Source organism: Pseudomonas fragariae (ex Marin et al. 2024) (genome assembly GCF_059621105.1).
In genome coordinates, this window is the sequence record NZ_CM184369.1 from 227,857 (window position 1) to 284,502 (window position 56,646).

A 56,646-nucleotide genomic window follows, 5' to 3' on the forward strand; every position below is an offset into this window, starting at 1 on the left:
CCTCACGCTCCAGCGTGGGAATGCCTGTCTTGACGCTCTGCGTCACAGATCTGCGCCGAGCCACATATTCAGGACAGGACGCAGAGCTTCCAGAACGGCATGCCCACGCGGAGCTGTTCTCAATCATCAGCCAACAAAAAAGGCCCCGTGAGTGTCAGCTCACGGGGCCTTTGGGTGTTACGCCTGAATCAATGCCGCTTGCGGTTGGTGATCTGGGTACCTACACCGCTGTCGGTGAAGATCTCCAGCAAGACCGCGTTGGGCACTCGACCGTCGATGATGTGCGAGCTGTTGACGCCGCCCTGAACCGCTTCCAGCGCGCAACGAATCTTCGGCAGCATGCCGCCGTAGATGGTGCCGTCGGCGATCAGGCCGTCGACCTGCTCGGTGGTCAGGCCGGTCAGGACTTCGCCCTGCTTGTTCATAAGGCCGGCGATGTTGGTCAGCAGAATCAGCTTCTCGGCCTTGAGGGCTTCGGCAACCTTGCCTGCTACCAGGTCGGCGTTGATGTTGTACGACTCGCCGTCCGGGCCCACGCCGATAGGCGCGATGACCGGAATGAAATCGCCTTTGACCAGCATGTTGAGCAGCCCGGTGTTGACCCCGACCACTTCACCGACCTGACCGATGTCGATGATTTCGGGCTTGGTCATTTCCGGCGTCTGGCGCGTGACGGTGAGCTTCTTCGCACGAATCAGCTCCGCGTCCTTGCCGGTCAGACCGATCGCGCTGCCGCCATGACGGTTGATCAGGTTGACGATGTCCTTGTTGACCTGGCCGCCCAGTACCATCTCCACGACATCCATGGTTTGCGCATCAGTCACACGCATGCCGTCGATGAAGTGGCTCTCGATGGACAGGCGCTTGAGCAGATCGCCGATCTGCGGCCCGCCGCCGTGAACCACTACCGGGTTGATGCCCACCGCTTTCATCAACACGATGTCGCGCGCAAAGCCGGTTTTCAGCTCTTCGCTCTCCATGGCGTTGCCGCCGTACTTGATAACCAGCGTCTTGCCGACAAAGCGGCGAATGTAAGGCAGCGCTTCGGAAAGGACCTTGGCTACATTAGAGGCGGCATCGCGTTCGAGGGTCATTCAGGGCTCCAGTCAAAAGGAAAAACAATCAAAATGGCAGGTCGAGGTCCGGCGCAACTTTCTTCAGTTCTGCGTGGAACACGTCCTTGATACGCTGCAATTCGGCCTCGGTCTCGGCTTCGAAGCGCAGCACCAGTACCGGCGTGGTATTGGAAGCGCGAACCAGACCCCAGCCCTTCGGATAGTCCACACGGACACCGTCGATGGTGGTCAGTTTGGCGTCGCCCCACTGCGCATCCGTTTCAAGGGCCTTGATGATGCTGAACTTGGTGACATCCGTCACCTTGATGTTGATTTCAGGCGTCGAAATATCGTTCGGGAAGGTCTCGAACAGGTCTTCGGCGTTGGCCGACTCCTGGCTGAGGATCTCCAGCAGGCGTGCTGCGCTGTAGATACCGTCGTCGAAACCGAACCAGCGTTCCTTGAAGAAGATGTGGCCGCTCATTTCGCCTGCCAGCAGCGCACCGCTTTTCTTCATTTCTTTCTTGATCAGCGAGTGACCGGTTTTCCACATCACCGGACGGCCGCCATGCTCGCTGATCAGCGGAGTCAGGCGGCGTGTGCATTTGACGTCGAAAATGATGTCGGCACCCGGATTGCGCTTGAGCACGTCCAGCGCGAACAGCATCAACAGGCGGTCCGGGTACACCACGTTGCCTGCGTTGGTCACGACACCGACACGGTCGCCGTCACCGTCGAAGGCCAGGCCCAGATCGGCACCGGTTTCCTTGACCTTGGCAATCAGGTCCTGCAGGTTTTCCAGCTTGCCCGGATCCGGGTGATGGTTGGGGAAGTTGCCATCCACTTCCGCGAACAGGGAAATCACTTCACAGCCCAGCGCTTCGATCAGCTGCGGAGCGATCACGCCTGCCGCGCCGTTACCGCAGTCGACCACGACCTTCAGTTTGCGCGCCATGACGATGTCATTCTTGATCTGCTGGAAGTAGCGCTCAAGGATGTCGACCTGGGTGATGCTGCCTTTCTGCGACGTCAGGTTGTTGGTCTTGATGCGCTCGTGCAGCGCCTGGATCTGCTCGTTGGCGAGGGTATCGCCGGCGATGACGATCTTGAAGCCGTTGTAGTCCTTCGGGTTATGGCTGCCGGTCAGCATGACGCCGGTCTTGCCGGCCAGCACGTTGGCTGCGTAATACAGCGCAGGCGTTGGCACCAGGCCTACATCGCTGACGTGGCAGCCGCTGTCGTGCAGACCTTGAATCAGTTGCTGTACCAGTTCAGGACCGGAAAGGCGACCGTCGCGGCCAACGCTGACGTTGGGTTCGTTCTGCGCCAGGCTTTCGGAGCCGATGGCGCGGCCGATCCAGTAAGCCGTTTCAGCGTTGAGGGTGTCCCCGACCACGCCACGGATGTCGTAGGCACGGAAAATAGTCTCGGGAAGGTTGGGTGCCACGGATGCTGGGCTGTTCATAGCGAGGTTATGCTCCGATCTCAGGAAGTCCTGGTTTTCGTCGAGAAGGTCGATATCAAGGATATCGGTATCTTGAAACAGCGGATCGGTCCAGTCGGTGCGTGATGCAGCCACGGTGGACGAAGCACTGCCTTTGGCAATATCTGCATCGCGCTGCTCGCCCGCCGCCAGGACAGGCGCTGCCTGAGGCTGACTACGAAGCGAGACACGAGCAAGGGCCTGAGCCAGACCACTAAGGGCCGGGAGGCTCAAACCGAAGGGTTTGACGGCTTTTCCGCGTGAGAGTTCTTGGAGCAGCTGATCCAGTTGCCGTGCGTCGGCGCAAATACGCTTCTGCAGGGCCCGTTCGTTACGGTGCAAGCCAAGCAGCACGCCCGCTGCAGCGATAATCAGTGCCAGCAGCAGAAGCATCACGGACGGTGAGGTTTTCAGCCCGGGGCCGGGCGTGAACTCGAGTTTCCAGCCAGGATAACCGGTATCGAAAGCCTGGGCTTTGCCTTCCTCGGCCTGACCGCGTTGCAGGAACACCTGAGCAGGTCCGCTGCCGAATTGCTGGCTGAGCACCACTTGCCCGGCGTCGGCAGGCAGCGCCGGCAAGGCATTGAGCAAGCGCTGCAGGTCGAAGGCCAGCAGCAGCGTACCCACCACCGGCTGACTGGCAGCGGCACGCACCGGCGCGGCGCTGTAGATCAACCAGCGCTCGCCGACCTTGCGCGCCTCCGGGGCGACGGCCTCACCTTGTGCGGCCTTGTTGAGCATATCCAGGGTGGCGAAACTGACGGGCAGTGCGCCTTGCGTATCCACATCGGCCAGCCCCTTGGGGTAAAGCCGAGCGCCTGCGAGGCCGTCCCAACGGGTGAATCGATCCTGAGCGGCCAGCAGGGCAGCGGCATCATTGCTTTGCAATGTCTGCACAAGCGCCGCACCGGATGCTGCTGACTGGGTGTCCGCGTTGATCTGGCGCAGTGCCAGACCCACCGCTGCCGCCTGACTGCCGCCCCAGGCCTGAACCAGCTGGTCCTGTTGCTGCGGGCCGGTGGCCAGAGCCATCCAGACCAGCGCCGCAGCGATGAGCAGGCCGATGGCGGCAGGCACCAGGCCGGGCGCGAGGCCTGTGAGGCTCGCAGCCGGAGGCGAGTTGTCGGTGGGTATGGCGTGCTGTGAAGCGCTGTGCTGACTACCTTTCACCGACCTCTCCCTGAGCCTTGTTCCGAACCCGGATTATGTGCCGAATGGCGATCAATGACTGCCGGAATGACCGAAGCCGCCAGCGCCACGCTGACTTTCGTCGAACGCTTCAACCAGCTCGAAGTGCGCCTGTACGACCGGCACCAGGACCAATTGGGCGATGCGCTCGCCGACGGCGATGTTGAAAGCCGTGTGGCCGCGGTTCCAGCAGGAGACCATCAGTTCGCCCTGGTAATCGGAGTCGATCAGGCCTACCAGATTGCCCAGCACGATGCCGTGTTTGTGGCCCAGGCCGGAGCGCGGCAGGATCAGCGCGGCAAGACCCGGATCGCCAATGTAAATCGACAGGCCGGTAGGGATCAGCAGGGTCTGGCCGGGCTCGAGGACCGTGTCTTCCTTGAGCATGGCGCGCAGGTCCAGGCCAGCCGAGCCGGTAGTGGCGTAGGCCGGCAGCGGAAATTCGTTGCCAATGCGAGGGTCGAGGATCTTGGCTTGTAGAGCGTGCATTCGTAGTTAAACCTGATTCATGCGGTCGGCGATAAAAGTGACCAGCTGGCGAGCGATCTTGGCCTTGCTGGTCTGGGCGAAAAGCGTTGCGTGCAACCCTCGGTCAATCACGCTGCAGGCGTTTTCCTCACTATTGAAGCCGATGCTCGGGTTCGCGACATCGTTGGCGACAATCAGGTCGAGGTTCTTGTCCTTGAGCTTGCGGGCAGCGTAGTCGAGCAGGTGTTCGGTCTCGGCGGCAAAGCCGACACTGAAGGGGCGATCCGGGCGGGTTGCGATGGTCGCCAGAATATCCGGATTGCGCACCATCTGCAGCAGCAAGCCGTCACCGTTCGAAGGATCTTTCTTCAATTTGTGCGGGGCAACGACTTCCGGGCGGTAGTCGGCCACGGCTGCCGAGGCGATGAACAGGTCGCAGGGGATGGCCGCCTCGCACGCTGCCAGCATGTCGCGGGCGCTGACCACGTCGATGCGCGAGACGCGATCAGGCGTAGGCAGGTTGACCGGCCCGGTGATCAGCGTGACGCGAGCGCCGGCTTCCACCGCCGCTTCGGCCAGGGCAAAGCCCATTTTTCCGGAGCTGTGGTTGGTGATGTAGCGCACCGGGTCGATGTTTTCCTGGGTCGGGCCTGCGGTGATCAGCACATGCTTGCCGGTCAGCGTCAGGCGCTGGAAGCAGTCGGCCGCGCACTGGGCCAGGTCGTCGGCCTCCAGCATGCGCCCGAAGCCGACATCGCCACACGCCTGACTGCCGGACGCCGGCCCGAACACACGAAAATCGCGCTCTTCGAGCAGGCGGGTATTGGCTTGCACTGAGGCGTCACGCCACATCGCCTGGTTCATCGCCGGGGCGATGGCGACAGTCGCGTCGGTGGCCAGCACGATGGTGGTCAGCAGGTCGTTGGCGATGCCTTGCGCCAGGCGCGCGATGAGGTCGGCGGTGGCCGGCGCGATGAGGATCAGGTCGGCCCATTTGGCCAGTTCGATATGGCCCATCGCGGCCTCGGCAGCCGGATCGAGAAGGTCCAGGTGCACAGGGTGCCCGGAGAGCGCCTGCATGGTCAGCGGGGTGATGAACTCTGCTCCGCCCTTGGTCATGACCACACGCACTTCAGCGCCCTGATCGCGCAGGCGGCGGACCAGTTCAGCGCTCTTGTAGGCCGCGATGCCGCCGCCGACGCCAAGAACGATGCGTTTTCGATACAGCCGCTGCATAGACCTGCCTTTTTGGTCGAGTGAACACACGACGGCCATGACGCCTCCCCAGGCCAGATCGTCGTGCAAAAAAGATGGGCTAAGATAGCACAGCGACCGCACCGGAACAGCGGTGCCCAATCACATGGAGGTGCTATGAGTATTCGCAGTTGGCCCGCGGCTGAACGCCCCCGGGAACGCTTGTTGGAGTTGGGGGCGGCGAGCCTTTCCGACGCCGAGTTGCTGGCTATCTTTTTACGCACCGGCGTGGCCGGAAAAAGCGCTGTAGACCTTGCGCGTCATCTGCTGAATCAATTTGACGGGCTCAGACCGTTACTGGATGCGGATCTGTCGGCATTCACCTCGCAACTGGGGCTCGGGCCTGCCAAGTTCGCTCAGTTGCAGGCTGTGATGGAAATGGCGCGTCGGCACATGGCTGAGTCCCTGCGCCGTGAATCAGCGCTGGAAAACCCGACCCAGGTTCGCAGCTATCTCAAGGCCCTGCTGCGGCATGAGCCGCACGAAGTCTTCGGCTGCCTGTTTCTCGATAACAAGCACCGGGTCATGACCTTCGAGATATTGTTTCGCGGGACGATCAATGCGTCTTATGTACACCCGCGCCAGGTGGTGAAACGCGCGATGGCGCATAACGCTGCCAGCCTGATCCTCTGCCACAACCATCCTTCCGGTATCACCACGCCCAGCCGTTCCGACATCGACCTGACCAAGCGCCTCAAGGAAGCACTGCTGCTGGTGGATGTTCATGTGCTTGACCACGTGATCGTGGGGGACGGCGAGCCACTGTCGATGGTGGAGCGCGGGTTGATGTAGCGCCCACGCAGAGCGATAGGGTGGCACTCGGATTATCGTTCTCACGCTCCGCGTCCGGTTTTCAGGCGGGGCGTGCCAATGCAGCAGGCATTGGCACGCCATCACACAGAGAGGCCGAGGTCAGTCTGGCGACTTACTTGACCTGCACCTTGTAGAAATCCTGCCTGCCGAACGGGCTGACCTGATAGCCAGTGACGTCCTTGCGCACCAGCGTAGCGGCTGTCGGGTGGGCGAGGGGGATCCACAGTGCCTGCTGTTGAATCTGCTGCTGGGCCTGGTGATACAGCTTGCTGCGCTCGGCCTGGCCGCTGACGGATTTACCGTCTGCGATCAGCTTGTCCAGTGTCTTGTCGCAATAGCGGGCGAAGTTGGTGCCCGATTGCACGGCCGCACACGAGAACTGCGGGGTCAGGAAGTTATCCGGGTCGCCATTGTCGCCCGCCCAGCCCATGAACAGCAGATCATGCTCGCCAGCCTTGGCGCGGCGAATCAGCTCGCCCCACTCAATGATCTTGATCTCGGCATCGATGCCGACCTGTTTCAAATCAGCCTGCAGCAATTGAGCACCCAGGCTCGGATTCGGATTCAGCAGACTCCCGGAAGGTCGCGTCCAGATGGTGGTCTTCAAACCCTCTTTCACACCGGCCTTGGCCAGCAGCGCCTTGGCCTTGGCAACATCGTGCTGATAGCCGGGCAGGTCCTTGGCGTAACTCCAGGTGTTGGGCGGGTAAGGGCCGTTGGCCTTTTCAGCGGTGCCTTCGAACACGGCTTTCAGGTAATTGTCCCTGTCGAACGCCAGATTGATGGCCTGGCGAACTTCCGGCTTGTCGAACGGCGGGTGCTGGCTGTTGATCGCGACAAACGCGGTCATGAACGCTTCAGTTTTCTCGACCTTGAGCGAGTCGTCCTTGCTGGCTGCCTGAATATCCAGGGGCTTGGGCGAGAGCGCTATCTGGCATTCGTCCTGACGGATTTTCTGCAGGCGCACATTGGCGTCCGGGGTGATGGCGTACACCAATGTGTCGATATCAGATTTGCCGGCGAAGTAATCGTCGAACGCCTCATAGCGCACCACGGCATCTTTCTGGAAGCGCTTGAACACGAACGGCCCGGTGCCGATCGGCTGGCTGTTGAGTTTCTCCGGCGTGCCCGCTTTCAACAGCTGCGCAGTATATTCGGCTGAATAGATGGAGGCGAAACCCATGCTCAGCGTGGCCAGGAAGGTCGAGTCCGCATGGTTGAGCGTGAAGCGCACGGTGTGTGCATCAGGCGCTTCGATGCTCTTGATCAACGCGGGCAGCTGCATGGACTGCGCATGCGGGAAGCCGCTCTGGGCGATCTTGTGCCACGGGTTCTGCGGGTCGAGCATGCGCTGGAAGCTGAACAGCACGTCATCCGCGCTCAGCTCGCGAGTCGGCTTGAAATAGTCGGTGGTGTGGAATTTCACTCCGGGGTGCAGCTTGAAGTCGTACGTCAGGCCGTCTTTGGACACGGTCCAGCTATCTGCCAGGCTCGGCACCAGCTTGCCGCTCTTGGCATCGAAGTCTACAAGGCGGTTCATCAGCACGTCGGCCGATGCGTTGGTGGTGGTCAGCGAGTTGTACTGTACAACGTCGAAGCCCTCGGGGCTGGCTTCGGTGCAGACCACAAGGTTCGATGCCTGGGCAGCGACGGGAAGCAGGAGTGGAACGAGTAAAAAAGGGAGTGCAGCTAGGCGCATGGCGTTATTTCCTGTTCAGAAAGGGCCCCATCTGCCGGCGCAGTCTGGTGAGGGACTAACCCTAGACCATGTACTGGCGCAGAACAATCGTCATGGAGCGACGAGCGGTCGATTTGCCTGTGCCCCCGCAGTGCTTGAGCATACCGCTGCGCGAGGCGTGATCATTCGGGTCAAAGTGCTTTGCCTGTTGTTGTGCCCAAGGCTTTCTGGTATAAAGCAGCGCTCTTTTCTAGGGGCCCGGTTCCTTCACTGTAGGTGTAGCCGGTAAGACCCTTAAAGAAACGCGGCGCCTGGCGCCAAATGACTGAGAGATTAAGCGGCCAACCCATGCCGGGTTGGGCATGTGGTTTTAGAGGGCTGAGGCATGTCGAGAGTATGTCAAGTTACCGGTAAGGGTCCGGTGACTGGGAATAACATTTCCCACGCAAACAACAAAACCCGTCGTCGTTTCCTGCCAAACCTGCAGCATCACCGCTTCTGGGTTGAAGGCGAGAAGCGTTTTGTTCGTCTGCGCGTATCTGCTAAAGGCATGCGTATCATCGACAAGCGTGGCATTGAAGTTGTGCTCGCTGAACTGCGTCGCGACGGCAAAATTTAAGGGAGAAAATCATGCGTGAATTGATCCGTTTGGTGTCGAGCGCTGGTACAGGCCATTTCTACACCACCGACAAGAACAAACGTACTACCCCGGATAAAATCGAAATCAAAAAATTCGATCCGGTTGTACGCAAGCACGTGATCTACAAAGAAGGCAAAATCAAGTAATTGATTCTGTCGGCTGCAAAAAAACCCGCTCTGGCGGGTTTTTTTGTGCCTGCGCTCCTGGCGTCGCTGCCAGGGCGGTATTTATTTATCTGCAGCCTCCTCAAACACCACATAAATCTTGCGGCATGTTTCCAGCACCTCCCAAGTACCCTTGAAGCCTGCCGGGATCACGAAGCGGTCACCTGCGCGCAGGGTTTTCGCGTGGCCCTGCTCGTCGCGCAGGACTGAAACACCCTGCACAATCTCGCAATACTCATGCTCCGAATAATTTACCTGCCACTGCCCGGGCTCGCCATTCCAGACGCCCGCGCTCATCTGTCCGCAGGGGCTGTTGTAGTGGTTGTAGAGGGTTTGTGCCGGATCGCCCTTGAAGACCTTTTCCGGTGCAGGGCGATAGTGCTCGGCGGCGGTGCTGGCTTCACTGAAGTCGACGATGCTTTCGATGCTCATGATGGGCCCCTTTGTCCTGAATGCGTTGAAGGTTTGACGTGCGTGCAGTGCGTTAGTGCCTCGGCGCGCGTACGGAGCTGTTTAATAAAATCAACATAAAAGCACCGTAGCGGCTATTTATGTCAAATATATTGGTTTTGTCGGGCCGCTGGTTTAGGGTAACGGCCGTCCTGAAAAATTTCAGATTGTGTCTTCAATCAACCATGACACACCCACATTCAACAAGAGGAGGACATGCAAATGACCACCCTGACTCGTGCTGACTGGGAGCAACGCGCCCGGAATTTGAAGATCGAAGGCCGTGCCTTCATTCAAGGTGAATACACCGCAGCCTCCTCCGGCGAGACGTTTGACTGCATCAGCCCGGTCGATGGCCGGTTGCTTGCCAAGGTCGCCAGTTGCGATGCCGCTGACGCGCAACGCGCCGTCGGCAGCGCGCGCAGCGCCTTCAACTCCGGTGCCTGGTCGCGACTGGCTCCGGCCAAGCGCAAGGAAACGATGATCCGCTTCGCCGAGCTGCTCAAACACAATGCCGAAGAGCTGGCGCTGCTTGAGACGCTGGACATGGGCAAGCCGATTGGCGACTCGTTCGGTGTCGACATCCCTGGTGCCGCCAGAGCCCTGAGCTGGAGCGGCGAGGCCATCGACAAGCTGTATGACGAAGTCGCGGCAACGCCTCATGACCAACTGGGCCTGGTAACACGCGAGCCGGTGGGTGTCGTCGCCGCTATCGTACCGTGGAATTTTCCGCTGATGATGGCCTGCTGGAAGCTGGGTCCTGCCCTGTCCACCGGCAACTCGGTCATCCTCAAGCCCTCGGAAAAATCTCCGCTGACGGCCATTCGTATCGCACAACTGGCCATTGAGGCTGGTATTCCTGCGGGCGTGCTCAGCGTACTGCCTGGTTATGGCCACACCGTCGGCAAGGCACTTGCCCTGCATATGGATGTGGACACTGTGGTGTTCACCGGCTCGACCAAGATCGCCAAGCAACTGATGATCTATGCGGGCGAATCGAACATGAAGCGTGTCTGGCTGGAAGCCGGCGGCAAGAGCCCGAATATCGTCTTTGCCGACGCGCCTGATCTGCAGGCCGCCGCCAGCGCAGCCGCCAGCGCGATTGCCTTCAACCAGGGCGAAGTGTGTACCGCCGGTTCGCGCCTGCTGGTCGAGCGCTCCATCAAGGATCGCTTCCTGCCGATGGTCATCGAGGCGCTGAGCGCCTGGAAGCCCGGCAACCCGCTGGACCCTGCGACCACCGTGGGCGCGCTGGTTGATACCCAGCAGATGAATACCGTGTTGTCTTATATCGAAGCGGGCCATACCGATGGCGCCAAGCTGGTTGCGGGCGGCAAGCGCATTCTGCAAGAGACCGGCGGCACCTATGTCGAGCCGACCATTTTCGATGGTGTGAACAATGCGATGAGAATCGCTCAGGAAGAAATCTTCGGCCCGGTGCTTTCGGTGCTGACGTTCGATACTGCCGAAGAGGCGATCCAGATCGCCAACGACACGCAGTATGGCCTGGCGGCTGCCGTATGGACCGCGAACATCTCCAAGGCGCACCTGACCGCCAAGGCTTTGCGCGCAGGCAGCGTATGGGTCAACCAGTACGACGGCGGCGACATGACCGCACCGTTCGGCGGCTTCAAGCAGTCGGGCAACGGTCGTGACAAGTCGCTGCATGCGTTCGACAAATACACCGAGCTGAAGTCGACCTGGATCAAGCTGTAGTCATTTGCCTATCGCGCCCATGCTCTGCCCTCGGAGCATTGGCATGATGGGGTCTCAAGATCATCGCCCCCACGCCCGCGTCCTGGCTTGGATGTGCGTAGCGGCACTGATGTGTGACGCGGAGCGTCACGGGATGCATGCCAACGCGGAGCATTGGCATGATGGTCATCTCAAGATTGATCATCGCGCCACACAGGATTTGTACAAGGCGATGAGCGCGTAGCGTGGCGCCGGGCAGGAGCGTGGAAATGCGTTGGGGTACTTATTTTGCTGTGCTGGCGTCCGTGCTGGGTGTCGGTCTGGCAATGGGCGTCAGCATGCCGCTGGTTTCATTGCGGCTGGCAGGCTGGGGCTATGGCTCGTTTGCCATTGGCATCATGGCGGCGATGCCGGCGGTGGGTGTGCTGCTCGGCGCGGCGCTGGCCAGTCGTCTGGCGGCGCGCTTCGGCACTGCCAATCTGATGCGCCTGTGCTTATGGGCCGGGGCGGTTTCGGTCGGCGCGCTGGCGCTGCTGCCGTATTACTGGATCTGGCTGGTCTTGCGCCTGACGCTAGGGGTGATTCTGACCATCGTCTTCGTGCTGGGTGAAAGCTGGATCAATCAGCTGGTCATCGAGCGCCTGCGCGGGCGTCTGGTGGCGCTGTATGGCAGCACCTACGCATTGAGTCAACTGGCAGGTCCGCTGCTACTGGGCGTGATCGGCACCCAGGCCGATTATGGTTTCTGGATCGGCGTAGCGCTGCTGGTCGGCTCACCGTTTCTGCTGCTGGGGCGCACCGGCGCGCCGTCGACCGAAGCCTGCAACGTGACGTTTGCCGATCTGTCCGGTTTCTGTCGCGGCATGCCTGCGATCGCCTGGGCGGTCGCGCTGTTCGCTGCGTTCGAAGCGCTGATCCTCACCCTGTTGCCGCTTTACTGCATACGCCACGGCTTCACCCCGGAAATCGCCCTGATCATGGTCAGCGTGGTGGTGGTCGGTGACGCGCTGTTGCAACTGCCGATCGGCATGCTCGCCGACCGCATTTCACGTCGCGCGATGTTCACCGGCTGTGCCGCCTTGCTACTGGCGTCGAGCCTGCTGGTGCCGCTGCTGATCGATACCGTTCTGATCTGGCCACTGTGGACCGTCTTCGGTGCCAGTGCCGGCGGGCTGTTTACCCTGTCGCTGATTCTGATCGGCGAACGCTATCGCGATGACTCGCTGGTCCGCGCCAACGCGCATGTGGCGCAACTGTGGGGCATCGGCTGCCTGCTCGGCCCGTTGATAGCCGGCGCGGGCAGCCAGTGGGTCAGTGGCGAGGCCTTGCCGTTGATGATGGCTGCCGGTGCTTTGGGCCTGCTGATACTGATCCGGCGACGTGGCGCGTTCGGCGATGCCCAGGCTGTGCCCGCTTAAAGCATTCTTTCCAGGCCGATGGCGCGGCTCATCCACGCGTTGAAACGCCGCCACCAGTCGCCCGGTTCGGTATGCAGAGTGTGGATCTGGCCGTTGTCTTCGGTCACCCACACCACTTTGCCGTCCTCCAGCCGCGCTTCATAGGTGAGCGACGGGGCCATGCCCTGCAAGGTCAGTTCGCGCAATTCTTCAGCCAGTTGCGGGCTGTCGACCAGCACGCCGACTTCGGTATTCCACAGCACAGAGCGCGGGTCGAAGTTGAATGAGCCGACAAAGACCTTCTGCCGATCGAAGATCATCGCCTTGCTGTGCAAGCTTGATTCGGAACTGACCAGGGAATGGCTTTTCTTGAACAGATGCGGGCCGCTGCCGCGCATCGTCTCGGTATCGCCAGGCTGTCGGCGCAGCTCGAACAGCTTCACGCCATGCTCCAGCAGTGCCTTGCGGTACGGTGCGTAGCCGCCATGCACGGCGGGCACGTCGGTGGCTTCCAGGGAGTTGGTCAGCAGGCTGACATTGACGCCGGCATCGGCGCGGCCGGTGAGGTACAGCAAGCCTTCCGGGCCCGGTACAAAGTAGGCCGAGATCAGCATCAGTTCCTTGTGAGTGTTCAGCAGTTCAGGCGCCAGTTGCGTGGTCAGCAGCAGATGCGGGTCAGGCTCGCCCTGCGCCAGTACCTTGGTCGGTGCGTCCCACAGCGCCTGGTTGTATGCCCAGACCAGCTCGTTGAGCCAGGTTTTCATGCGCGGCTGGGTCTTGTAGGCCATCAGTCGCTCATACAGCGCCTTGTGCTGCTGGTGCGCCTGCTCCAGAGAATCGTCCAGCTTGCGCCGGGCCTCGGCCAGATCCTCGCCGTCGGGCAGGAAATAGATGAATTCACCGATAGGCTTGCTGAGCGTGCTGTTCCAGTACTGGTCGAAGCTGTGGCCAAGCTGCTCGGCCACCGGTCCTACGCTGAGCATATCGATATCGGTGAAGTTCAGGTTCGGCTCGGCATCGAAGTATTCATCGCCCAGGTTGCGCCCGCCGACGATGGCCACACTGCTGTCGGCCAGCCACAGCTTGTTGTGCATGCGCCGGTGCTGGCGCGACAGGTTCATCAGGCGCCCGAGGCTGCGGGTGATGCCGGTCTCGCGCCCCAGGTTTTGCGGATTGAACAGGCGAATCTGGATGTTCGGGTGAGCGGCGAGGGTGGCGATGGCCTGATCCAGACCGTCGCTGGTGGTGTCGTCCAGCAGGATGCGCACACGAACGCCACGGTCAGCCGCCTTGAGCAGTTCGTCGATCAGGGCGCGCGTACTCAGGCCGTCGTGGACGATGTAATACTGCAGATCAAGGCTGCTTTTGGCGTTGCGGATCAGTTCGGCGCGAGCCTTGAACGCGTCACTGCTGTCAGGCAGCAGGCGAAAGCCAGAACGCCCTTCATGCGGCACGGCCATGGCCTGGATCGAACGGCCGAACGCGGAACCTGAAGACGGCATGGCCTGGCTTGGCTCACTGGCGACCTGTTGATGCGCGCAACCGCTGACGCACAACGCAACCAGCAAGCAAAAGGGCAAGGCCCATGAGTTATTCAAATTGATCTTCCGCGTCTGGACATGGCTCGACTTGGCGATATGACCCGCAAAACCGGGAAAGATTTGCCCGCATCAGTCAGTTTGCGCATTCAGTAGCGCAATTGTCTCGCCGACGATACGCACCGCGCTTTCGATTTCGCGGCTGGGTTTGGTCGCGAAGTTCATGCGCATGCAGTTGCGATACTTGCCCGATGCCGAAAAGATACTGCCCACCGCAATCTGCACACCCTTGCCCAGCAAGGCGCGGTTCAGGCGCAGGGTGTCGAAGCCTTCGGCCAGCTCCACCCACAGCATGAAACCGCCTTGCGGCCGGCTGGCGCGTGTGCCCTCGGGGAAATAGCGCATCACCCAGTCGATCATCTGGTCGCGACTGCGCTGGTATTGGCTACGCATGCGTCGCACGTGGGGCTCGTAATGGCCGCCTTCGATGAAATCGGCGATGGCCAATTGTGGCTGCGGGGCGGTGGAGCCGGTGCCGATGTATTTCATGTGCAGCACCTGCTCCAGATAACGGCCCGGCGCTACCCAGCCGATTCGCAGCCCCGGTGCCAGGGTCTTGGAAAACGAACTGCACAACAGCACGCGACCGTCTTCGTCGAAGGATTTGATGGTGCGCGGGCGAGGGTAGTTGTAGGCCAGGTCGCCATACACATCATCTTCGATGATCGCCACGTCGAAGCGCTGTGCCAGGGTCAGCAGCGCCCGCTTGCGCGCTTCGGGCATGACATAACCCAGCGGGTTGTTGCAGTTGGGCGTCAGCTGAATGACCTTGATCGGCCATTGCTCCAGCGCCAGTTCCAGCGCTTCGAGGCTGATGCCGGTCAACGGGTCGGTAGGGATTTCCATGGCTTTCATGCCCACGCCCTTGAGCGTCTGCATGGCGCCGAAGAAGCTTGGCGAGTCCACCGCCACGATGTCCCCCGGCGAGCAGATGGCCCGGACACTGGCTGATAGCGCTTCATGACAGCCATTGGTGACGATCAGGTCATTGGCGGTCAGGCTGCAGCCCGAGTCGAGCATCAGCCGGGCAATCTGTTCGCGCAGCCTGCGCACGCCGTAGATGTTGTCGTAATACAGCCCCGGCATGTCCTGATGGCGACTCAACTGACTCAGCGCGCGCATCAAAGGTTTCAGGGTCGGGCTGGTGACATCCGGCATGCCGCGCCCCAGTTGCGTGACGGCTTCAAGGGGCGCCACGCGAATCAGGTCCAGCACCTGATCCCATTGAGAGATATCCACAGGCCGCTGCACAGGCCTGCCGACCGCTGGCAGCGCAGGGGCTTTTCGGCTGACCGAGACGAAGTAGCCGGATTTGGGTTTCGGCGCGGCCAGGCCATGGTCTTCCAGCACCCGATACGCTTGCTGCACGGTGCTAAGACTGACGCCATGCTCGACGCTCAACGCGCGTACCGAGGGCAGGCGGTCGCCGGGGCGGTAGAAGCCGTTTTCGATGCGCGAGCCGAGCAGTTCGGCGAGGTTGACGTAGAGCGTCATGGCGTACTCTCAGGAATTCGAATGCGGTAAAGCAATACAGATTGGCCGGAAATATAGCATTCAGTGGCGTTTTTGAATCATCTGTATGGAAAATATAAGAGGCTTTTGAATCTGTATTGGTTTTGCCGTTCGCTTCATCATGAACCCACAGCCACCCAGGATGAGGGAACAGGACATGAACGGGTTCAGCGATGTGCGCCTTGCGCTTCACAGCCAGGAACTGAATGAATATCGGCCAGCGACGGTCAGAACCGTTCGCTCGAACAAGGCCGATCTGTTGGCAGGCATGGGGCGCTGGGCACTGTATCGCCATCGCTGGGCGTCGCGCCGCAGCTTGCTGACACTGACCGACGATCAGTTGCGCGACATTGGCCTGGATTTCCGCCAGGCGCGGGTCGAGGCCATGAAGCCGTTCTGGAGGCCCTGAGCCTAGCGCAGCTCTTTGAGACGGTGCCAGAGCATGCCCAATGCCAGCAGAGGCGAGCGCAAGTGCTTGCCGCCGGGAAAGGTCATGTGCGGCACTTTGGCGAACAACTCGAAACCATCGCTGTGTTGCCCGGCGATGGCTTCGGCCAGCAGCCGGCCCGCGAGATGCGTGGCATTCAGACCGTGGCCCGAGTAGGCCTGCGCATAAAATACGTTGGGGTGCTGCTTGAGCCTGCCTATCTGCGGCAGGCGATTGGCGCCGATGCCGATCATCCCGCCCCACTGGTAATCGATCTTCACGGCGGCCAGTTGCGGGAACACATCGAGCATCTTCGGCCGCATGTACGCGGCGATGTCCTGAGGGGCACGCCCCGAGTAATGGCAGGCACCGCCGAACAGCAAGCGGCGGTCGGCAGACAGCCTGTAGTAATCCACCGTGACCCGCTGATCACACACCGCCATGTCCTGCGGCAACACTTCACGGGCCTGCGCTTCGCTCAACGGCTCGGTGGCGATGATGTAGCTGCCGGCAGGCAACACCTTGCCGCTGATTTCCGGATTCAAGTCATTGAGGTAGGCGTTGCAACCCAGCACCAGGGTCTGCGCCTGCACCGAACCGGCAGCCGTATGCACCCTGACCTGCGGGCCATAATCAATGTTCGTCACCGCTGAATGCTCGAACAACTGAACGCCGAGCGACTGCGCTACCGCCGCTTCGCCCAAGGCCAGGTTCAACGGATGTAAATGCCCCGAGCCCATATCGATCAGGCCGCCGACATAGCGCGATGAGCCCACCACGCTGTGCATCTCTTCCGGTTGCAGCAGCTGCAGTGCATGGCGATAACCCAGGCTGCGCAACTCTTCTGCATCTTCAGCAAGGCTGTGCAGGTCGCGGGGCTTGTTGGCCAGATCGCAATAACCCCACTTCAGGTCGCAATCGATAGCGTACCGCTCGATGCGCTGACGCACGATCTCGACGGCCTCGATGCCCAGCAGTTTGAGCTGCCGCACGCCTTCGCTGCCGATGACATTGGCGAACTGTTCGACACCATGACCGACCCCGCGAATCAACTGGCCGCCATTGCGCCCGCTGGCCCCCCAGCCGATCTTGCGCGCCTCGAGCAACGCAACGCTGAACCCGCGCTCGGCCAGTTCGATGGCGGTATTGAGGCCGGAGAATCCACCGCCGACCACGCACACATCGACCTTCACCTCACCTTGCAGCGCAGGATGATCCGCTTGTGCATGACTGCTGGCGGCGTAATAGGAGGCAACGTGCTGATCTTGACGGGGCGTGTTCTGAACGCGGGCGTTCATGAGCGTGTCCTGTTGGTGGCGGATGGCGTGTCGGGAGGATAAGCCGCTGTCATGAGCCTGCCAACTGAGGCAAACTCTCGGCCTTGTGCATGAGTGGTCGAGTCAATGAGCTGCAACCGTCAGAAAATAGCGGATCTGCGTCGCCAGATTCCTTCGTTCGAATGTGTGCCCGGCTGCCACGACTGCTGCGGGCCGGTGACCACCTCGCCCGAAGAAATGTCGCGTCTGCCGCGCAAGACGGCTGCCGAGCAGGAAGCTGCGCTGGATGAACTCAATTGCGTTCACCTTGGGCCGCAAGGCTGCACCGTGTATGACGAGCGCCCGCTGATCTGCCGCCTGTTCGGCACCACCGCAAGCCTGCCCTGCCCGAATGGCCGTCGCCCGGTCGAACTGATTCATCCACGGGTCGAAAAGCAGATACACGAATATATGGCCTCGACCCGTCAGGTACTCGTATAGCAGGCAATCAGTCGGGAATCGGCAGATTCAGGCTCTCTTTGACTTCCTCCATGACGATGTAGCTCTTGGACTCACGCACATGCGGCAGTTTGAGCAGGATATCGCCCAGCAGTTTGCGGTAGGAGGCCATTTCGGAAATCCGCGCCTTGACCAGGTAGTCGAAGTCGCCGGACACCAGATGGCACTCCAGCACATGGGGCAGCTTCAGCACGGCACGGCGGAATTCTTCGAAGGTGTCGCCAGACTTGTAGTCCAGGCTGATCTCGACGAATACCAGCAGGCTGGCCTTGAGGCTTTGCGGGTTCAGTCGGGCGGTGTAGCCCATGATGATCCCTTCGCGTTCCAGCCTGCGCACCCGTTCGGTACAGGGCGTGGTAGACAGGCCGACCCGCTCGCCAAGCTCGGTGAACGAGATGCGCCCGTCGGCCTGCAGGATGCGCAGAATGTTGCGATCTATCTTGTCCAGTTCACGATTTGACTGGTGTTGAGTGCGCACGGGTCATTTCCCCTCTAGCAAAGCGTTTATCGCCGCGAATAAACACTGAATATAAATCTTTATACAGTGAGAAGCACTGCTCATTGCTCAATATACTGCGCACATTCTTGCTTAAAACTTCGAATTGTCAGCGGATATCCGCGATGAGGTCATCGACATGCGCGTTCTGGTCCTGGGTAGTGGCGTCATCGGTACAACCAGTGCTTATTATCTGGCGCGTGCCGGTTTCCAGGTGACTGTCGTTGACCGTCAGCCTGCTGCTGCCATGGAAACCAGTTTTGCCAATGCCGGCCAGGTTTCTCCGGGCTATGCGTCGCCATGGGCTGCGCCGGGTGTTCCGCTCAAAGCCCTCAAATGGCTGCTGCAGCGTCATGCGCCATTGGCGATCAAGGCAACGGCAGATATCGATCAGTACCTGTGGATGGCGCAAATGCTGCGCAACTGCACGGCCAGCCGCTATGCCGTCAATAAAGAACGCATGGTACGCCTGTCCGAATACAGCCGCGATTGCCTGGATGAACTGCGCCTCGACACCGGCATTGCCTACGAAGGACGCAGCCTGGGCACCACGCAGTTGTTCCGTACCCAGGCCCAGCTGGATAACGCTGCCAAAGACATCGCTGTGCTCGAGCAGTCCGGTGTGCCCTATGAACTGCTCGATCGCGACGGCATTGCCCGTGTCGAGCCCGCGCTGGCCGGCGTGACCGGCATCCTCAGCGGCGCGTTGCGCCTGCCCAACGACCAGACCGGTGACTGTCAGCTGTTCACCACGCGCCTGGCGGAAATGGCCGTGGCGCTGGGTGTCGAGTTCCGCTACGGGCAGAACATCGAACGCCTCGATCACGCTGGCGACCGCATCAATGGCGTGTGGATCGACGGCAAGCTGGAGACCGCCGATCGTTACGTGCTGGCGCTGGGCAGTTACTCGCCGCAGTTGCTCAAGCCGCTGGGCATCAAGGCACCGGTCTATCCGCTGAAGGGCTATTCGCTGACCGTGCCGATCACCAACCCGGACATGGCACCGACTTCGACCATTCTCGATGAAACCTATAAAGTCGCGATCACTCGTTTCGACAACCGGATCCGCGTCGGCGGCATGGCGGAAATCGCCGGTTTTGACCTGTCGCTCAATCCGCGTCGACGCGAAACACTGGAGATGATCGTCGGTGACCTCTATCCTCAGGGCGGCGACCTGACCCAGGCCGATTTCTGGACCGGGTTGCGTCCGACCACGCCCGACGGTACACCGATTGTGGGTGCGACACCGTTCCGTAACCTGTTCCTCAATACCGGCCATGGCACCCTGGGCTGGACGATGGCGTGTGGTTCCGGTCGTTTGCTGGCAGACCTCATCGCCCGCAAGACACCTCGTATCAGTGCTGAAGGCCTTGATATCTCTCGTTACGGCAATACCCAGGAGAATGCACAGCATGTCCATCCAGCGCCAGCTCACCAATGAGCGCATGAGTCAGGTCGTTGTCCACAATGGCACCGTCTATCTGTCGGGCCAGGTCGGCAATGACATGACCGCCGGTGTCGAGCAGCAGACCCGAGAGGTTCTGAACAGCATCGAGCGCCTGCTCGACCTGGCCGGCACCGACAAGACGCGTATCCTGTCGGTCACCATTTACCTGAAAGACATCGACGCCGACTTCGCCGGCATGAACAGCGTCTGGGACAAATGGCTGCCCAAGGGGTTCGCGCCTGCACGCGCAACGGTAGAGGCCAAGCTGTGCGAGCCGGAAATCCTCGTTGAACTGTCGGTGGTTGCCGCGCTGCCCTGACTCCCTTTTGCCCGGCGTGTCCCTGCGTCGGGTTGATCTTCCCCTTCCATCCTTTCAGGCAAGTAAACGTCATCATGCGTCCAGCCCGCGCCTTTATCGATCTTCAGGCACTGCGTCACAACTACCAATTGGCCCGTGAAAGCAGCGGCGGCAAAGCGCTCGCCGTCCTCAAGGCCGATGCCTACGGTCACGGCGCGGTGCGCGTCGCGCAGTCACTGGAAGCGCAGGCCGACGGTTTTGCAGTGGCTTGCATCGAAGAGGCGCTAGAGCTGCGTGCGGCAGGTATCCGTGCGCCCGTCCTGCTGCTCGAAGGCTTTTTCGAAGCCGACGAGCTGGCGCTGATTGTCGAGCATGACCTGTGGACCGTTGTACACGCGACCTGGCAACTGGAAGCTATCGAGCAGGCGCGCCTGGGCAAGCCGATAACCGTCTGGCTCAAGCTCGACACCGGCATGCACCGGGTCGGCCTGCATCCTCACGAGTACCAGGCGGGTTATCAGCGTCTGCTGGCAACCGGCAAAGTGGCCAGGATCGTGCTGATGAGCCACTTCTCCCGCGCCGATGAGCTGAACAGCGGCTGCAGTGATGAGCAGCTCGCCGTATTCGAGACCTTTCGCAAGGGGCTGGCAGCAGAAACCAGTCTGAAAAACTCCCCGGCGGTGCTGGGCTGGCCACAGATTCCGAGTGACTGGTCGCGCCCGGGCATCATGCTCTACGGTGCTACGCCGTTTGATCAGGTGCACCCGCTGGCGGATCGCCTGCAACCGGTGATGACCCTGGAATCGAAGATCATCAGCGTGCGTGAACTGCCCGTTGGTGAGCCCGTGGGCTATGGCGCGACATTTGTCTGTGACCGGCCGTTGCGTATCGGTGTAGTGGCGATGGGGTACGCCGACGGCTATCCGCGTCACGCGCCGACCGGCACGCCCGTGCAGATCGATGGCCAGCCATCCAGGCTGCTCGGACGCGTGTCCATGGACATGCTCTGCGTGGACCTCACCGAGGTGCCGCAGGCCGGGCTCGGCAGCCGCGTCGAGCTGTGGGGCAAGCAGGTGCTCGCCAGTGAAGTGGCCCGGCGCGCAGAAACCATTCCCTACGAAATCTTCTGCAATCTGCGTCGCGTTCCGCGCATCTATTCCGAGGACTGATTCAGCCCTCTGTGCTCCAGGCCGCGGTGGGTCAGGTGTCTGTCGAAGTGTTGTAAATATCGAACGCTGTTGCCATGATGGCGTTCACATCGACTAGACCTGACAAAACCTGGGGGAATATCGCATTGGACGTGGGTGAACGACTGCAATCGATTCGCAAGCTCAAAGGCTTGTCCCAGCGTGAACTCGCCAAGCGCGCAGGTGTGACCAACAGCACCATCTCCATGATCGAAAAAAACAGCGTCAGCCCTTCGATCAGTTCGCTGCGCAAGGTACTCGGCGGCATCCCCATGTCCATGGTCGAATTTTTCTCGGAAGAGTCCGTGCCCGAAAACGCGGCTCAAGTGGTGTACAAGGCCAGTGAGCTGATTGATATATCGGACGGCGCCGTGACCATGAAGCTGGTCGGCAAGTCGCATCAGGGCCGCGCCATCGCCTTTCTCACCGAGACCTACCCCCCGGGTGCCGATACCGGCGAAGAGATGCTCGTCCACGAAGGCGAAGAGACCGGCATCCTCGTTGAGGGTCGGCTGGAACTGGTGGTCGGGCTGGATACCTACGTGCTCGAAGCAGGTGACAGCTATTATTTCGAAAGCACCCGGCCGCATCGCTTTCGTAACCCGTTCGACGTCCCGGCACGATTGATCAGTGCGGCCACCCCGGCCAATTTCTGACCTGCCCCCTTGCGATGAGTGACGCGTGAAACTGACCTGGAAGATTCTGAGCAGCGCAGGCGTTCTGACGTTGTGGGCGCTCAATGCGCAAGCCGCCGATCCCGCCCGAGCGCCTGACGACATCATCGCGGCGCATTGTGTTGCCTGTCACAGCGTCGGTCTGCTCAACGCGCCGAAGATCGGTGACACGGCGGCCTGGGAACAGCGCGCCCAGCAAAAAGGCGGCCTCGATGGACTGCTGGCCAGCACCATCAAAGGCCTCGGCATCATGCCCCCGAAAGGCACCTGTGGCGACTGCACAAACGACGAACTGAAGAGCGCCATCCAGAGCATGTCCGGGTTGAAGTGAGGTGCACCCTCGTTCCCGTGCCTGAGCGCCCGGCGCTGTGCATGCGTTTTATGGGAGCGAGCCGGGCAACGCTTCGCCTGCTCGCGAAGATGATGTTTAGATCGATGCATTTTGGCGATAGTACACACCCTTTTCGCGAACAAGTTCGCTCCTACGCCCTTTGGGCAGAAGCCAGGAAGCCTTTTGTTCCGGGTGTTTCAGGGATTGTGTATAACGATAATGCTCTGCGTGACGAGCATGCAGCACTTTGACGTTGCCGCCTGTCCAACCTGCACCCAATAACAATTCAGGAGAGCTGGGATGCCGTATTCCTGTTCCATCGAGCATGCCGTCGATCACGTTCTGGCGCAGCTACCCGAGCATATCCACCTGGGGATGCCGCTGGGGCTGGGCAAGCCCAACCGGTTCGTCAACGCGTTGTACCAGCGCATCAGCGAGTTGCCCGAACGACGGCTGACGATCTACACCGCGCTGACACTCGGGCGGCCGACGCCGGGGGAGGGTTTGCAGGCGCGGTTTCTGGAGCCGTTTCTGGAGCGCGTCTTCGCTGACTATCCGGAGCTCGATTTCCTCGCTGCACTGCGCCGCGACAAACTCCCTGCCAATATCCATGTGCAGCAATTCTTCATGCAGCCGGGCAGTTTGCTCAACAGCCACTCAGCCCAGCAAGACTACGTCAGCAGCAATTACAGCCATGCCGCCCGCGACATCAATGCCAACGGCCTGAATCTGGTTGCGCAACTGGTGGCCCGTGACGAACAGCGCCCAGGCACGCTGAGTCTGAGCTGTAACCCGGACGTGACCCTCGACCTGTTGCCCATGATCGCCAAGCGCCGGGCCGCCGGGGAGACCATTCTGATGCTCGGCCAGGTGCACGCCGACCTGCCTTACATGCCGGGCGATTCGGAACTGGATGTCGACGCCTTCGATGTGCTGATTGACGAAGACGAGCGCAGTACGCTGTTTTCCACTCCCAATATGCCGGTGGGCTATCAGGACCACCTGATCGGCCTGCACGCCAGCACGCTGGTGCGTGACGGCGGCACGTTACAGATCGGCATCGGCTCGATGGGCGATGCACTGACTGGCGCGCTGCTGGCTCGCCAGGCCGATAACGAAACCTGGCGCGGCCTGCTGGCCGAGTTGAACATGAGTAACTGGCAGACCCTGATAGATCGGGAAGGTGGCGTTCAGCCGTTCGCCAGCGGCCTTTACGGTTGCAGCGAAATGTTCGTCAACGGCCTGCTGGTACTCGCCGACGCGGGCGTCGTGCGGCGCAAGGTGTATGCCGATGCAGAACTGCAACGGCTGGCCAACATGGGCACGCTGGATGAGGATGCCCATCCCGGTGGCGTTGTCGTGCATGGCGGCTTTTTCCTCGGCCCGCGCAGTTTTTACGCGCGGCTGCGCGAGCTGCCCGCCGAGCGGCTGGCACAGTTCAACATGACCGCCATCAGCTACATCAACGAGCTTTACGGCCAGGAAGAACTCAAGCGCCTGCAACGCCGCGATGCGCGCTTCATCAACAGCGCGTTTACCGTCACCCTGATGGGCGCGGCAGTGGCTGATCAGCTGGAAGACGGCCGGGTGCTCAGTGGCGTGGGCGGTCAGTACAACTTCGTGGCGCAGGCCCATGCACTGGAAGGCGCCCGTTCGATTCTGATGCTGCGCAGCTGGCGTGAGTCGGGCGGCGAGGTCAGCTCCAACATCGTCTGGCAGTACGGCCACACCACCATTCCCCGACACTTGCGCGACATTGTCGTGACCGAATACGGCATCGCCGATCTGCGTGGGCAGACCGATGCGACGGTGATCGAGCGGATTCTGAACATCACCGACTCGCGGTTTCAATCGGGCCTGATCGAGCAGGCGCAAAAGGCTGGCAAGCTACCCAAGGACTTCCGTCTCGATCCGCGCTTCACTGACAACACACCCGAGCGCCTCAAGGACACCGCATCACGCTACCCGTCACTGTTTACCGAATACCCGCTGGGTTGCGACTTTACCGCCGAGGAGCGCGACCTGCTGAGAGCCTTGAACTGGCTGAAGAGCAAGCTCAAGCTCACTGAAATCCTCGAGCTGGGCAAGGCGACCCTCGACGCTCCCGACCCCGAAGCCTTCCTCGCGCACTTGCAGCGCATGCAGCTCGACGCGCCGCAGGGCTTGCGCGAAGAGTTGTATCAGCGGCTGTTGCTGGCCGGGTTGCAGAACAGCACCGGGCTTGCCGGTTAAGACGCGGGCACTGATCGTTGCCGTTGGCGAGGATCGGTTGCCGGCGTCTAGGTCGTTGCCTTGCGGGTCGCACGCCCCACCGGGCCCGCGCGCTCTTCGATGGCGTGCTGCAGAGCTTTGCGCTGGCCCATCAGGAACGCCAGCTCCGCGACCACAAACAGCGGGCCGATGATCAGCCCGGTCAGGTCATCGATGAAGGCCGGTTTGCGCCCCTCGTAGTAATGGCCGACGAACTGGATGATCCAGCCAATCACAAACAGCCCGACGCCCGCACTCAGCCAGACCATGGTTGCCTGCTGCGCAAGGTTGGCCCCGGCCCAGATACACAGCGCCAGTAACACCGCCATGACCATGCCGAGGGCGCGATCGAGTCGCAGGTAAAACACCGTCGAGCCCAGCGCCAGCAGCGCCGCAGGTGAAAGCCACAGCCCGCTGACAGTCCAGCCCGGTCGCGAGAGAAGCACCGCCACGGCCAGCACGATCAGTGGAATACCCACGAAGTGCGTCACGATATTGCGTGAATCACGGTGATAAGCCGCGTATTGGCTGAGATGATCGACAAGGGTTTTCATTATTATTCCTGCCTGAGACGATGGCCGGCGTGAGCCTGATTTCTTGTACAACATGCATGGCTGAAAGAGAAGGGAGCAAAAATGACAAATGGAGTGTCGTGGCGGTCACGATTGCTATCCGATTACTGGTTTTCCCATCTGCCTGCCGATCTGCAGGATAGCCTGCTGGACGCTTCCCACCAGCGCCGCAAGACGCCCGGCAGGCGGCTGTTCGAGAAGGGCGATCTGCCCTGCGGTGTTTATGTGCTGCTGGAGGGCAGCGTGCGGATCGGCGCCGCCCACGAGCAGCGGCTGCTGACGAACGTGGAACCTGCAAGCGCGCCGTGCTGGTTTGGCGAAGTCTCGCTGTTTGACGGGCTGCCGCGCCGTTTCGAAGTCTGCTCGCTTGAGCAGAGCATCTTCCTGCACATCCCCCAGCCATTCCTGGCCCGGCTGCTCGACAGGCACCCCGAGTACTGGCGCTGGTTTGCCGCACTGCTCAGTCAGAAGGTCGGCTTGCCACTGCAGAGCCCCGAGAAAATGCGTCAGCTGCCGCCGCGGGCGCGGGTCGCCTGGCGGCTGTTGATGCTCAGCGAGGGGTATGGCCCGTTGAGCCACGCACGCCGCCTGATTGCGCTGGATGACATTCAGGCGGCGGAGCGTCTTGCGCTTGCCTCGCCGGCCTTGCTGGAGGTACTCCAGGACCTGCATGAGCGCAGGATCGTGCGCCTGGGAGAGGGACACCTGGAGGTGTTCGATGTGGACAGGCTGCGCAGGGTCGCGAACTTTTCCAGAGCCAGGGCTGTGTGCTGATCACCGGTCATGATCGGGCCTGGACACATCCGGTAACGGCTCCGCTGTCGCTTCGATTGAGATAGCAAATGGGATTCACTACCATTTCGCCTCCTTTGCGAACGCGAGATACCCCGATGCAGGCAAGCAAGCGTCTTCTGGCTGCTCTGACACTGACTTTACTGGGCAGCACCGCTCAGGCTGCCGATGAAGTGGTGGTGTATTCGTCCCGGATCGACGAACTGATCAAGCCGGTATTCGATGCGTACACGGCCAGTACCGGGGTGAAGATCAAATTCATCACCGACAAGGAAGCGCCGTTGATGCAGCGCATCAAGGCCGAGGGCGAGAATGCCACCGCCGACCTGTTGCTGACGGTCGACGCGGGCAACCTCTGGCAGGCCGAGCAGATGGGTATCCTGCAGCCGTTTACCTCCCCGGTGATCGAAGCCAACATTCCACCGCAGTATCGCTCGTCGAGCCACGGCTGGACCGGCCTGAGCCTTCGCGCGCGCACCATCGCCTATTCCACCGACCGGGTGAAGCCTGCCGAGCTGAGCACCTACGAGGCGCTGGCCGACAAGAACTGGGAAGGCCGTCTGTGCCTGCGTACCGCGAAGAAGGTCTACAACCAGTCGCTGACCGCTACGCTGATCGAAACCCACGGTGCCGAAGCGTCGGAGAAAATCCTCAAGGGCTGGGTCAACAACCTGTCCACCGACGTGTTCTCCGATGACATCGCGGTGCTTGAGGCGATCAATGCCGGGCAGTGCGACGTGGGTATCGTCAATTCCTATTACTACGGTCGCCTGCACAAGGAAAAACCGGACCTGGCGGTGAAGCTGTTCTGGCCGAACCAGGCTGATCGCGGTGTGCACGTCAACCTGTCGGGTATCGGTCTGACCAAGTACGCCCCGCATCCTGAAGCCGCCAAGGCGCTGGTCGAGTGGATGACCGGCCCCGAGGCGCAGAAGATTTTCTCCAGCGTCAATCAGGAGTTCCCGGCCAACCCGAACGTGGCGCCTTCAGAAGAAGTGGCCAGCTGGGGGCCGTTCAAGGCCGACACCCTCCCGGTCGAAGTGGCAGGCAAGCGTCAGGCAGAAGCGATACGCATGATGGATCGCGCGGGCTGGAATTGATTTAATACCCAAGTGCCTGACTCTCGTTGATACGCTTCGCGCTCATTACACAAATCTTTAATAGCCCGAAAAGCGTGGCTTTCAGGCTTCTGCCCGCAGGGCGTAGGAGCGGACTTGTCCGCGAAGCCGTCAGTTCAGATAATGCATTTTCTGAGAATGTACCGGCCTTTTCGCGGACAAGTCCGCTCCTACGGCTTTCAGCCAGAATCAGAAGCAGACCTGTGCGCACGCTCTGCTTACCCTCTTGAACCCCCTCATTTCGAGAACCTCCGTGGCCCATCCTGCCCAACGCCGCTGGTACCCCCTGGTTTTCGCCATCGCTGCACTGGTCGTGCTGCCGCTGAGCGTTCTGCTGCTGTCGTGGGAGACGGTTGACCAGCAGATATGGTCGCACCTGCTCGAAACCCAGATGGCGCGTCTGCTGGGCAATACGCTGATCCTGGTGCTGGGTGTCGGCGTGGGCGTGACCCTGCTGGGGGTGAGCCTGGCGTGGCTGACCAGCCTGTGTGAATTCCCCGGCCGCCGCTGGCTGGACTGGGCGCTGATGCTGCCTTTCGCGATCCCCGCCTATGTACTGGCGTTCGTGTTCGTCGGGCTGCTGGATTTTTCCGGCCCGGTGCAGACCCTGATGCGCGAATGGTTCGGCTCCGGTCTGCGCCTGCCCCGGGTGCGCTCCACCGGTGGGGTGATCATCGTCCTGGTGCTGGTTTTCTATCCCTACGTCTACCTGTTGGCGCGCACGGCGTTTCTGGCGCAGGGCAAGGGCCTGATGGAAGCTGCGCGAGTGCTGGGTAACACGCCTCTGCAGGCGTTCTGGCGCGTGGCGCTGCCAATGGCGCGTCCGGCCATCGGCGCGGGGGTGGCGCTGGCGCTGATGGAGACCCTGGCCGATTTTGGTGCCGTGTCGGTGTTCAACTTCGACACGTTCACCACTGCCATCTACAAGACCTGGTACGGCTTCTTCAGCCTGTCCAGCGCCGCGCAACTGGCCAGCCTGTTGCTGTTGGCCGTGTTGGTGCTGCTGTACGGTGAACGCCGCGCCCGGGGGGCAAGTCGACCGGCCAACGAGCGTCCGCGTGGCGCTGCGCTTTACCGGTTACGCGGCATCAAGGCATGGGCCGCGAGCTTCTGGTGTGGGCTGGTGTTTCTCTGTGCCTTCGTGGTGCCGATGCTGCAATTGATCGTCTGGGTCTGGCAGCGTGGTCGCTTCGATCTGGATGAGCGCTACACCGGTCTGATTCTGCACACACTCTATCTGGGTGGCATGGCGGCGTTGATCACTGTCAGCGTGGCGCTGATTCTGGCGTTTGCCCGACGTATGGCGCCCACGCCCGCGATCCGCTCCGGCGTCAGTCTCGCCAACCTCGGCTACGCATTGCCAGGCTCGGTACTGGCCGTTTCAATCATGCTGGCGTTCAGTTACCTGGACCGCGAACTGGTCATTCCGCTGTCCGGCTGGCTGGGCGGCGCAGGCAAGCCCTTGCTGCTGGGCAGCCTCTCGGCCTTGCTTCTGGCGTATCTGGTGCGTTTCATCGCCGTCGCCTTCGGTCCGCTGGAGCACAGCCTGTCGCGGATCCGCCCGTCATTGCCTGAAGCGGCGCGCAGTCTGGGGGTCAGCGGGCCAAAGTTGTTTCTCAACGTGTATCTGCCGTTGCTGGTGCCAGGGGCGCTGAGCGCGGCGCTGCTGGTGTTCGTCGATGTGCTCAAGGAAATGCCGGCAACCCTGCTTATGCGCCCGTTTGGCTGGGATACGCTGGCGGTTCGCATCTTCGAAATGACCAGCGAGGGCGAGTGGGCGCGGGCTGCGTTGCCAGCTTTGTCGCTGGTGCTTGTAGGATTATTACCCGTCATTGGGCTGATTCGTCGCTCTGCCCGTCAGATTGGTTAGGTGCGGGGGCCTCACCTTGCGGCTACAATGCGCCGCAATTGGTGCGGTCTGTCAGATAATTCGGTCAGCTGTTACGTGCTGCAAACTCCGGTTCATGGGGGGCTTGCCGATCTCGTCTGCCCGCACCTTCGCCACGCCCGGAAGGAGAAACCCATGGGACAGCGTACCCCCCTGTTCGACCTGCACCTCGCCCTTGGCGCGAAAATGGTCGATTTTGGTGGCTGGGACATGCCGTTGCATTACGGATCGCAGGTCGAGGAACACCATCAGGTGCGTCGCGACTGTGGGGTCTTCGATGTCTCTCACATGAACGTGATCGATGTGCTCGGCCCTCAGGCCCGAGTCTGGCTGCGTCGTCTGCTGGCCAATGATGTAGACAAGCTCAAAACCCCCGGTCGTGCCTTGTACAGCGCCATGCTGGACGAGAGCGGCGGGGTGATCGATGACATGATCGTCTACCTCACGCCTGAAGGTTATCGGCTGGTCGTCAACGCGGCGACCGGCGTCAAGGATCTTGCCTGGATGCAGGCGCAACTGGGTGACTTCGACGTGCAACTGGTCGAGCGCAGTGAAATGGCCATGCTCGCCATTCAAGGCCCCAAGGCCAGAGCCCGTATTGCCGAGCTGGTTTCAAGCGCACGCGCCGAACTGATTCACCAGCTCAAGCCGTTCGAAGGGCTCGATGATGGCGACTGGTTTATCGCGCGTACCGGCTACACCGGTGAGGACGGCCTGGAGATCATGCTGCCTGCCGAAGAGGCCCAAAGCTTTTTCAATGAATTGGTTGGCGCGGGTATTTCCCCGATCGGCCTGGGCGCTCGCGACACGCTGCGCCTTGAGGCCGGTATGAACCTGTATGGCCAGGACATCGGCGAGCATGTCTCGCCCTTGGCCTCGAATATGGCCTGGAGCATCGCCTGGGAGCCTGCCGACCGTGATTTTATCGGTCGCAAGGCGCTGGAGAGCGAACGGGCTGAAGGAACTGCCTTCAAGCTCGTCGGATTGGTGCTCGAAGAGCGCGGTGTCTTGCGGGCGCATCAGGTGGTACGTGTTGCAGAAATTGGCGAAGGAGAGATCACCAGTGGTAGTTTCTCTCCTACGTTGAGCAAATCCATTGCACTGGCTCGCGTTCCGATGGCGACCGCTGACCGGGCCGAGGTGGAAATCCGCGGCAAATGGTACCCGGTGCGGGTGGTGCAGCCTGCGTTCGTGCGCCATGGCAAAACCTTGATCTAACCTATGGCGGGTTTTCCGCTGACCCGATGTTGAGGATGACTAAATGAGCAATATTCCCGCCGAGCTGCGTTTCGCCGAAAGTCATGAATGGGCACGTCTGGAGTCAGACGGTACCGTGACCGTCGGCATCTCGGACCATGCACAGGAAGCACTGGGCGATGTGGTCTTCGTCGAACTGCCGGAAATCGGCACAGCGTTCGCTGCCGGTGACACCGCCGGTGTTGTCGAGTCGGTCAAGGCCGCTTCGGATATCTACTCGCCGGTTGCGGGCGAGGTGATCGAAGTCAACACAGCGTTGGGCGATGCCCCCGAGTCGCTCAACAGTGATTCGTACGGTGCCTGGATCTTCAAGCTCAAGCCAAGCGACGCCAGCGGTGATCTGGCCAAGCTGCTGGATGCAGCCGGGTACAAGAGCGCTATCGGCGAATAACCGATTACCGCTCACAAAAATGCCGCTCATGGAGCGGCATTTTTTATGCGCGAAGCTAACCGGCAAGACTTACTGGTTTTCAGCGACCAGATTCTTATCCAGGATCGCATTGGCCAGTTCCATGTCGGTGGCTTTCAGGCCTGGATTGTCTTTGCGCACCTGCTCGATGGCTGCTTCCAGGAATGGACCGCGGATGCCACCGTCGCTGGCGACGAAGCTGCCTGCGTCGTCCTGGGCGGCGACGATCAGTTTGTGATCCTTGAAGGTCAGGTAAGTCGAGCCGGTGGTTGCACCGGAAGACAGCACATTACGCCAGAAGGTGTCAGCCATCGCTGAACCCATTGGGATGGAAAGCAAGGCTACGGTGGCGACAGCGAACTTGAGACGCATGATGAATTACTCCAGCTGTGGTTGTTCTGAGGGGTTGGATAGCCAAAGCCACGAACTAGTTCAATCAAGGTGTACCGCATAGTTCACTTTAGCTGGCTCGGCATGCCGCCAAGCCTCCAGAAACAACGCTTTCAACCCTGATCAGCGTTGTTCGCTCTGCGGTGTCACTCGCAGCACTTCCTCGAGTGTAGTCAGGCCTGCCGAGACTTTCTGCGCGCCGGACAGACGCAGGCTGCGCGTTCCTTCCTTGAAGGCCTGACGACGCATGGCGGTCAGGTCCAGGTCCGCCGAGATCAATGCCTTGATGTTGTCGGACATGACCATGATCTCGTAGACACCTGCCCGGCCCCGATAGCCGGTATCGCGACACTCCACGCAGCCGACCGCCTGATGCGCGCCAGGCGGCACCGGTGCCTGCCAGGGGCGCGTCAGGGTTTGCCAGTCGGTCTCGTTGAGGTTGATGGGCGCCTTGCAGTGTGGGCACAGGGTGCGCACCAGACGCTGGGCCATGACGCCGAGGATGGTCGCCTTGAGCAGGTAATGCGGTACACCCAGTTCGAGCATCCGGCTGATGGCGCTGGGCGCATCGTTGGTGTGTAGCGTCGACAGCACCAGGTGGCCGGTGAGTGCCGCCTGAATCGCCATTTCAGCGGTCTCCAGGTCACGAATCTCGCCGATCATGATGATATCCGGGTCCTGGCGCATCAGCGCGCGCACGCCGGCGGCAAAGCTCAGGTCGATGTTGTGTTGAACCTGCATCTGGTTGAAGGCCGGTTCGACCATCTCGATGGGATCTTCGATGGTGCACAGGTTGACCTCGGAGGTCGCCAGCTTCTTGAGGGTGGTGTAAAGCGTGGTGGTTTTGCCCGAACCGGTCGGGCCGGTGACCAGAATAATGCCGTTGGGCTGGCGGGTCATTTCCTGCCAGCGCCGCAGGTCGTCACTGGAAAGGCCCAGTTGATCGAAGTCCTTGAGCAACACCTCGGGGTCGAAGATCCGCATGACCATTTTTTCGCCGAACGCGGTCGGCAGGGTCGACAGGCGCAACTCCACTTCACGATTCTCAGGTGTGGTGGTCTTGACCCGCCCGTCCTGTGGTTTGCGTTTTTCGGCGACGTTCATCCGCCCCAGGCTTTTCAGGCGGCTGACAATCGCCATGATCACCTGCGCCGGAAACTGGTAAACGTTGTGCAGCACCCCGTCGATGCGAAAGCGCACGGTGCCCTGCTCGCGGCGCGGCTCGATGTGAATATCACTGGCGCGTTGCTGGAAGGCGTACTGGAACAGCCAGTCGACGATATTGACGATGTGCGCGTCGTTGGCGTCAGGCTCCTGATCGCTGGCACCGAGCTTGAGCAACTGTTCGAAGTTGCCCATGTTGCTCATTTTTTGCTCGGAGGCGCTGGCGCCGCTGACCGACTTGGCCAGCCTGAAAAACTCCATCGCCATGCGCTGGATGTCTGCCGGGTTGGCGACCACACGTTTGATCTGCAGTTTGAGCACATGCGCCAGGTCGGCTTCCCATGAGCGCACATACGGCTGCGCGCTGGCGATGGTCACCGATTCGCGATCGACCGCCACGGCGAGAATCTTGTGGCGCTGGGCAAAGGCGTAGGACATCAATGGCGTAACCGCCGCGACGTTGATCTTCAGCGGGTCGATACGCATGTAAGGCTGGCCACAGGCTTTGGCCAGCCAGGCGGTCAGGGTTTCCACGTCCAGCTTCTTGCCCGGCCGCTTGAGATCGTCAAACTGCAGCGAAGCGAGAAACTCGAGGGGGTGCAGCTGAATGTTCACCGCACTGCGACGTTGGGTGAGTGCCGTTTCCGCGTCGTCCTGGCCGAGATAGCCTTCGGCAACCAGATCACGCAACACATCATTCAGATCGAGCCAGCGATCCTGTGAAGAGGGGGCCAGGGCTGCCATGTGCGCTCCTTGAGGCAATTCGTCATTGGACGATGAACAAGAGTAGACGCCAAGCGTGACAGCGTTATGGGTTCTATGCGACCGGGAATTGCCGGAGCAGGCGAATTGATTCAGCCCGTCGCCAGGGCGGCACGGGATTGCGCGGTGTTCCGGGCGTCGACCTGCTCGACTTCCACTGAGCAGACGTCGATCAGGTTGCGCATTTTTTCGCCAATCACCTGTGCTCGATGCCAGCTCAATCTGGAAACCTGAAGGTCGATGAGCAGCAGGCTCTCTTGTTGCACAGCACTCAATTGGTCGGGAATCAGGTACTGCATGGCAAACAGGTTCAACACCTGACAGAGCAAGGCAGGCTCGGCTTCGGCGCAGACACGGTAGCGTGCGCAGCACTGCGCATTGCTGGACGACCAGCTATCTGGACGCTGCGAAGGGAGGGTGACGGCTTCGAGATTGGGCATGCTGATACTCCACAAGGATGCTGGAAATCTTTGCATGCGTGAAAAGAAATTTCTGGTCCATCATTGGGTGGATTAGTCTTTATAAGACTTGTTAATGCGCTGCAGGCTATTTCGGAAAATTAATTATGCAAATCGAGCTGGACAGTTACGATCGCAGGATTCTGGCGCTGCTGCAGGAAGATGCTTCGCTTTCCAGTGCGCAGATTGCCGAGCAGGTCGGTCTGTCGCAATCACCCTGCTGGCGCCGCATACAGCGGCTCAAGGATGAAGGGGTGATTCGCCGTCAGGTGGCGTTGCTGGACCGCAAGAAAATCGGTCTGAACACGCAGATATTCGCCGAGGTGAAACTCAACGCCCACGGGCGCTCCAACTTCACCGAGTTCACCGACGCGATTCGTGGCTTCCCGGAGGTGCTGGAGTGCTATGTGCTGATGGGATCGGTGGATTTTCTGCTGCGCATCGTGACCCCGGATATCGAGGCGTACGAGCGGTTCTTTTTCGAAAAACTGTCGCTGGTACCCGGTATTCAGGAAGTGAACTCGACAGTGGCCCTCTCCGAGATCAAATCCACGACCAGCCTGCCGCTGTTGCGCTGACGGGGCTGGTGCCCGGAGTTGCGCCCGCCTCGGTTGTGCCTCGTGCACCGAGGTGGCTGGTTTTGCTGCCGGTTCCCGGCAGTTCGCGGACAAGTCCGCTCCTACAAAAAACGGGAGATCATGTACAAGCGCAGCGTCGCCCGGTCTGCTCCCACGCCCTTCGGGCAGAATCAAAAGCGGACTTGCGTATGACGCTGAATGATCTGGCCTGCAGCAGTGCTTCTGCCCGGAGGGCGTAGGAGCGGACTTGTCCGCGATGGGCTGCGAAGCGGCCCTAAAACGTTTCAGGCTTCTACGGCCTTCTGATCCAGCCTTACAAGCGCAGCAGGGTTTTCCAGGCACGGCTCTGGAAGACGGTGATTGCCTGTTGCACGCGGGCATCGAGGACTTCGTCGCTGATGTCCAGGTGCGCCAGTTCTTCCAGCTTGCGCAGTTCGCCGTACAGACGGTCCAGCTCCGGCAGGTCCAGCGCGCCGCGTGCCCAGTGCAGCCAGGACTGGATGCGCTCGATGCGCGGCAGTTGCTCGGCCAGGTCTTCCGGCTGCTGCTGATAACGGCTCAGTTGCAGGGACGTGGCTTCTTCGCCCAGCAGGCGTGGCAGCCAGCTGCTCAACAGCGCGGCGCCCTGACGATTGCCGCGGGTGTTGCGTTCGGTGGTCCAGTTGCGGGCCAGCAACCAGCGTGAGGTATTCAGCGAGAACTCGCCCCAGCGCGTGTCCTGCAATTCTTCGAGGAATTGCTCGTGGGCGGCACCGCGTACATCGGCATCGTCCTGCCCGGCCTGAACCAGCGGTCGCCAGTCTTCCAGCAAGGCGTCGAGCGCAGTACGCAGTTGTGCGGTCGAAGTGCGTGGCGCGGCCTGACCGAGGCTGCTGGTCAGAGCACGCAGTTCGGCGAGCATCTCGACCCAGTCCTGCAGCAGGCGCCAGTGGCCGTTGAAACGGTATTGCTCGGCCAGACGCTGGCTGCTGCCCAACAGATGCCAGGCCAGCGCGGAATAAGCGTCGTCCAGCGGCGTTTCAGCATTCAGGGCGGGCGCGTGCAGGCTCAGCGAGTAGCTGCTGGCATCGAGCAGACGGTAGCCGCGCTCGGCCTTGCTGATATCGCACGGCATCAGCGGCAGCGTTGCAGCCAGCTCGGCGGCGAGTTCCAGCAGCGCGGCAGGCTCGCCTTCACGCAGCTCGAGTTCCAGCTCGCAGATTTCTTCCTTCTGCTTGCCCGCAACCACCTGGCCCAGGTCCAGTGCGGCTTCGATCACCACTTTGGCCTTGCCACGGCCCCAGGCAATCTCGGCTTTCTCACGCACGAAATCGGTGGTGAACAGCGGTTTGATGGTTTTCTTGTCCAGATCGGCCAGTTGCTCAGGCCAGCAATCGCCTTCGAGCTTCTTCAGGTCCAGCTTGGCCTTGCTCAGGTCCCAGTTGTACTCATTGCGCTCGGACAGGCCGGCCACGCTTTGCCCGCGAGTTTTCATGGTCTGGATGATCTGATCGCCGTCGCGGCGGATGCGCAGGGCGACTTTGGCCTGCGCCAGCTCACCTTCGGGGGTATCGAAATACTGGTTCGACAGTTCCAGGCGCTCCCAGCCACTCTTGTTGCGCTTCTTGAGCAACGGGTGTTCACGCAGTGCAGCGAGGGTCTCGCGGCTGACGCGGAGTTTGATTTCTGTTTCTTTTTGCATGGCCGGGGGAATCCAAACGCTGATACGGATAAACGGGAGCGCAGCCCATGATTGAACGGCTGCCGAGGCCGTCAGTGTACAGGACATGGCCCGAAACGGTTTATTCCTGGGTTGTTATGGCCCTATGATGGGCCGTGTTCCGTCTCGATTACAGGAAGCGTCCATGCCGTTGCCGTCCATGAAAGACCAGTTCGCCGCGCTGATCGCCGTACCCTCGGTGAGCTGCACTCAGCCTTCCCTGGACCAGAGCAACCGCCCCGTCATCGATCTGCTGGCCGGATGGCTCGGCGATCTGGGGTTTGCCTGCGACATCCAGCAAGTTTCCCCCGGCAAGTTCAATCTGCTGGCGACCTACGGTACAGGCCCGGGCGGCCTGGTACTGGCGGGGCACAGCGATACCGTGCCGTTCGACGAGGCACTGTGGAAAACCGACCCCTTGAAGCTGACCGAGGTGGATGGCCGCTGGGTCGGGCTGGGCAGTTGTGACATGAAGGGCTTCTTTGCGCTGGTCATCGAAGCGGTGCGTGGCCTTCTTGACCAGCCGTTCAAGCAGCCGCTGCTGATCCTCGCCACCTGCGACGAGGAAAGCTCGATGGCCGGTGCCCGCGCGCTGGCCGACGCCGGACGCCCGCTGGGTCGTGCGGCAGTGATTGGCGAGCCGACCGGGCTCAAGCCGATCCGCCTGCATAAGGGCGTGATGATGGAGCGCATCGATATTCTCGGGCGCAGCGGTCATTCCTCCGACCCGAGCCTCGGGCACAGCGCACTCGAAGCCATGCACGACGCCATCAGCGAACTCAAGGGCCTGCGCACGCAGTGGCAGGCGAAGTACCGCAACCCGCAATTCACGGTGCCGCAGCCGACGCTGAACCTGGGCTGTATTCATGGCGGCGACAACCCGAACCGGATTTGTGGCCAGTGCTCGCTGGAGTTCGACCTGCGTCCGCTGCCGGGCATGGACCCGGAGATGCTGCGCTCGGCGATTCGGCAGAAGCTGCAGCCGCTGGCCGAGCTGCACCAGGTACAGATCGACTACGCACCGCTGTTCCCCGAATGTGCGCCGTTCGAGCAGATCGCTGACGCTGAACTTGTGCGTGTCGCTGAACGTCTGACCGGTCATACCGCTGCCGCAGTAGCATTCGGCACCGAAGCGCCTTATCTTCAGCGCCTCGGCTGCGAGACACTGGTGCTCGGCCCGGGCGACATCGCCTGTGCGCATCAGCCGGGGGAATACCTCGAAATGTCACGTCTTGACCCTACAGTGCGTCTGTTACGTCAACTGATCGAACATTACTGCCTGACGCCCCAGTGAGTCAGGCATACCCCGTGTTTGTTAATCAAAGCATCTTGAGTAAAAGGAGACTGCGCGTGCTGCCAAGCCTGTTCCGACGATAACCACCACACCGTTGTGCGTGCTTCTTTTCTTCGTCCATTTTTTCTACAGGCTCTTGTTGTCATGCCCGAATACGTCAACTGGCTTCGCCACGCGTCTCCGTACATCAATGCTCACCGCGATTGCACCTTCGTCGTCATGCTGCCCGGCGACGGCGTTGCGCACCCCAATTTCGGCAATATCGTCCACGATCTGGTGCTGCTGCACAGCCTGGGCGTGCGTCTGGTGCTGGTTCACGGTTCCCGTCCGCAGATCGAGAGCCGCCTGGCCCAGCGCGGGATTACGCCGCGTTACCACCGCGACCTGCGGATCACCGATACCGAAACGCTGGAATGCGTGATCGATGCCGTGGGTCAGTTGCGTATTTCGATCGAGGCGCGTCTGTCGATGGACATGGCCGCCTCGCCCATGCAGGGCTCGCGCTTGCGAGTGACCAGCGGCAATGTCGTCACCGCACGGCCTATCGGCGTGCTTGAGGGGGTCGATTATCAGCACACCGGCGAAGTGCGCCGCGTCGACCGCAAGGGCATCAATCGCCTGCTGGACGAGCGCCATATCGTGCTGCTGTCGCCACTGGGTTATTCGCCGACCGGCGAGATTTTCAACCTGGCCTGTGAAGACGTCGCCACCCGCGCGGCCATCGATCTGGCTGCTGACAAACTGCTGCTGTTCGGCGCCGAAACCGGCTTGCTGGACGAGCAGGGCCGGTTGGTGCGCGAACTGCGTCCGCAACAGGTGCCCGCGCACCTGCAGCGTCTGGGTGCCAACTATCAGGCGGAATTGCTGGACGCTGCGGCCGAGGCCTGCCGTGGCGGTGTGGCGCGCAGCCATATCGTCAGTTATGCCGAGAACGGCGCGCTGCTCACCGAGCTGTTTACCCGTGACGGCGGCGGCACGCTGGTCGCGCAGGAGCAGTTCGAGCTGGTGCGTGAAGCGGCGATCGAGGATGTCGGCGGTTTGATGGACCTGATCACGCCGCTGGAAGAGCAGGGCATTCTGGTACGTCGTTCCCGCGAAGTGCTGGAACGCGAGATCACCCAGTTCAGCGTGGTCGAGCGGGAAGGGCTGATCATCGCCTGCGCTGCCCTGTATCCAATTGCCGATTCGGAGTCGGGCGAGCTGGCGTGTCTGGCGGTCAATCCGGAATACCGGCACGGTGGCCGTGGCGATGAACTGCTGGAGCGCATTGAAAACCGCGCTCGTGCCTTGGGCATCAAGACCCTGTTCGTCCTCACCACCCGCACCGCACACTGGTTCCGCGAACGCGGTTTCGAACCCAGCAGCGTCGACCGCCTGCCAAGCGCCCGCGCCTCGCTGTACAACTACCAGCGTAATTCGAAGATCTTCGAAAAGGCGATATAAGCCTGGTGGCGGACTATATTTTGTGGGAGTGAGCTTGCTCACGAAGAGGCTGGAACAAGCCCCCAGAAAGGGGCGTTTGAACCGTCCCTTTCGTGAGCAAGCTCACCCACGCCCTTCGGGCAGAAGCGCTGAGCATTGGGCACGATAGTTGAGATGATCGTTCCTCACGCTCCAGCGTGGGAATGCAGTTCTCGACGCTCTGCGTCGTCAAGAGGACGCGGAGCGCCCAGAAAGGCATGCGACGCAGAGCGCCGCACGATAGTCGCGCCTGCACCGGCACCTTCGTGAGCAATCTCCCCACAGTAATTGCACGATCAGTTACTGATCGACAGAATGCTCGCCTGATACGACCCGACAAACGTGTCGAAATCCACCACTTCCTCGGTCGCTTCCAGCTCGGCCTGTTCCTCAATCGAGGTTTTGGCCTGGGCTTCGAAGTCTGCCTGTTTCTCAGCGCTCAGCGGGTGAGTGCGGAAGTATTCGGCGTGGACCTGGCTCTGGCGCAGGGAGAACGCGGTAAAGCCCTCGTTATGCGCTTCCATGCTGGCCAGCACCTGAGCAGACGGTGTGAGCGCGGTATCGTCGATCTTGGCCTGTTGCACGGCAATCGACTTGAGGTGCTCGTCGGTGCCCTGCGCCTGATCGAGCAAGCGGGCAATCGGTGTGATCTTCTCCATCAGCTCGGTTGCCCAGGTCTTGAGATCGACAGGGCGGTTGTCACGCATCAGGCTCAGGCCCGGGCGACGCCCTTCCTTGACCACTGACAGGAAGTTCGAGCTTGCGTTGGAGCACTCGTGGCTGGCCAGTTGCTGGCTTTCCTCGAGGGCGCAATACAGCACGAACGCATCGATGAAGCGCGACTGCTCCAGGCTGATGCCGGTCGGCAGGAACGGGTTGATGTCCAGGCAGCGCACTTCGACGTACTGCACACCACGGGCCACCAGCGCCTGAATGGGGCGTTCGCCGCTATAGGTCACACGCTTGGGGCGAATATTGGAGTAGTACTCGTTCTCGATCTGCAGCACGTTGGTGTTGAGCTGCACCCACTCGCCGTTCTGGTCATGAGTGCCTACCTCGACGTAAGGCTTGTAAGGCGTGGCCACGGCCTTGCGCAGGCTGTCGGTGTAGCTGACCAGATCGTTGTAGCAAGGGGTCAGGTCGGCCTGGGCGTCACTCTGATAGCCCAGGTCGCTCATGCGCAGACTGGTGGCATACGGCAGATACAGGGTATCGGCGTCGAAGTGTTGCTCCAGCTGATGCTTGCGGCCGCGCAGGAAACCCGCGTCGAGTGCCGGTGAAGCACCGAACAGGTACATCAACAGCCAGCTGTAGCGGCGGAAGTTACGAATCAGCGCGATGTAGGAATGCGACTGGTAGTCGCGCGCATCGCCTGCAAAGTCTTCGGTCTGCTTGAGCAGCGCCCAGGCGTCTTCCGGCAACGAGAAGTTGTAGTGAATGCCGGCAATGCACTGCATGGTCTTGCCATAACGCAGCGCCAGACCCTTGCGATAGACGTACTTGAGCTTGCCGATGTTCGACGTGCCGTAATACGCGATCGGGATGTGCTCTTCGTCGGGCAACGGGCAGGGCATCGACGGGCTCCACAGCAGCTCGTCGCCCAGCTTGCTGTAAACGAAGCGATGGATACGGTCCAGGTTGTCGATGGTCTCAGCCGGGTTCTTCAGCGCAGGCGTGATGAACTCCAGCAGCGATTCGGAATAATCGGTCGTGACCTGGCCATTGGTCAGTGCGGCACCCAGAGCTTGTGGATGAGGCGTGCAGGCCAGGTCTGCCGTTGCAGTAACGCGCAGACACTCACGCTCTATACCGTGCAGGCATTGCTCCAGCAAAGAGAGGTTGTTGCGCTCGCCGAGCAAGGCAAGACGGCGGTTCAAAAATTCGCTCAAGGTGTAATCCTTCACGCATCGGTCGCCCCGATATGGGGGTGGACTTGACGGTCTACAAGGGTGAAGAAAGGAACTGGCGTAGTCGCCTGGTTGGTCTGTAACGCCCGTTCACAATCACTGCTCTTTGTCGTACTACCCAAATGGACTCGGCACCACGCTAATGGTGCCGAAATTAACCCAAATGATGTCGATACGGCTAGGTTCAGTTTGCAGTGATTGTGTTCATCGCCTCTTTTCGGGTCTAGATGACCGCAAATGTGCCTTGGGCTTTGGCAACGAGCTTGTCGCCCTGAACGACTTCGGCCTCGACCACCAGCGTGCGGCGACCCGCGTGCAGCACCCTGGCGATGCACAGGACTTCGCCTTCGGAGACGCCACGCACGTAGTTGATCTTGCACTCGATGGTCACGCTGCGCTGGTCGAAACCGTGAACGCTGGAACAGGCCAGGCCCATGGCGATATCGACCAGGCTGAAGATTGCACCGCCGTGCATCACGTTGCCGCGATTGCGCAGGTGCGCCTCCAGCGGCAACGCAACTTCGGCAACGCCCTCGTCCAGACGCCGCAGCTCACAGCCGAGCATCTTGAAGTAAGCGCTGTGGGTCAGATCTTCAGGAATGTCCATCAGCGCTTCTTCAGTTGCTTGGCATTGGCGAACAGCGATGCCATGGCATTGTTGGCGGGCGCTGGTGCAGTGGTTTCCTTGCGCGGAGCGTTGTTCTGGCGAGGCGATGAGCCTGGACGGGCACCGCGCGCGCCATCGATTTTCTCGCCGGGGGTGTCGCTCATGCGCATCGACAGGCCGACGCGTTTGCGTGGGATATCGACTTCCATGACCTTCACTTTCACCACATCACCGGCCTTGACCGCTTCACGCGGGTCCTTGATGAATTTCTCGGACAATGCCGAGATGTGCACCAGCCCGTCCTGATGCACGCCGATATCGACGAACGCACCGAAGTTGGTGACGTTGGTGACCACGCCCTCGAGGATCATCCCCAGTTGCAGGTCCTTGAGGTCTTCGACCCCGTCCTGGAACTCTGCCGTCTTGAACTCCGGACGCGGATCGCGGCCCGGTTTCTCGAGTTCCTGAAGGATGTCGGTCACGGTCGGCAGACCAAAGGTCTCGTCGGTGAATTTCTTCGGGTCCAGACGCTTGAGGAAGGCGGCGTCGCCGATCAGCGAGCGAATATCGCGATCGGTTTCAGCCGCAATGCGCTGCACCAGCGGGTAGGCTTCCGGGTGAACGGCGGAAGCGTCCAGCGGGTTGTCACCGGTCATGACGCGCAGGAAGCCGGCGGCCTGTTCAAAGGTCTTTTCGCCCAGGCGGCTGACTTTCTTCAGCGCGGCGCGGGTCTTGAAGGCGCCGTTTTCATCACGATGCGCAACGATGTTCTGCGCCAGCGTGGTGTTGAGGCCGGAAATGCGTGCCAGCAGCGCCACGGAGGCGGTGTTCACGTCCACGCCCACGGCGTTCACACAGTCTTCCACCACCGCGTCCAGGCCGCGCGCCAGCTTGAGTTGCGAAACGTCGTGCTGGTACTGGCCGACCCCGATGGATTTCGGATCGATTTTCACCAGTTCGGCGAGCGGGTCCTGCAAGCGACGGGCAATGGACACCGCGCCACGGATCGACACGTCGAGGTCCGGGAATTCCTTGGCGGCCAGTTCCGACGCCGAGTACACCGAAGCGCCTGCTTCGGAGACCATGACCTTGGTCATTTTCAGGCCTGGGTATTTTTTGATCAGGTCGGCAGCCAGCTTGTCGGTTTCGCGGCTGGCGGTGCCGTTGCCGATGGCAATCAGGTCGACCGAATGCTTGGCGCACAGTGCGGCGAGTACGGCAATGGTCTGGTCCCACTGGTTTTTCGGAACGTGCGGATAGACGGTGGCGTAGTCGAGCAGCTTGCCGGTTGCGTCGACCACGGCGACCTTGCAGCCGGTACGCAGACCAGGGTCGAGCCCCAGCGTGGCGCGCTGACCGGCCGGGGCGGCGAGCAGCAGGTCGTGCAGGTTGTGGGCGAAGACATTGATCGCTTCGGTTTCCGCGCCTTCACGCAGCTCACCCAGCAGATCGGTTTCCAGGTGGCTGTACAGCTTGACCTTCCAGGTCCAGCGCACCACTTCGGCCAGCCATTTGTCTGCCGGACGGTTCTGGTTCTGGATACCGAAGCGCTCACCGATCATCAGCTCGCACGGGTGCATGGCGCCCGGCAATTCTTCACCGACTTTCAGCGCCGAGCTCAGGAAGCCTTCGTTGCGACCGCGAAAAATCGCCAGCGCACGGTGCGACGGCATGCTCTTGAGCGGTTCGTCGTGTTCGAAGTAGTCGCGGAACTTGGCGCCTTCCTCTTCCTTGCCCGGCACCACGCGTGCGCTGATCACCGCTTCCTGCTTGAGGAAGCTGCGCAGCTTGTCCAGCAGCGAGGCATCTTCGGCAAAGCGCTCCATCAGAATGTACTTGGCGCCTTCCAGCGCAGCCTTTATATCAGCCACGCCTTTATCCGCGTCGACGAAGCGGGCTGCTTCTGCTTCAGGAGCCAGACTCGGGTCATTGAACAGGCCGTCGGCCAGTTCGCCCAACCCGGCTTCAAGAGCGATCTGGCCCTTGGTACGGCGTTTCTGCTTATAAGGCAGGTACAAGTCTTCGAGGCGGGTCTTGGTGTCGGCCAGCTTGATGTCGCGCGCCAGTTCCGGGGTCAGCTTGCCTTGCTCTTCGATGCTGGCAAGAATGCTGACGCGCCGCTCGTCCAGTTCACGCAGATAACGCAGGCGCTCTTCCAGATGGCGCAGTTGCGTGTCATCAAGACTGCCGGTCACTTCCTTGCGGTAGCGGGAAATGAAGGGCACGGTCGAGCCTTCATCCAGTAGTGCTACGGCCGCTGCGACCTGTTGTGGGCGTACGCCGAGTTCTTCGGCGATGCGGCTGTTGATGCTGTCCATAAAACCACCTGGAGTTGTGAGCAAAAAACTGGGCTATGTACGAATTGCCTTGCCTGGGTATCGTGCGCCAGCATTTATTTTCAGGGCTGGCGAACCGCCATGAGTCCGGCGTTGCCTGACTTCGAGGGCGGCGCATTATACCCAGCGAAGCCGGATTAGGGGATCGGCCGACAAATGTGGTGTTTTTTCGGCGAAAAAGCAGGCACAAGTGTCGCCTCCAGTAAAATCTGCTAACAATGCACAAGGTGCGCATCACCGCAGCTACGCCATAATGCGCCCCGAGATCAGAGGAGCATCCGATGAGCAGCACCGCACAAAATGCCGAAGGCGAAAAAATCCTTATTGTCGATGACGATCCGGGGCTGAGCAGTCTCCTGGAACGTTTTTTCACCAGCAAGGGCTATCGTGCCCGCGCCGTGGCAAATGTGGAACAAATGGACCGGCTGCTGGCCCGTGAGGTTTTCAACCTCGTGGTGCTGGACCTGATGCTGCCCGGCGAAGACGGCCTTTCAGCCTGTCGTCGTCTGCGTGCCGCGAACAATCAGGTGCCGATTATCATGCTGACCGCCAAGGGCGATGAGCTGAGCCGCATCAAGGGGCTCGAACTGGGTGCTGATGATTATCTGGCCAAGCCGTTCAACCCGGACGAGCTGATGGCGCGGGTCAAGGCGGTGTTACGTCGTCAGGCGGCACCGGTGCCCGGCGCACCCGGCAGCGAAGACGAGTCTGTCAGTTTCGGTGACTACGTGCTGTCTCTGGCAACCCGCGAGCTCAAGCGCGGTGAAGAAGTGCACATGCTCACTACCGGGGAGTTCGCGGTACTGAAAGCGCTGGTCATGCACGCTCGCGAGCCGCTGACCCGCGACAAACTGATGAACCTGGCGCGTGGCCGGGAGTGGGATGCGCTGGAACGATCCATCGACGTACAGATCTCCCGTCTGCGTCGCCTGATCGAACCGGACCCTTCCAAGCCCCGTTATATCCAGACGGTCTGGGGCGTGGGCTATGTATTCGTTCCGGACGGTGCCGGAAGTCGCTGATAACCCGGTTGTCGGCACAGACATCCGTCATTGCTGCCAGTTACGTCGATAATCTTTTACAGGTTTATCGACGTACTGGTTTTTTGCGTTCGTCCATCGGGTCCGGCCCGCGTTCGGCAAACCTGCGAGCCTCGCTCGCCCTGCAAAGTGTATGGCTGCAGTTATGAAGACTCCGCTCTGGTTCCCGCAAAGCTTTTTCTCCCGCACGCTCTGGCTGGTGCTCATCGTCGTGCTGTTTTCCAAGGCCCTGACGCTGGTTTATCTGCTGATGAACGAAGACGTGCTGGTCGACAGGCAATACAGCCACGGTGTTGCTCTGACCCTGCGCGCGTACTGGGCCGCCGGTGAAAACGATCGCGAGGCGATTGCCGAGGCGGCGGGCCTGATTCGGGTAGTGGGCGGTGGCGTGCCGGAAGGCGAGCAGCACTGGCCTTACAGTGAGATCTATCAGCGACAGATGCAGGCCGAGCTGGGTGCCGATACGGAAGTGCGTCTGCGCGTACACGCGCCGCCCGCGCTGTGGGTGCGAGCGCCGAGCCTGGGTGACGGCTGGCTGAAAGTGCCGCTGTATCCGCACCCGTTGCGCGGTCAGAAAATCTGGAACGTGCTGGGCTGGTTCCTGGCCATCGGATTGCTCTCCACGGCATCAGCCTGGATTTTCGTACGCCAGTTGAATCAGCCGCTCAAGCGTCTGGTGTTTGCGGCGCGCCAGTTGGGGCAGGGGCGCAGCGTACGGCTGCCGGTGAGTGACACGCCGAGCGAGATGACCGAAGTCTACCGGGCCTTCAATCAGATGGCCGAAGACGTCGAGCAGGCCGGGCAGGAACGCGAGTTGATGCTGGCCGGTGTTTCCCACGACTTGCGCACGCCGCTGACGCGCCTGCGCCTGTCTCTGGAGCTGATGAACGACAATGAGTTCTCCGAAGGCATGGTGCGCGATATCGAGGACATGGACGCCATTCTCGATCAGTTCCTGGCCTTCATCCGCGATGGGCGCGACGAAGAGATCGAAGAGGTCGATCTGGGGCATCTGGTACGCGATGTGGTTGCACCTTTCAATGACGATGAAGACAGCATCCGTCTGTGCCTGGAGCCCATTCCGCCCTTCCCGTTACGCCGCGTGTCGATGAAGCGCCTGCTGACCAACCTGATTGGCAATGCCAAGCACCATGCCGGTAACGGTATCGAAGTCGCCGCCTACGTATCCGGCGACCGAAACGCGCCCTACGTGGTGTTGAGCGTGCTGGACCGGGGGGCGGGCATCGATCCGTCCGAGCTGGACACCATCTTCAACCCGTTCATTCGCGGTGATCGCGCACGCAGTGGCAAGGGCACCGGCCTCGGCCTGGCCATCGTCAAGCGTATCGCTGCCATGCACGGCGGCAACGTCGAGTTGAGAAATCGTTCGGGAGGCGGACTGGAAGCACGCGTAAGGCTGCCGCTGGGGCTGATGCTGCCGAGGGATGCAATTTAAGAAGAGGGCAAAGCGAGAGGGTAAATATAAAGCGCCGTACAGGGTCACGGGAGGCGTGCGAAAGGTTGACGCATTCTTGTGGACCTGCACAGCGGCTTGCCTGACCCGGCCCTTGGCGGAGGTACTCCCTGTACCCCTAGGTCACGCCGATCATATGATCAACGCGTCCCGGCCCCCTGGTCATGTGCGTACCTTCCTCAGGCCGCACAAAGCCGAAAGGTGTCGACTCCTGGAGCCGACACCTTTCTTCTGGATCAATACCAGTTCGGGTCTTTGCGCAGCTCTTCATTCAAGAGCTTTTGCATACCCTCGTCAGGCTTACCCAGGTAACGGTAAGTCGCGTGACGTGTTGGCGATTTGTCTGCTGGAAGACCGGCAGGCACTTCAACCAACATGGCGTAAGCATCTTCCTTGTCGAGGCTGAAAGCCACGATCAGGCGCTTGCTTTTGCACGTATCGGCCGTTTCGCAAAGCGGTCCAACCAGATAGTTGTCACCGTCTTCAGTGGCCGCTGTCATCTGCTGCCCAGAAGTACCGGACAGGTTGATCACCCAATCCGGCAAACGCTCTTCCTTCTTGACGACCTTCGCCCAGGTGGTGCGGTACTCGGGTGCGGAGCTCAGAAGCTCATTGACCCGAGACTGTCCATCATTGGCTGCCATGACCATGGCACTACCGCCCATCAACAGGGCGGCGGCCAGTGTGCGAAATGACGTGTGCATTATCAGCCTCGACCGCGACGACCGAAGAAGAACGACACAACGAACATCACCAGGAAGACGACGAACAGGATCTTGGCGATACCGGTAGCCGTGCCCGCGATACCACCGAAGCCCAGTACTGCAGCGACGATAGCGATGATCAGAAACGTGATTGCCCAACTCAACATGGTGATACTCCTTTTGATGCCGTTTTAATAAGGGTGCTGCTTTTTTTTAAGGTCGGGTCAGAAAACCCATTTTTGCTGTGGAGCGACTTCATCTACAGAAACCAGGCCGTCGACATTGCGCAGGCTTGAGGACATGTCCTTGACTGCTGGTGCACTAACACCGCGATAGGAGATGCTGCTGGTCTGGATGAATTGCTGTTTCGGTTGAGCTGCCTCGCTGGCTTGATTCCAACGCTGGAACTGCTGAATGGCGATCAGAGTGACGAGCAAGGCAAGGAGCAGAAAAAGACCTTGCTGGATATGCAGGGGAGAGATACGCAATTGTGCAATACGCTGGCTGTTCATCTGCAAAATCCCCTGGCCTGAGTGGGCATTCAATCTGATGGGTCGTTGTGTACCGACCTTTGTTGAATGGGTTATTGCAGACTGCATGCCAGTTTTTGAACGATATAAATCTCTTTAAAATCAATAAGTTAATAAGTAACGCAAGAGCGTCCTACCAGCAACCTGCACGATTACCCCTTTGTAATCGTGCGTTCTGCACGAAGCGCTCAGCGCGATGGCGCTGAACCCTCAGCCTGCGCTGCGCGCCATGACCTTCAGCGCGTCGCCGTTGACGCCTTTGACACCACGAATATTTTTCGCGATTTCCACCGCCAGTTCTTTCTCGGCGAAGTTGGCGACCACGCCATTCAGGCTGACAACACCGGCCTTGGTGTCCACTTTGATGTTCAGCCCATCCAGCGTTCGGCTATAGATCAGGCTTGCCTTGACCTTGCTGGTGATCCAGGCATCGCTCATTTCCTCGGTCGGGGTCAGAGATTGTGGCTGGGCCTTGGCGGCAATCGAATCGGCCGCGCTGAGGCTGATCAGGTTGTTGACGCTGACCACGCCATCGGTGTTGCTGGCCAGGCTACCGGCCAGTTCCTTCGCTTCGGGGCTTTGCGCTCGGCCCTTGAGGGTGATGACGCCGTCCTTGCTGTCGACTTCGATATTCAGCGCTTCGGTCACGCTGCTCCACAGCAGCTTGGATTTCACCGTCGCGACCAGCGTCGCATCTTCGAACCGCTGAGCCATGTTGGTTCGGGTTCCAGGCTCGCTGGCGACAGAAGGGTCCACCTCCAGCTGATTGTCGACCTTTTCGATGCCTTTGGTATCCAGCGCGATGCGCTCGGCCAGTTCGCGGTCCACCTCGTTTTCAACCTTGCCCTTGAGCGTCGCAGTGCCTTGTTCGACACCCACATCGATCTTGAACGGGCTCAGATGCTTGTTCAGCGCGAAAGCTGTCCAGATCGAACCTTCCTGACGCGCCTCGGTGAGCTGAGCAGGCAGGTCAGGCTGGGCGAGTACCGGGCCGCTGCCCAGCAGCGCAGCGGCGGCCGTGATCAGAGCAATCTTTTTCAGTGAAAACATAGAAGCGTTCCTTTTGCGGTGAGATTTCGTCTCCGAATAGACGGTTTTAACGGCATAAACGCGGATTAATCAGGCTGTTCGCCATTAGCTGATCAGAAAGCTACCATGCATGCCGAAGAATCAATCAGAATTGACCATGCAACTTGCCCGATGATTCCGAGACTAACTGAGACAATTCATTAAGGAGCGTAGGAAAAATGGAAGCAGCCACTGAGAATCAGGGCCGTATTCTGCTTGTGGACGACGAGTCCGCCATCCTCCGCACTTTCCGGTACTGTCTGGAAGACGAAGGCTACAGTGTCGCCACTGCCAACAGCGCAGCCCAGGCCGACACGCTCATGCAGCGTCAAGTATTCGATCTGTGCTTTCTCGATTTGCGTCTGGGCGAAGACAACGGCCTGGACGTGCTGGCGCAGATGCGGATTCAGGCGCCGTGGATGCGTGTGGTGATCGTGACTGCCCATTCGGCGGTGGACACGGCTGTGGATGCCATTCAGGCTGGCGCAGCCGATTATCTGGTCAAGCCGTGCAGTCCTGACCAGTTGCGTCTTGCGACGGCCAAGCAGCTTGAAGTCAGGCAACTGTCTGCACGTCTTGAAGCACTGGAAGGCGAGGTTCGCAAGCCCAAGGATGGTCTGGATTCCCACAGCCCTTCGATGATGGCCATTCTGGAAACGGCTCGTCAGGTTGCTGTAACCGATGCCAACATCCTGATTCTGGGTGAGTCGGGTACCGGTAAGGGCGAGCTGGCCAGGGCGATTCATGGCTGGAGCAAGCGGGCCAAGAAGTCCTGCGTCACGATCAACTGCCCGTCGCTGACCGCAGAACTGATGGAAAGCGAGCTGTTCGGCCACAGCCGCGGTGCCTTTACCGGTGCCAGCGAAAGCACGCTGGGTCGCGTCAATCAGGCCGATGGCGGCACCCTGTTCCTCGACGAAATCGGTGACTTCCCGCTGACGCTGCAGCCCAAGCTGCTGCGCTTCATTCAGGACAAGGAATACGAGCGCGTCGGCGACCCGGTGACTCGACGTGCCGACGTGCGCATCCTGGCCGCCACCAACCTCAACCTTGAGGACATGGTGCGCAGCGGACGTTTCCGTGAGGATCTGCTGTACCGCCTGAACGTGATCACCCTGAATCTGCCCGCCCTGCGTGAGCGCAGCGAAGACATTCTGACCCTGGCGGATCGCTTTCTGGCGCGCTTCGTCAAGGAGTACGCTCGTCCGGCTCGCGGCTTCAGCGAGGAGGCCCGCGCGGCGCTGCTCAATTACCGCTGGCCGGGCAACATTCGTGAGCTGCGCAACGTGATCGAGCGTGCCAGCATCATCTGTCCACAGGAGCGCGTAGAGGTCAGTCATCTGGGCATGGCTGAGCAACCGACCAACAACGCACCGCGGGTGGGGGCAGCCTTGAGTCTGGACGAGCTTGAAAAGGCACACATCGGGGCCGTACTGGCAACCAGTGAAACCCTTGATCAGGCCGCCAAGACGCTGGGTATCGATGCTTCGACGCTTTACCGCAAACGAAAACAGTACAACCTATGAAATACCTCAAATGAAGCTGGCCATGAAGTTGCGCACCCGCCTCTTTCTGAGTATTTCGGCGCTTATCACGGTCGCTTTGCTCGGGCTGCTGCTGGGGCTCGTCAGTGTCATGCAGATGGCCCGGACTCAGGAATCACTGATTCAGCATAACTTCGCCATCCTCGATCTGGGCTTGAAGCTGCGCCAGAACATGGGCGATCAGTTGGTGTTGATGACCGGTTCCAGTCGCAATGAGCCTGAGCTGCAAAGAATGCAGAAGCAGTTTGAAGAGCTGCTGGAGGAAGGATCGGCGCAGGACACCCAGCAAAATGTGCGCAACGGTTTTGAAAAGACCCGAGGCGATTATCAGCGATTCATCGCCACCTGGCAGCAATACGGCAATGATCCGCGAGGCATACGCGGCAACTCGCAATTGAGCGAAAGTTTCGACACGCTGCGTAACGGTCTGATGGATGTGCATCGCAAGGCGTTGGAGAACATCAGCAACGCCGAGATCAATTCCAGGGATCGAGCATTGTGGATCGCCGGCTTGCTGGGCCTGGTCGGGCTGGCGGTGCTGTGCATCGGCTTTGTCACCGCGCACGGCATCGCCCGCCGTTTCGGTGCGCCGATCGAGGCGCTGGCCAAGGCCGCCGATCGCATTGGCGAGGGTGATTACGAGGTCACGCTGCCCATTTCCTCGGCTGCCGAAATGAACCTGCTGACCCGGCGCTTCGGCATCATGGCCGAAGCCCTGCGTCAGCATCAGGCGACCAACGTCGATGAGCTTCTGGCGGGCCAGCAGCGCCTGCAGGCGGTCCTCGACAGTATTGACGATGGCCTGCTGATGATCGATCGGCAAGGCCACCTGGAGCACCTCAACCCTGTTGCGCAGCGTCAGCTCGGATGGGACGAGAGTCGCCTCGGGCACAGTCTCGGTGAGGCGTTGGGCCGTCCTGAGCTGGATGAGCAATTGCATCTGGTGCTGCGGGGCGGAACGCTGGAGCGCGCGCCGGAAGACCTGGCCATCGAAATCGACGGCGAGTCGCGACTGCTGACCTACAGCATGACACCGGTCAGCCACACCAAGGGCCACATCCTGGGTGCGGTGATGGTGCTGCACGACGTGACCGAGCAGCGTGCTTTCGAGCGGGTACGCAGCGAGTTCGTCCTGCGCGCCTCGCATGAGTTGCGCACCCCGGTCACGGGCATGCACATGGCGTTCGGCCTTCTTCAGGAGCGTTTGCATTTCGCTCCCGAGTCCCGCGAGGCCGACCTGCTCAATACGGTCACCGAAGAAATGCAGCGCCTGATGCAGCTCATCAACGACCTGCTGAATTTCTCGCGTTACCAGAACGGTCTGCAGAAGCTCAAACTCGCGCCGTGCTCCATCGAAACGTTGCTGCAGGAAGCCAAGGCGCGCTTCGAGGATCAGGCCCAGGAGCAGGATATTGTGCTGATGCTGGATATGCAGGAGCCGATGCCGCGCCTGCATGCCGATCAGTCTCAGCTGGAGCGGGTACTGGACAATCTGCTGGACAACGCGTTGCGGCACACGCCGCCGAACGGCCTGATTCGCTTGCAGGCCAGGCGCCACGGCGAGCGGGCGATCATCAGTGTCGAAGACAACGGCGAGGGCATTGCCTATGGGCAGCAGGGGCGGATCTTCGAGCCCTTCGTCCAGGTCGGCCGCAAGAAAGGCGGTGCCGGGCTCGGGCTGGCGCTGTGCAAGGAGATTGTCCAGCTGCACGGCGGACGCATGGGCGTTTATTCACGGCCGGGGCAGGGCACGCAGTTCTATATGGCGTTACCGCTCTGAGGGCTTGAGCACCAGGCCCTCATCGGTTGACTGAGTATCAGCCTTCACACGTTTCAATTCGAGTGATTGAGCACCTCCAGGATGGCCGCGCTCTGTGCGTCCGGCTCGCCGTCGAAGCGTGCCGGGCGATAGTGCATCTGGAAGGCGGCCAGTACCTGACGTGTCGCGACATCCAGCTCACCGGTCTGCGGGGTGCTGTAGCCCAGGCGCGCCAACTGCTGCTGGAACCAGGTGATGCTCGGCAGGTTAGTTGCCAGCAGTGCCTGACGCTGGGCAACCTGGCGTTCATCCGGCCAGTTCCCCAGACCTTCGGCAGCGAGGCGTTTCCACGGGAACAATGGCCCCGGGTCCTGCTTGCGCAATGGGGCGATGTCGCTATGACCGATGATGTGTTTGGGGTCGATCCTGTTACGTTTGACGATGTCCTTGAGCAGGACAATGATCGACTGGGTCTGCGCTTCGGTATACGGATACCACAGGCGCCCTGTCGGCGTTTCCTTGAAACCCGGATTGACGATCTCGATGCCGATCGAGCTGGAGTTGAGCCAGGTGCGGCCTTCCCACTCGCTTTCGCCGGCATGCCAGGCACGCGCGTTTTCATCGACCAGCTTGTAGATGGTGGCTTTGCTGTCGTCACCGATCAGGTAGTGGGCGCTGACCTCGCCATGCGTCAGTAATTGCAGCGAGTGTTCCAGCGACGTCGAGGTGTAATGCATCACCACGTACTGAGCACGGCCATCGAAATTTACCGAAGGATGGCTGGTGTCCAGCCTTGGGCCGCTGGCACAGGCAGTGAGGAGGAGCATGAGAAAGGCGGATAAATACAGCTTCATGAGGTCGGCAGCGTCGGCAGGAAATGAAACATCATAACAAAATGTATACAAATAGCATGGGGCACCAGCCATTTGTTCAGGTCAAAATGTTTCAGTCAGCCCTGTTCGATGCGGTTGCGACCGTTCTCCTTGGCCTTGTAAAGCGCCTGGTCGGCACGTTTGATGGCGGTGTCGCTCCGCTCTGACGGACGAAAGGCCGTCATGCCGATGGATACAGTGATGGTGACTCGTTCGCCCTTGAAGTGGAAAGGGCATGACTCGACGGCGGCGCGCAGTTCATCGAGCAGTTTCAGCCCGGTGGCAGGAGGTGTCGCAGGCAGCAGCATGACAAATTCTTCGCCGCCAAACCGTGCCATGAAGTCATCGGCGCGCAGGCGTTTGCTGAGGACATTGGCGACGATCTTCAATACCTTGTCGCCAGCCAGGTGCCCGTAGCCATCGTTGATGCGTTTGAAATGGTCCAGGTCCAGAATGCACACCAGCAGGCTGTTTTTTTCTTCGTGCCAGCGGGCCATCTCCCGTTCAAGGCGCTCGCCCCAGGCGGCACGATTGGGCAGTCCGGTAAGCGGGTCGATCAGGGCCTTTTGACGCTGTTCCTCCAGGTGAGTCCTGAAACCCAGGGCCTCCTGCTCCATGCTCGCGACGCGGGCCGCCAGACCTTGCAGGCGCGAGGCCACTTCGCGCTCGCGGGCATCGCGCTTGAGCTGGTAGTGATCCATGGTGCCGAGCAGGGCCTCAAGCCGATTGTCGAGCACCCGCTTGAGGCTGGGCAGATCGGAGGCGTCCTGAACACTGCTTTGCAGGCCGCCCACCTGTTCGCGCAACTGGTCGTTCAGGTCGCGCGCGGTGGACTGATCCTCGGCGTGATCTTCACTGGCGGCCTGCAAATGGCTCTGAAACGATTCGAGCCGTTCATTGAGCTGCTTGAGGTAAGTGCCGAACTCCTGTTGGCCGCCGTTGTTGATCGCCAGCATCAACACTGCCAGATCGTCGAGGATCGGCAGCAATTCGTACCAGTTAAGCCCATGTTTCAAGCGTAACTGCATGTCCTCGACCTGCGGGCGAAAGTGCTCGGAGAGCGTCAGGTCGTCCAGCAGGCCCAGCAGGGTCTGTTCAATGTGTGCCGCCACCGAGCTATAGCTGGGCTCTGGTGAGGAGGGTAGCGCGTAACCTTCTTCGCCTTCTGCCGACTCGCGCTGCTGCTCGGCCTCTGCGTCGGGTTCGTCAACTGGCACGTCGATTGGCGCGGGCCGCTGCTGGTAGGGCACTGATGGGACAGGCGCCAGGAGATCCGCGAAATCGATGGGTTCGACAGTGATCGGTGCAGGTTCGGCGACGGCCTCTGTTGGTGCTGGAGCAATGTCCGCAGCGGTGGTCGATGGCGCAGGTTCTTCAGGCGTCGCAACGGCGGGTGTCACTGCGGCAGGTGCAGCGGTTTCCGGGGCCGGCGTGGGCAGTGTGCTGTCTGCGGCAACGGCGGCTGCGGCAGTGGAATCAACAGCCTCGGCTTCGACATGAGAGGCGTCTGGCGGGGCGTAAGTATTCGCTGCTTGAGGCGCGACGTCGGGTTCATGCGATTCCGGCGCCGAGGAGGCGGCGTCTTCGGGGTGAGCAGCCTCGGGATGGGAGTCGTTGCCGTGACCCTCGCGCGAACCGAACAGGCGTTGCAGCAGCCCCTGGCGGGGGCCTTCTTCGGGTTTTTCAATCTGGGTCAGGGCCTGGCCCTGCAAATTGCTTAACTCGCCAAGCAGCAGGGGCAGCTCACGGGCCTGGGAGGCTCGCTCTTCAAGCTCCTTGGCAAAGCGCTTGAGCGGCTTGCGTACGTCGCGTGGCAGCGGCAGTGACTGCAGCTGTGCAACCAGTGCGGTCAGCGCCGAGCTGATTTGCGCGGCCCTGACTTCACGGCGTTGTTCAGAGTCCAGTACGGCTTTTTCGAGGCGCGGGATCAGGGCTGCCAGGCCCGCGTCCATATCGTCCTTGCGGACGATTTCGCGCATTTCCTTCATGCATTCATCGACGGCGCGGTCAGAGCCTTCTGCCGCCAGACTGCTGCGCACCAGACCGCGTCGCAACAAATCGAGCCGCGCATCCCAGCGCTTTTCGAGCGTGTCCTGTTGCTCGATCCCTTTGAGGTATTTCTCTTTCCAACGCTCCGCGTCGTCGCTCATGCAAGGCTTCCACCAGAGGGCACAGGCAGTGAGTCCCCACGCAATGAGTCTGGCAGGCGAATCTCGACAGCGACAGGCAGGTGATCGGAAATGGGTTGCGCCAGTACCTGCACGCGCTCGAGCGTCAGGGTCGGGCTGAGCAAAATGTGATCGAGGCAGCGTTGTGGCCGCCAGCTCGGAAAGGTCGCTTCTATCTGCGGCGCCAAAAGGCCCAGATCCCTTAGCGGCGAGTGTTCCAGCAGGTCATTGGCGTGGGTGTTCATGTCGCCCATCAGCACCTGATGGCGATAACCGCCGATCAGTTCGCGAATGTACGCCAGCTGCCGGGTTCGGGTTCGGGTCCCCAGCGCCAGGTGCATCATGACCACGACCAGGGCATCCTCGCCTTCACCGAAACGCACGAGAATCGCCCCGCGCCCGGCCGGGCCTGGCAGCGGGTGATCCTCGATCTTGGTCGGGCGCAGACGGCTCAATACACCGTTGCTGTGCTGCGCCAGGCGCCCGAGATTGCGATTGAGTTGTTGATACCAGTACGGAAAGCCACCCAACTGGGCGAGATGCTCGACCTGATTGACGAAGCCGGAGCGCATGCTGCCACCGTCGACTTCCTGAAGTGCCACCAGATCGAAATCGTTGATCAGGTCGCCGATCTTCTGCAGGTTGCCAGCCCTGCCGCCATGCGGCAGCAAGTGCTGCCAGCTGCGCGTCAGGTAATGATGGTAGCGCTGGGTACTGATACCCACCTGGATATTGAAACTGAGCAAACGCAGCCTGCCGTCTTGCGGCAGGCCGTTTTGCAGCAGATGATGTTCGTTGACCTGCGGATCATGCAGGCCAACGATACGGGTACTGCCTTTGCCCCAGCGGCGCATGATGTGCGCTTACTTGGCGGCTGCGGCAGCCGCTCGCTCTTTGGCAATCAACTGGTCGGCAACTTCCAGGGTCTTTTCCGGACCACCGGCAGTACCCAGGTCAAAGCGGTACTTGCCATTGACGATCATGGTCGGAACGCCGGTCACTTCGTACTTCTTGGCCAGTTCCTTGTACTGGGCGATCTTGCCCTTGACTGCGAAAGAGTCGAACGTCTTCAGGAAATCTTCCTTGTTCACGCCCTGTGTGGCGACGAAATCAGCCATGTCATTCTTGTCGGTCAGACGCTTGCCGCCTTTCTGGATGGCTTCGAATACGGCTGCGTGAACCTTGTGTTCGACGCCCATGGTGTCCAGGGTAATGAACAGCTGGCCGTGAGCGTCCCAAGGGCCGCCGAACATGGCAGGGATGCGTACGAACTTCACGTCGGACGGCAGTTTTTCAACCCACGGATTGATGGTTGGCTCGAATGCGTAGCAATGCGGGCAGCCATACCAGAACAGCTCGACGACTTCGATCTTGCCTGGCTCGGCAACAGGCACAGCGCTTGCCAGCTCGACGTATTGCTTGCCGGCCTCGATGGGCGTGGCGGCCTGGGCGGACATACCGAACAGACTGGCGGCAACCAGAGCGGCGCTGATGATCAGATTACGCATGCTTTACTCCTGAGCAGGATTGAATCGCCTTCAAGCGACGGTGTTTCGACCGGACGCGAAAGCCTGAGTTCGTTAGTGTAACGCTGAGATTGTAAAAATGGGCGACCGAGGACGGCCTTTTTGCATAAGCAGTGAAGCAGGTCATGTCTGAATGTTCCAGCACGTCCGTCAGGGCGGGCTGATACGGTGTGAGTGTGGGCCTGGGGACAGGTGTGTCATTATATGCGCACGCATCCAAACGAAACCGACACCTCCTGCCGCACCCCTTGCAGGCAGGTCTTCACCGGAAATCACATGCAACTCAAAAACCCCATCCTCGGTCTGTGCCAACAGGCCACGTTCATGCTCAGCGCCGCCAAGGTCGACCAATGCCCCGACGACGAAGGTTTTGAGGTCGCATTTGCCGGGCGCTCCAACGCGGGCAAATCGAGCGCGCTGAACACCCTGACCCACGCCAGCCTGGCGCGTACATCGAAGACGCCGGGGCGTACCCAGTTGCTGAACTTTTTCGGTCTGGACGAAGATCGGCGTCTGGTCGACCTGCCCGGTTACGGCTACGCCAAGGTGCCCATCCCGCTCAAACTGCACTGGCAGCGTCACCTGGAAGCCTATCTGGGCAGCCGCGAAAGCCTGAAGGGGCTGATCCTGATGATGGATATCCGTCATCCAATGACTGACTTCGATGTGTTGATGCTGGATTGGGCCATCGCCAGCAACATGCCGATGCACATTCTGTTGACCAAGGCCGACAAGCTGACCTACGGCGCGGCCAAGAACACGCTGCTCAAGGTTCAGGCCGAGATTCGCAAAGGCTGGGGCGATGCAGTGAGCATCCAGTTGTTCTCGGCCCCCAAGCGCATGGGGCTGGAAGAGGCCTACACCGTGCTGGCCGACTGGATGGAACTGGAAGACAAGGCACCTGCGGAGTAAATCGCAGGCAAAAAAGACCCCGGACTTCGCATGGGGAGGGGGAAGTTCCGGGGCTTAAGGTCCAGACCTTAGGGTGG

General features: G+C 60.6%; 52 protein-coding genes. 26 read left to right on the plus strand and 26 right to left on the minus strand.

Annotated elements, in window-relative coordinates; genetic code table 11:
* Positions 1-188: 188 nt before the first annotated feature.
* Genes argB through coaBC form a run of 4 tightly spaced genes read right to left on the minus strand, consistent with a single transcriptional unit; the run spans position 189 to position 5,430 of the window.
* A complete protein-coding gene (gene argB / locus AC54XV_RS01065; protein WP_002551508.1) occupies positions 189-1,094 on the minus strand; it encodes an acetylglutamate kinase in 906 nt (301 codons plus the stop codon).
* Between the two features lie 28 nt (positions 1,095-1,122).
* On the minus strand, positions 1,123-3,708 hold the full coding sequence (locus AC54XV_RS01070; protein ID WP_192873905.1) for a phosphomannomutase/phosphoglucomutase: 2,586 nt from the start codon (positions 3,706-3,708) through the stop codon (positions 1,123-1,125).
* Between the two features lie 51 nt (positions 3,709-3,759).
* The gene (gene dut, locus AC54XV_RS01075; RefSeq protein ID WP_024661267.1) at positions 3,760-4,215 is read right to left on the minus strand and encodes a dUTP diphosphatase; all 456 of its coding nucleotides are present in this window, start codon (positions 4,213-4,215) and stop codon (positions 3,760-3,762) included.
* A gap of 6 nt (positions 4,216-4,221) precedes the next feature.
* Positions 4,222-5,430 (minus strand): bifunctional phosphopantothenoylcysteine decarboxylase/phosphopantothenate--cysteine ligase CoaBC, encoded by a 1,209-nt coding sequence (coaBC, locus tag AC54XV_RS01080; protein WP_003403978.1) that lies wholly within the window; start codon positions 5,428-5,430, stop codon positions 4,222-4,224.
* Positions 5,431-5,565: 135 nt separating this feature from the next.
* Between coaBC and radC the strand changes: the two genes are divergently transcribed.
* Entirely contained in the window at positions 5,566-6,240 is a 675-nt protein-coding gene (gene radC, locus AC54XV_RS01085; RefSeq protein ID WP_003403975.1) for a RadC family protein, read from the plus strand.
* 133 nt (positions 6,241-6,373) lie between these two features.
* On the opposite strand, the gene AC54XV_RS01090 is transcribed toward radC, so the two are convergent.
* On the minus strand, positions 6,374-7,960 hold the full coding sequence (locus tag AC54XV_RS01090) for an ABC transporter substrate-binding protein (RefSeq protein ID WP_032657067.1): 1,587 nt from the start codon (positions 7,958-7,960) through the stop codon (positions 6,374-6,376).
* A 364-nt stretch (positions 7,961-8,324) separates the two neighbouring features.
* Here AC54XV_RS01090 and rpmB point away from each other — a divergent pair, with 364 nt between their 5' ends.
* Together rpmB and rpmG are read left to right on the plus strand one after the other, a co-directional pair.
* Complete coding sequence (gene rpmB / locus AC54XV_RS01095) at positions 8,325-8,558, plus strand: 50S ribosomal protein L28 (protein WP_002551514.1); 234 nt, start codon at positions 8,325-8,327, stop codon at positions 8,556-8,558.
* 11 nt (positions 8,559-8,569) lie between these two features.
* Positions 8,570-8,725: a 50S ribosomal protein L33 gene (rpmG, locus tag AC54XV_RS01100; RefSeq protein ID WP_002551515.1), complete on the plus strand. Its 156-nt coding sequence runs from the start codon at positions 8,570-8,572 to the stop codon at positions 8,723-8,725.
* 81 nt (positions 8,726-8,806) lie between these two features.
* Here the strand turns inward: rpmG and AC54XV_RS01105 are convergent, their stop codons facing one another.
* A complete protein-coding gene (locus AC54XV_RS01105) occupies positions 8,807-9,175 on the minus strand; it encodes a cupin domain-containing protein (RefSeq protein ID WP_060409703.1) in 369 nt (122 codons plus the stop codon).
* 240 nt (positions 9,176-9,415) lie between these two features.
* On the opposite strand from AC54XV_RS01105, the gene AC54XV_RS01110 reads away from it, so the two are divergent.
* Complete coding sequence (locus AC54XV_RS01110) at positions 9,416-10,909, plus strand: aldehyde dehydrogenase (RefSeq protein ID WP_024652150.1); 1,494 nt, start codon at positions 9,416-9,418, stop codon at positions 10,907-10,909.
* A 248-nt stretch (positions 10,910-11,157) separates the two neighbouring features.
* The gene (locus AC54XV_RS01115) at positions 11,158-12,306 is read left to right on the plus strand and encodes an MFS transporter (protein ID WP_003403964.1); all 1,149 of its coding nucleotides are present in this window, start codon (positions 11,158-11,160) and stop codon (positions 12,304-12,306) included.
* Here AC54XV_RS01115 and AC54XV_RS01120 read toward each other — a convergent pair.
* Both AC54XV_RS01120 and AC54XV_RS01125 read right to left on the minus strand, forming a co-directional pair.
* Positions 12,303-13,883: a phospholipase D family protein gene (locus AC54XV_RS01120; protein ID WP_116828944.1), complete on the minus strand. Its 1,581-nt coding sequence runs from the start codon at positions 13,881-13,883 to the stop codon at positions 12,303-12,305. The genes AC54XV_RS01115 and AC54XV_RS01120 overlap by 4 nt on opposite strands.
* Positions 13,884-13,955: 72 nt before the next feature.
* Positions 13,956-15,377 carry an aminotransferase-like domain-containing protein gene (locus tag AC54XV_RS01125; RefSeq protein WP_011266263.1) on the minus strand — a complete coding sequence of 474 codons (1,422 nt, stop codon included), beginning with the start codon at positions 15,375-15,377 and terminating at the stop codon, positions 13,956-13,958.
* A 175-nt stretch (positions 15,378-15,552) separates the two neighbouring features.
* On the opposite strand from AC54XV_RS01125, the gene AC54XV_RS01130 reads away from it, so the two are divergent.
* Positions 15,553-15,804 (plus strand): DUF1127 domain-containing protein, encoded by a 252-nt coding sequence (locus tag AC54XV_RS01130; RefSeq protein WP_003403956.1) that lies wholly within the window; start codon positions 15,553-15,555, stop codon positions 15,802-15,804.
* A 2-nt stretch (positions 15,805-15,806) separates the two neighbouring features.
* Here the strand turns inward: AC54XV_RS01130 and AC54XV_RS01135 are convergent, their stop codons facing one another.
* Positions 15,807-17,120, minus strand: a complete 1,314-nt coding sequence (locus tag AC54XV_RS01135) for an NAD(P)/FAD-dependent oxidoreductase (protein ID WP_440058575.1) — start codon at positions 17,118-17,120, stop codon at positions 15,807-15,809.
* A 105-nt stretch (positions 17,121-17,225) separates the two neighbouring features.
* Here AC54XV_RS01135 and AC54XV_RS01140 point away from each other — a divergent pair, with 105 nt between their 5' ends.
* Positions 17,226-17,579: a YkgJ family cysteine cluster protein gene (locus AC54XV_RS01140; protein WP_003403950.1), complete on the plus strand. Its 354-nt coding sequence runs from the start codon at positions 17,226-17,228 to the stop codon at positions 17,577-17,579.
* 7 nt (positions 17,580-17,586) lie between these two features.
* Here the strand turns inward: AC54XV_RS01140 and dadR are convergent, their stop codons facing one another.
* Positions 17,587-18,075 (minus strand): transcriptional regulator DadR, encoded by a 489-nt coding sequence (gene dadR / locus AC54XV_RS01145; protein ID WP_003314011.1) that lies wholly within the window; start codon positions 18,073-18,075, stop codon positions 17,587-17,589.
* A 157-nt stretch (positions 18,076-18,232) separates the two neighbouring features.
* Between dadR and dadA the strand changes: the two genes are divergently transcribed.
* The 6 genes from dadA to AC54XV_RS01175 all read left to right on the plus strand — a co-directional run bounded on the left by dadA (position 18,233) and on the right by AC54XV_RS01175 (position 24,262).
* A complete protein-coding gene (gene dadA / locus AC54XV_RS01150) occupies positions 18,233-19,534 on the plus strand; it encodes a D-amino acid dehydrogenase (protein ID WP_496717674.1) in 1,302 nt (433 codons plus the stop codon).
* Positions 19,506-19,859 (plus strand): RidA family protein, encoded by a 354-nt coding sequence (locus AC54XV_RS01155; protein ID WP_003392569.1) that lies wholly within the window; start codon positions 19,506-19,508, stop codon positions 19,857-19,859. Before dadA ends, AC54XV_RS01155 begins: the two co-directional genes overlap by 29 nt.
* Before the next feature lie 74 nt (positions 19,860-19,933).
* Complete coding sequence (gene alr / locus AC54XV_RS01160; RefSeq protein ID WP_103359454.1) at positions 19,934-21,007, plus strand: alanine racemase; 1,074 nt, start codon at positions 19,934-19,936, stop codon at positions 21,005-21,007.
* A 125-nt stretch (positions 21,008-21,132) separates the two neighbouring features.
* A complete protein-coding gene (locus AC54XV_RS01165; protein ID WP_003314015.1) occupies positions 21,133-21,681 on the plus strand; it encodes a cupin domain-containing protein in 549 nt (182 codons plus the stop codon).
* A 25-nt stretch (positions 21,682-21,706) separates the two neighbouring features.
* Complete coding sequence (locus AC54XV_RS01170) at positions 21,707-22,030, plus strand: c-type cytochrome (protein WP_003403942.1); 324 nt, start codon at positions 21,707-21,709, stop codon at positions 22,028-22,030.
* A 300-nt stretch (positions 22,031-22,330) separates the two neighbouring features.
* Positions 22,331-24,262 carry an acetyl-CoA hydrolase/transferase C-terminal domain-containing protein gene (locus AC54XV_RS01175; protein ID WP_104683582.1) on the plus strand — a complete coding sequence of 644 codons (1,932 nt, stop codon included), beginning with the start codon at positions 22,331-22,333 and terminating at the stop codon, positions 24,260-24,262.
* Positions 24,263-24,309: 47 nt separating this feature from the next.
* Here the strand turns inward: AC54XV_RS01175 and AC54XV_RS01180 are convergent, their stop codons facing one another.
* Positions 24,310-24,834 (minus strand): Mpo1 family 2-hydroxy fatty acid dioxygenase, encoded by a 525-nt coding sequence (locus AC54XV_RS01180; RefSeq protein ID WP_003403937.1) that lies wholly within the window; start codon positions 24,832-24,834, stop codon positions 24,310-24,312.
* Positions 24,835-24,915: 81 nt separating this feature from the next.
* On the opposite strand from AC54XV_RS01180, the gene AC54XV_RS01185 reads away from it, so the two are divergent.
* From AC54XV_RS01185 to gcvH, 5 genes are all read left to right on the plus strand, one after another.
* Entirely contained in the window at positions 24,916-25,626 is a 711-nt protein-coding gene (locus AC54XV_RS01185) for a Crp/Fnr family transcriptional regulator (protein WP_024660280.1), read from the plus strand.
* A 116-nt stretch (positions 25,627-25,742) separates the two neighbouring features.
* Positions 25,743-26,744 (plus strand): extracellular solute-binding protein, encoded by a 1,002-nt coding sequence (locus tag AC54XV_RS01190; RefSeq protein ID WP_003403932.1) that lies wholly within the window; start codon positions 25,743-25,745, stop codon positions 26,742-26,744.
* Between the two features lie 271 nt (positions 26,745-27,015).
* Positions 27,016-28,632, plus strand: a complete 1,617-nt coding sequence (locus AC54XV_RS01195; protein ID WP_046236121.1) for an ABC transporter permease — start codon at positions 27,016-27,018, stop codon at positions 28,630-28,632.
* Positions 28,633-28,785: 153 nt separating this feature from the next.
* Positions 28,786-29,868, plus strand: coding sequence for a glycine cleavage system aminomethyltransferase GcvT (gene gcvT / locus AC54XV_RS01200; RefSeq protein ID WP_003403927.1), 1,083 nt, complete (start codon positions 28,786-28,788; stop codon positions 29,866-29,868).
* Positions 29,869-29,911: 43 nt separating this feature from the next.
* The gene (gcvH, locus tag AC54XV_RS01205; RefSeq protein ID WP_011266273.1) at positions 29,912-30,298 is read left to right on the plus strand and encodes a glycine cleavage system protein GcvH; all 387 of its coding nucleotides are present in this window, start codon (positions 29,912-29,914) and stop codon (positions 30,296-30,298) included.
* Positions 30,299-30,367: 69 nt separating this feature from the next.
* On the opposite strand, the gene AC54XV_RS01210 is transcribed toward gcvH, so the two are convergent.
* The 3 genes from AC54XV_RS01210 to AC54XV_RS01220 form a co-directional block, all read right to left on the minus strand.
* On the minus strand, positions 30,368-30,688 hold the full coding sequence (locus AC54XV_RS01210) for a DUF2388 domain-containing protein (protein ID WP_002551535.1): 321 nt from the start codon (positions 30,686-30,688) through the stop codon (positions 30,368-30,370).
* Between the two features lie 141 nt (positions 30,689-30,829).
* Entirely contained in the window at positions 30,830-32,614 is a 1,785-nt protein-coding gene (tfpB, locus tag AC54XV_RS01215) for a type IV pilus assembly ATPase TfpB (protein ID WP_058398437.1), read from the minus strand.
* A 110-nt stretch (positions 32,615-32,724) separates the two neighbouring features.
* Positions 32,725-33,072 (minus strand): ACT-like domain-containing protein, encoded by a 348-nt coding sequence (locus AC54XV_RS01220; protein ID WP_003403920.1) that lies wholly within the window; start codon positions 33,070-33,072, stop codon positions 32,725-32,727.
* Between the two features lie 125 nt (positions 33,073-33,197).
* Between AC54XV_RS01220 and AC54XV_RS01225 the strand changes: the two genes are divergently transcribed.
* Complete coding sequence (locus AC54XV_RS01225) at positions 33,198-33,668, plus strand: Lrp/AsnC family transcriptional regulator (RefSeq protein WP_003305413.1); 471 nt, start codon at positions 33,198-33,200, stop codon at positions 33,666-33,668.
* Between the two features lie 313 nt (positions 33,669-33,981).
* Here the strand turns inward: AC54XV_RS01225 and AC54XV_RS01230 are convergent, their stop codons facing one another.
* Entirely contained in the window at positions 33,982-35,349 is a 1,368-nt protein-coding gene (locus AC54XV_RS01230) for a CYTH domain-containing protein (RefSeq protein ID WP_024638973.1), read from the minus strand.
* A 163-nt stretch (positions 35,350-35,512) separates the two neighbouring features.
* Here AC54XV_RS01230 and argE point away from each other — a divergent pair, with 163 nt between their 5' ends.
* Together argE and argA are read left to right on the plus strand one after the other, a co-directional pair.
* Positions 35,513-36,661, plus strand: a complete 1,149-nt coding sequence (argE, locus tag AC54XV_RS01235; RefSeq protein ID WP_003403914.1) for an acetylornithine deacetylase — start codon at positions 35,513-35,515, stop codon at positions 36,659-36,661.
* 144 nt (positions 36,662-36,805) lie between these two features.
* A complete protein-coding gene (argA, locus tag AC54XV_RS01240) occupies positions 36,806-38,104 on the plus strand; it encodes an amino-acid N-acetyltransferase (RefSeq protein ID WP_003403912.1) in 1,299 nt (432 codons plus the stop codon).
* Positions 38,105-38,418: 314 nt separating this feature from the next.
* Here argA and gshA read toward each other — a convergent pair whose 3' ends face one another.
* The 3 genes from gshA to AC54XV_RS01255 form a co-directional block, all read right to left on the minus strand.
* Positions 38,419-40,011, minus strand: a complete 1,593-nt coding sequence (gene gshA / locus AC54XV_RS01245; RefSeq protein ID WP_496717682.1) for a glutamate--cysteine ligase — start codon at positions 40,009-40,011, stop codon at positions 38,419-38,421.
* 241 nt (positions 40,012-40,252) lie between these two features.
* Positions 40,253-40,636: a PaaI family thioesterase gene (locus AC54XV_RS01250; protein ID WP_003403909.1), complete on the minus strand. Its 384-nt coding sequence runs from the start codon at positions 40,634-40,636 to the stop codon at positions 40,253-40,255.
* A complete protein-coding gene (locus tag AC54XV_RS01255; RefSeq protein WP_349345836.1) occupies positions 40,636-42,954 on the minus strand; it encodes a Tex family protein in 2,319 nt (772 codons plus the stop codon). Before AC54XV_RS01255 ends, AC54XV_RS01250 begins: the two co-directional genes overlap by 1 nt.
* Before the next feature lie 299 nt (positions 42,955-43,253).
* Here AC54XV_RS01255 and ompR point away from each other — a divergent pair, with 299 nt between their 5' ends.
* Positions 43,254-43,994 (plus strand): osmolarity response regulator transcription factor OmpR, encoded by a 741-nt coding sequence (gene ompR, locus AC54XV_RS01260; RefSeq protein WP_003318889.1) that lies wholly within the window; start codon positions 43,254-43,256, stop codon positions 43,992-43,994.
* Between the two features lie 163 nt (positions 43,995-44,157).
* Positions 44,158-45,468, plus strand: coding sequence for an ATP-binding protein (locus AC54XV_RS01265; RefSeq protein WP_003403907.1), 1,311 nt, complete (start codon positions 44,158-44,160; stop codon positions 45,466-45,468).
* A 254-nt stretch (positions 45,469-45,722) separates the two neighbouring features.
* Here the strand turns inward: AC54XV_RS01265 and AC54XV_RS01270 are convergent, their stop codons facing one another.
* The 4 genes from AC54XV_RS01270 to AC54XV_RS01285 form a co-directional block, all read right to left on the minus strand.
* Entirely contained in the window at positions 45,723-46,190 is a 468-nt protein-coding gene (locus AC54XV_RS01270) for an inhibitor of vertebrate lysozyme family protein (RefSeq protein ID WP_003403906.1), read from the minus strand.
* A gap of 2 nt (positions 46,191-46,192) precedes the next feature.
* Positions 46,193-46,357 (minus strand): DUF1328 domain-containing protein, encoded by a 165-nt coding sequence (locus AC54XV_RS01275; protein WP_002555679.1) that lies wholly within the window; start codon positions 46,355-46,357, stop codon positions 46,193-46,195.
* Positions 46,358-46,414: 57 nt separating this feature from the next.
* A complete protein-coding gene (locus tag AC54XV_RS01280) occupies positions 46,415-46,702 on the minus strand; it encodes a hypothetical protein (RefSeq protein WP_024638976.1) in 288 nt (95 codons plus the stop codon).
* A 228-nt stretch (positions 46,703-46,930) separates the two neighbouring features.
* The gene (locus AC54XV_RS01285) at positions 46,931-47,770 is read right to left on the minus strand and encodes a BON domain-containing protein (protein ID WP_011266284.1); all 840 of its coding nucleotides are present in this window, start codon (positions 47,768-47,770) and stop codon (positions 46,931-46,933) included.
* A gap of 197 nt (positions 47,771-47,967) precedes the next feature.
* Here AC54XV_RS01285 and algB point away from each other — a divergent pair, with 197 nt between their 5' ends.
* Together algB and AC54XV_RS01295 are read left to right on the plus strand one after the other, a co-directional pair.
* Entirely contained in the window at positions 47,968-49,314 is a 1,347-nt protein-coding gene (gene algB / locus AC54XV_RS01290) for a sigma-54-dependent response regulator transcription factor AlgB (protein ID WP_003318895.1), read from the plus strand.
* 10 nt (positions 49,315-49,324) lie between these two features.
* Positions 49,325-51,112 carry a KinB sensor domain-containing domain gene (locus tag AC54XV_RS01295; RefSeq protein ID WP_011266285.1) on the plus strand — a complete coding sequence of 596 codons (1,788 nt, stop codon included), beginning with the start codon at positions 49,325-49,327 and terminating at the stop codon, positions 51,110-51,112.
* A gap of 53 nt (positions 51,113-51,165) precedes the next feature.
* Here AC54XV_RS01295 and AC54XV_RS01300 read toward each other — a convergent pair whose 3' ends face one another.
* The 4 genes from AC54XV_RS01300 to AC54XV_RS01315 all read right to left on the minus strand — a co-directional run bounded on the left by AC54XV_RS01300 (position 51,166) and on the right by AC54XV_RS01315 (position 55,639).
* Positions 51,166-51,945: an N-acetylmuramoyl-L-alanine amidase gene (locus tag AC54XV_RS01300; RefSeq protein ID WP_024661191.1), complete on the minus strand. Its 780-nt coding sequence runs from the start codon at positions 51,943-51,945 to the stop codon at positions 51,166-51,168.
* A gap of 95 nt (positions 51,946-52,040) precedes the next feature.
* Entirely contained in the window at positions 52,041-54,113 is a 2,073-nt protein-coding gene (locus AC54XV_RS01305; RefSeq protein ID WP_032655386.1) for a GGDEF domain-containing protein, read from the minus strand.
* On the minus strand, positions 54,110-54,985 hold the full coding sequence (locus AC54XV_RS01310) for an endonuclease/exonuclease/phosphatase family protein (protein WP_011266288.1): 876 nt from the start codon (positions 54,983-54,985) through the stop codon (positions 54,110-54,112). Before AC54XV_RS01310 ends, AC54XV_RS01305 begins: the two co-directional genes overlap by 4 nt.
* A gap of 9 nt (positions 54,986-54,994) precedes the next feature.
* Positions 54,995-55,639 (minus strand): thiol:disulfide interchange protein DsbA/DsbL, encoded by a 645-nt coding sequence (locus tag AC54XV_RS01315; protein WP_496717689.1) that lies wholly within the window; start codon positions 55,637-55,639, stop codon positions 54,995-54,997.
* Positions 55,640-55,933: 294 nt separating this feature from the next.
* On the opposite strand from AC54XV_RS01315, the gene yihA reads away from it, so the two are divergent.
* Entirely contained in the window at positions 55,934-56,569 is a 636-nt protein-coding gene (gene yihA / locus AC54XV_RS01320) for a ribosome biogenesis GTP-binding protein YihA/YsxC (RefSeq protein ID WP_003341625.1), read from the plus strand.
* Positions 56,570-56,646: the final 77 nt, after the last annotated feature.

Bases quoted from the DNA above. Each gene is read 5' to 3' on its own strand.
- argB (WP_002551508.1), bottom strand. From the start codon at position 1,094: ATGACCCTCGAACGCGATGCCGCCTCTAATGTAGCCAAGGTCCTTTCC.
- dut (WP_024661267.1), bottom strand. From the start codon at position 4,215: ATGCACGCTCTACAAGCCAAGATCCTCGACCCTCGCATTGGCAACGAA.
- coaBC (WP_003403978.1), bottom strand. From the start codon at position 5,430: ATGCAGCGGCTGTATCGAAAACGCATCGTTCTTGGCGTCGGCGGCGGC.
- radC (WP_003403975.1), top strand. From the start codon at position 5,566: ATGAGTATTCGCAGTTGGCCCGCGGCTGAACGCCCCCGGGAACGCTTG.
- AC54XV_RS01090 (WP_032657067.1), bottom strand. From the start codon at position 7,960: ATGCGCCTAGCTGCACTCCCTTTTTTACTCGTTCCACTCCTGCTTCCC.
- rpmB (WP_002551514.1), top strand. From the start codon at position 8,325: ATGTCGAGAGTATGTCAAGTTACCGGTAAGGGTCCGGTGACTGGGAAT.
- rpmG (WP_002551515.1), top strand. From the start codon at position 8,570: ATGCGTGAATTGATCCGTTTGGTGTCGAGCGCTGGTACAGGCCATTTC.
- AC54XV_RS01105 (WP_060409703.1), bottom strand. From the start codon at position 9,175: ATGAGCATCGAAAGCATCGTCGACTTCAGTGAAGCCAGCACCGCCGCC.
- AC54XV_RS01110 (WP_024652150.1), top strand. From the start codon at position 9,416: ATGACCACCCTGACTCGTGCTGACTGGGAGCAACGCGCCCGGAATTTG.
- AC54XV_RS01115 (WP_003403964.1), top strand. From the start codon at position 11,158: ATGCGTTGGGGTACTTATTTTGCTGTGCTGGCGTCCGTGCTGGGTGTC.
- AC54XV_RS01125 (WP_011266263.1), bottom strand. From the start codon at position 15,377: ATGACGCTCTACGTCAACCTCGCCGAACTGCTCGGCTCGCGCATCGAA.
- AC54XV_RS01130 (WP_003403956.1), top strand. From the start codon at position 15,553: ATGAACGGGTTCAGCGATGTGCGCCTTGCGCTTCACAGCCAGGAACTG.
- AC54XV_RS01135 (WP_440058575.1), bottom strand. From the start codon at position 17,120: ATGAACGCCCGCGTTCAGAACACGCCCCGTCAAGATCAGCACGTTGCC.
- AC54XV_RS01140 (WP_003403950.1), top strand. From the start codon at position 17,226: ATGAGCTGCAACCGTCAGAAAATAGCGGATCTGCGTCGCCAGATTCCT.
- dadA (WP_496717674.1), top strand. From the start codon at position 18,233: ATGCGCGTTCTGGTCCTGGGTAGTGGCGTCATCGGTACAACCAGTGCT.
- AC54XV_RS01155 (WP_003392569.1), top strand. From the start codon at position 19,506: ATGTCCATCCAGCGCCAGCTCACCAATGAGCGCATGAGTCAGGTCGTT.
- alr (WP_103359454.1), top strand. From the start codon at position 19,934: ATGCGTCCAGCCCGCGCCTTTATCGATCTTCAGGCACTGCGTCACAAC.
- AC54XV_RS01175 (WP_104683582.1), top strand. From the start codon at position 22,331: ATGCCGTATTCCTGTTCCATCGAGCATGCCGTCGATCACGTTCTGGCG.
- AC54XV_RS01180 (WP_003403937.1), bottom strand. From the start codon at position 24,834: ATGAAAACCCTTGTCGATCATCTCAGCCAATACGCGGCTTATCACCGT.
- AC54XV_RS01185 (WP_024660280.1), top strand. From the start codon at position 24,916: ATGACAAATGGAGTGTCGTGGCGGTCACGATTGCTATCCGATTACTGG.
- AC54XV_RS01190 (WP_003403932.1), top strand. From the start codon at position 25,743: ATGCAGGCAAGCAAGCGTCTTCTGGCTGCTCTGACACTGACTTTACTG.
- gcvT (WP_003403927.1), top strand. From the start codon at position 28,786: ATGGGACAGCGTACCCCCCTGTTCGACCTGCACCTCGCCCTTGGCGCG.
- gcvH (WP_011266273.1), top strand. From the start codon at position 29,912: ATGAGCAATATTCCCGCCGAGCTGCGTTTCGCCGAAAGTCATGAATGG.
- AC54XV_RS01210 (WP_002551535.1), bottom strand. From the start codon at position 30,688: ATGCGTCTCAAGTTCGCTGTCGCCACCGTAGCCTTGCTTTCCATCCCA.
- tfpB (WP_058398437.1), bottom strand. From the start codon at position 32,614: ATGGCAGCCCTGGCCCCCTCTTCACAGGATCGCTGGCTCGATCTGAAT.
- AC54XV_RS01220 (WP_003403920.1), bottom strand. From the start codon at position 33,072: ATGCCCAATCTCGAAGCCGTCACCCTCCCTTCGCAGCGTCCAGATAGC.
- AC54XV_RS01225 (WP_003305413.1), top strand. From the start codon at position 33,198: ATGCAAATCGAGCTGGACAGTTACGATCGCAGGATTCTGGCGCTGCTG.
- AC54XV_RS01230 (WP_024638973.1), bottom strand. From the start codon at position 35,349: ATGCAAAAAGAAACAGAAATCAAACTCCGCGTCAGCCGCGAGACCCTC.
- argE (WP_003403914.1), top strand. From the start codon at position 35,513: ATGCCGTTGCCGTCCATGAAAGACCAGTTCGCCGCGCTGATCGCCGTA.
- argA (WP_003403912.1), top strand. From the start codon at position 36,806: ATGCCCGAATACGTCAACTGGCTTCGCCACGCGTCTCCGTACATCAAT.
- AC54XV_RS01250 (WP_003403909.1), bottom strand. From the start codon at position 40,636: ATGGACATTCCTGAAGATCTGACCCACAGCGCTTACTTCAAGATGCTC.
- AC54XV_RS01255 (WP_349345836.1), bottom strand. From the start codon at position 42,954: ATGGACAGCATCAACAGCCGCATCGCCGAAGAACTCGGCGTACGCCCA.
- ompR (WP_003318889.1), top strand. From the start codon at position 43,254: ATGAGCAGCACCGCACAAAATGCCGAAGGCGAAAAAATCCTTATTGTC.
- AC54XV_RS01265 (WP_003403907.1), top strand. From the start codon at position 44,158: ATGAAGACTCCGCTCTGGTTCCCGCAAAGCTTTTTCTCCCGCACGCTC.
- AC54XV_RS01270 (WP_003403906.1), bottom strand. From the start codon at position 46,190: ATGCACACGTCATTTCGCACACTGGCCGCCGCCCTGTTGATGGGCGGT.
- AC54XV_RS01275 (WP_002555679.1), bottom strand. From the start codon at position 46,357: ATGTTGAGTTGGGCAATCACGTTTCTGATCATCGCTATCGTCGCTGCA.
- AC54XV_RS01280 (WP_024638976.1), bottom strand. From the start codon at position 46,702: ATGAACAGCCAGCGTATTGCACAATTGCGTATCTCTCCCCTGCATATC.
- AC54XV_RS01285 (WP_011266284.1), bottom strand. From the start codon at position 47,770: ATGTTTTCACTGAAAAAGATTGCTCTGATCACGGCCGCCGCTGCGCTG.
- algB (WP_003318895.1), top strand. From the start codon at position 47,968: ATGGAAGCAGCCACTGAGAATCAGGGCCGTATTCTGCTTGTGGACGAC.
- AC54XV_RS01295 (WP_011266285.1), top strand. From the start codon at position 49,325: ATGAAGCTGGCCATGAAGTTGCGCACCCGCCTCTTTCTGAGTATTTCG.
- AC54XV_RS01300 (WP_024661191.1), bottom strand. From the start codon at position 51,945: ATGAAGCTGTATTTATCCGCCTTTCTCATGCTCCTCCTCACTGCCTGT.
- AC54XV_RS01305 (WP_032655386.1), bottom strand. From the start codon at position 54,113: ATGAGCGACGACGCGGAGCGTTGGAAAGAGAAATACCTCAAAGGGATC.
- AC54XV_RS01310 (WP_011266288.1), bottom strand. From the start codon at position 54,985: ATGCGCCGCTGGGGCAAAGGCAGTACCCGTATCGTTGGCCTGCATGAT.
- AC54XV_RS01315 (WP_496717689.1), bottom strand. From the start codon at position 55,639: ATGCGTAATCTGATCATCAGCGCCGCTCTGGTTGCCGCCAGTCTGTTC.
- yihA (WP_003341625.1), top strand. From the start codon at position 55,934: ATGCAACTCAAAAACCCCATCCTCGGTCTGTGCCAACAGGCCACGTTC.